This is a genomic window from Streptomyces capillispiralis, from assembly GCF_007829875.1.
Taxonomy (GTDB): Bacteria; Actinomycetota; Actinomycetes; order Streptomycetales; family Streptomycetaceae; genus Streptomyces; species Streptomyces capillispiralis.
Window position 1 is genome coordinate 6,549,910 of the sequence record NZ_VIWV01000001.1, and the last position, 55,149, is coordinate 6,605,058.

At 72.9% G+C, this 55,149-nt stretch carries 54 protein-coding genes, 6 tRNA genes and 1 pseudogene (2 of these 61 cut by a window edge); 41 read left to right on the top strand and 20 right to left on the bottom strand.

The window, feature by feature from the left end; translation table 11 throughout:
* A protein-coding gene (locus tag FHX78_RS28655) for a DMT family transporter (RefSeq protein ID WP_145870288.1) crosses the window boundary here: on the bottom strand, positions 1-18 show its start. Its footprint begins 900 nt before the window's first position; only the first 18 of its 918 coding nucleotides appear in the window; it begins with the start codon at positions 16-18; its stop codon lies beyond the left edge, outside the window.
* Here FHX78_RS28655 and FHX78_RS28660 point away from each other — a divergent pair.
* The 3 genes from FHX78_RS28660 to FHX78_RS28670 all read left to right on the top strand — a co-directional run bounded on the left by FHX78_RS28660 (position 17) and on the right by FHX78_RS28670 (position 2,664).
* Entirely contained in the window at positions 17-1,462 is a 1,446-nt protein-coding gene (locus FHX78_RS28660; protein WP_145870289.1) for an aminotransferase-like domain-containing protein, read from the top strand. The genes FHX78_RS28655 and FHX78_RS28660 overlap by 2 nt on opposite strands.
* Before the next feature lie 40 nt (positions 1,463-1,502).
* Positions 1,503-1,940, top strand: a complete 438-nt coding sequence (locus tag FHX78_RS28665; protein ID WP_145870290.1) for a GNAT family N-acetyltransferase — start codon at positions 1,503-1,505, stop codon at positions 1,938-1,940.
* A 130-nt stretch (positions 1,941-2,070) separates the two neighbouring features.
* Positions 2,071-2,664, top strand: coding sequence for a histidine phosphatase family protein (locus FHX78_RS28670; RefSeq protein WP_145870291.1), 594 nt, complete (start codon positions 2,071-2,073; stop codon positions 2,662-2,664).
* Here the strand turns inward: FHX78_RS28670 and FHX78_RS28675 are convergent.
* Positions 2,646-3,086, bottom strand: coding sequence for a DUF6314 family protein (locus FHX78_RS28675; RefSeq protein ID WP_145872199.1), 441 nt, complete (start codon positions 3,084-3,086; stop codon positions 2,646-2,648). The genes FHX78_RS28670 and FHX78_RS28675 overlap by 19 nt on opposite strands.
* A 156-nt stretch (positions 3,087-3,242) precedes the next feature.
* On the opposite strand from FHX78_RS28675, the gene FHX78_RS28680 reads away from it, so the two are divergent.
* Positions 3,243-5,732 carry an alpha-L-arabinofuranosidase C-terminal domain-containing protein gene (locus FHX78_RS28680; RefSeq protein ID WP_145870292.1) on the top strand — a complete coding sequence of 830 codons (2,490 nt, stop codon included), beginning with the start codon at positions 3,243-3,245 and terminating at the stop codon, positions 5,730-5,732.
* A 69-nt stretch (positions 5,733-5,801) separates the two neighbouring features.
* Here FHX78_RS28680 and FHX78_RS28685 read toward each other — a convergent pair whose 3' ends face one another.
* Entirely contained in the window at positions 5,802-6,356 is a 555-nt protein-coding gene (locus tag FHX78_RS28685; RefSeq protein ID WP_145870293.1) for a DoxX family protein, read from the bottom strand.
* Positions 6,357-6,573: 217 nt separating this feature from the next.
* Between FHX78_RS28685 and argC the strand changes: the two genes are divergently transcribed.
* From argC to FHX78_RS28710, 5 genes are read left to right on the top strand one after another with little or no spacing between them, the layout of a single operon-like run.
* Entirely contained in the window at positions 6,574-7,602 is a 1,029-nt protein-coding gene (gene argC, locus FHX78_RS28690) for an N-acetyl-gamma-glutamyl-phosphate reductase (protein WP_145870294.1), read from the top strand.
* On the top strand, positions 7,599-8,750 hold the full coding sequence (gene argJ / locus FHX78_RS28695; RefSeq protein WP_145870295.1) for a bifunctional glutamate N-acetyltransferase/amino-acid acetyltransferase ArgJ: 1,152 nt from the start codon (positions 7,599-7,601) through the stop codon (positions 8,748-8,750). The genes argC and argJ overlap by 4 nt, the downstream gene beginning before the upstream one ends.
* Entirely contained in the window at positions 8,747-9,661 is a 915-nt protein-coding gene (gene argB / locus FHX78_RS28700; protein ID WP_145870296.1) for an acetylglutamate kinase, read from the top strand. Before argJ ends, argB begins: the two co-directional genes overlap by 4 nt.
* Positions 9,658-10,863, top strand: coding sequence for an acetylornithine transaminase (locus FHX78_RS28705; protein ID WP_145870297.1), 1,206 nt, complete (start codon positions 9,658-9,660; stop codon positions 10,861-10,863). The genes argB and FHX78_RS28705 overlap by 4 nt, the downstream gene beginning before the upstream one ends.
* Before the next feature lie 7 nt (positions 10,864-10,870).
* Positions 10,871-11,410 carry an arginine repressor gene (locus tag FHX78_RS28710; RefSeq protein ID WP_145870298.1) on the top strand — a complete coding sequence of 180 codons (540 nt, stop codon included), beginning with the start codon at positions 10,871-10,873 and terminating at the stop codon, positions 11,408-11,410.
* 106 nt (positions 11,411-11,516) lie between these two features.
* Here FHX78_RS28710 and FHX78_RS28715 read toward each other — a convergent pair whose 3' ends face one another.
* The 5 genes from FHX78_RS28715 to FHX78_RS28735 all read right to left on the bottom strand — a co-directional run bounded on the left by FHX78_RS28715 (position 11,517) and on the right by FHX78_RS28735 (position 16,210).
* Positions 11,517-12,254, bottom strand: a complete 738-nt coding sequence (locus tag FHX78_RS28715) for an FAD:protein FMN transferase (protein ID WP_145870299.1) — start codon at positions 12,252-12,254, stop codon at positions 11,517-11,519.
* A gap of 55 nt (positions 12,255-12,309) precedes the next feature.
* On the bottom strand, positions 12,310-13,104 hold the full coding sequence (locus FHX78_RS28720; protein WP_145870300.1) for an FMN-binding protein: 795 nt from the start codon (positions 13,102-13,104) through the stop codon (positions 12,310-12,312).
* 39 nt (positions 13,105-13,143) lie between these two features.
* Positions 13,144-14,526: a ferredoxin reductase family protein gene (locus FHX78_RS28725; RefSeq protein WP_167531876.1), complete on the bottom strand. Its 1,383-nt coding sequence runs from the start codon at positions 14,524-14,526 to the stop codon at positions 13,144-13,146.
* A 107-nt stretch (positions 14,527-14,633) separates the two neighbouring features.
* Entirely contained in the window at positions 14,634-15,221 is a 588-nt protein-coding gene (locus FHX78_RS28730; protein WP_145870301.1) for a pyridoxamine 5'-phosphate oxidase family protein, read from the bottom strand.
* Between the two features lie 113 nt (positions 15,222-15,334).
* Entirely contained in the window at positions 15,335-16,210 is an 876-nt protein-coding gene (locus FHX78_RS28735) for a hypothetical protein (protein WP_145870302.1), read from the bottom strand.
* A gap of 227 nt (positions 16,211-16,437) precedes the next feature.
* On the opposite strand from FHX78_RS28735, the gene FHX78_RS28740 reads away from it, so the two are divergent.
* The 5 genes and pseudogenes from FHX78_RS28740 (at position 16,438) to FHX78_RS28760 (ending at position 22,448) form a co-directional block, all read left to right on the top strand.
* The gene (locus FHX78_RS28740; protein WP_189908607.1) at positions 16,438-17,631 is read left to right on the top strand and encodes an argininosuccinate synthase; all 1,194 of its coding nucleotides are present in this window, start codon (positions 16,438-16,440) and stop codon (positions 17,629-17,631) included.
* A gap of 99 nt (positions 17,632-17,730) precedes the next feature.
* Positions 17,731-19,161, top strand: a complete 1,431-nt coding sequence (argH, locus tag FHX78_RS28745; protein ID WP_145870304.1) for an argininosuccinate lyase — start codon at positions 17,731-17,733, stop codon at positions 19,159-19,161.
* A gap of 140 nt (positions 19,162-19,301) precedes the next feature.
* A pseudogene (locus tag FHX78_RS28750) lies at positions 19,302-20,272 on the top strand (aldo/keto reductase).
* A gap of 86 nt (positions 20,273-20,358) precedes the next feature.
* Positions 20,359-20,928: a TetR/AcrR family transcriptional regulator gene (locus tag FHX78_RS28755; protein WP_145870305.1), complete on the top strand. Its 570-nt coding sequence runs from the start codon at positions 20,359-20,361 to the stop codon at positions 20,926-20,928.
* Positions 20,925-22,448, top strand: coding sequence for an MFS transporter (locus FHX78_RS28760; protein WP_145870306.1), 1,524 nt, complete (start codon positions 20,925-20,927; stop codon positions 22,446-22,448). Before FHX78_RS28755 ends, FHX78_RS28760 begins: the two co-directional genes overlap by 4 nt.
* Before the next feature lie 74 nt (positions 22,449-22,522).
* Here FHX78_RS28760 and FHX78_RS28765 read toward each other — a convergent pair whose 3' ends face one another.
* Positions 22,523-23,194, bottom strand: coding sequence for a lysophospholipid acyltransferase family protein (locus FHX78_RS28765; RefSeq protein WP_145870307.1), 672 nt, complete (start codon positions 23,192-23,194; stop codon positions 22,523-22,525).
* Positions 23,195-23,617: 423 nt separating this feature from the next.
* Between FHX78_RS28765 and FHX78_RS28770 the strand changes: the two genes are divergently transcribed.
* The 3 genes from FHX78_RS28770 to FHX78_RS28780 all read left to right on the top strand — a co-directional run bounded on the left by FHX78_RS28770 (position 23,618) and on the right by FHX78_RS28780 (position 25,930).
* Positions 23,618-24,787 carry a glycerophosphodiester phosphodiesterase gene (locus tag FHX78_RS28770; protein ID WP_145870308.1) on the top strand — a complete coding sequence of 390 codons (1,170 nt, stop codon included), beginning with the start codon at positions 23,618-23,620 and terminating at the stop codon, positions 24,785-24,787.
* Positions 24,788-24,862: 75 nt separating this feature from the next.
* Positions 24,863-25,375, top strand: a complete 513-nt coding sequence (locus FHX78_RS28775; protein WP_145870309.1) for a sigma-70 family RNA polymerase sigma factor — start codon at positions 24,863-24,865, stop codon at positions 25,373-25,375.
* A gap of 57 nt (positions 25,376-25,432) precedes the next feature.
* On the top strand, positions 25,433-25,930 hold the full coding sequence (locus FHX78_RS28780) for a GNAT family N-acetyltransferase (protein ID WP_145872201.1): 498 nt from the start codon (positions 25,433-25,435) through the stop codon (positions 25,928-25,930).
* Here the strand turns inward: FHX78_RS28780 and FHX78_RS28785 are convergent, their stop codons facing one another.
* A complete protein-coding gene (locus FHX78_RS28785; RefSeq protein WP_145870310.1) occupies positions 25,931-26,359 on the bottom strand; it encodes a hypothetical protein in 429 nt (142 codons plus the stop codon).
* Between the two features lies 1 nt (position 26,360).
* Positions 26,361-26,720, bottom strand: coding sequence for a hypothetical protein (locus tag FHX78_RS28790; protein WP_145870311.1), 360 nt, complete (start codon positions 26,718-26,720; stop codon positions 26,361-26,363).
* Positions 26,721-26,947: 227 nt separating this feature from the next.
* Here FHX78_RS28790 and FHX78_RS28795 point away from each other — a divergent pair, with 227 nt between their 5' ends.
* The 9 genes from FHX78_RS28795 to FHX78_RS28835 all read left to right on the top strand — a co-directional run bounded on the left by FHX78_RS28795 (position 26,948) and on the right by FHX78_RS28835 (position 39,428).
* Positions 26,948-27,598, top strand: a complete 651-nt coding sequence (locus tag FHX78_RS28795) for an HAD family hydrolase (protein ID WP_145870312.1) — start codon at positions 26,948-26,950, stop codon at positions 27,596-27,598.
* Between the two features lie 397 nt (positions 27,599-27,995).
* Positions 27,996-29,033, top strand: coding sequence for a methionine ABC transporter ATP-binding protein (locus FHX78_RS28800; RefSeq protein WP_167531877.1), 1,038 nt, complete (start codon positions 27,996-27,998; stop codon positions 29,031-29,033).
* Positions 29,030-29,767: a methionine ABC transporter permease gene (locus FHX78_RS28805; protein WP_167531878.1), complete on the top strand. Its 738-nt coding sequence runs from the start codon at positions 29,030-29,032 to the stop codon at positions 29,765-29,767. Before FHX78_RS28800 ends, FHX78_RS28805 begins: the two co-directional genes overlap by 4 nt.
* Before the next feature lie 60 nt (positions 29,768-29,827).
* A complete protein-coding gene (locus FHX78_RS28810) occupies positions 29,828-30,655 on the top strand; it encodes a MetQ/NlpA family ABC transporter substrate-binding protein (RefSeq protein ID WP_145870314.1) in 828 nt (275 codons plus the stop codon).
* Between the two features lie 138 nt (positions 30,656-30,793).
* Positions 30,794-31,432 carry a GNAT family N-acetyltransferase gene (locus FHX78_RS28815; RefSeq protein WP_145870315.1) on the top strand — a complete coding sequence of 213 codons (639 nt, stop codon included), beginning with the start codon at positions 30,794-30,796 and terminating at the stop codon, positions 31,430-31,432.
* A gap of 138 nt (positions 31,433-31,570) precedes the next feature.
* The gene (cbiE, locus tag FHX78_RS28820; protein WP_145870316.1) at positions 31,571-32,782 is read left to right on the top strand and encodes a precorrin-6y C5,15-methyltransferase (decarboxylating) subunit CbiE; all 1,212 of its coding nucleotides are present in this window, start codon (positions 31,571-31,573) and stop codon (positions 32,780-32,782) included.
* A gap of 368 nt (positions 32,783-33,150) precedes the next feature.
* The gene (cobT, locus tag FHX78_RS28825) at positions 33,151-37,122 is read left to right on the top strand and encodes a nicotinate-nucleotide--dimethylbenzimidazole phosphoribosyltransferase (RefSeq protein ID WP_145870317.1); all 3,972 of its coding nucleotides are present in this window, start codon (positions 33,151-33,153) and stop codon (positions 37,120-37,122) included.
* Positions 37,123-37,375: 253 nt separating this feature from the next.
* Complete coding sequence (cobA, locus tag FHX78_RS28830) at positions 37,376-38,608, top strand: uroporphyrinogen-III C-methyltransferase (RefSeq protein ID WP_145870318.1); 1,233 nt, start codon at positions 37,376-37,378, stop codon at positions 38,606-38,608.
* A 1-nt stretch (position 38,609) separates the two neighbouring features.
* A complete protein-coding gene (locus tag FHX78_RS28835) occupies positions 38,610-39,428 on the top strand; it encodes a TrmH family RNA methyltransferase (protein ID WP_145870319.1) in 819 nt (272 codons plus the stop codon).
* A gap of 10 nt (positions 39,429-39,438) precedes the next feature.
* Here the strand turns inward: FHX78_RS28835 and FHX78_RS28840 are convergent, their stop codons facing one another.
* Entirely contained in the window at positions 39,439-40,863 is a 1,425-nt protein-coding gene (locus FHX78_RS28840) for a serine/threonine-protein kinase (RefSeq protein ID WP_145870320.1), read from the bottom strand.
* Between the two features lie 195 nt (positions 40,864-41,058).
* Between FHX78_RS28840 and FHX78_RS28845 the strand changes: the two genes are divergently transcribed.
* From FHX78_RS28845 to FHX78_RS28860, 4 genes are all read left to right on the top strand, one after another.
* Complete coding sequence (locus FHX78_RS28845; protein WP_145870321.1) at positions 41,059-41,334, top strand: hypothetical protein; 276 nt, start codon at positions 41,059-41,061, stop codon at positions 41,332-41,334.
* A 197-nt stretch (positions 41,335-41,531) separates the two neighbouring features.
* On the top strand, positions 41,532-41,711 hold the full coding sequence (locus tag FHX78_RS28850; protein ID WP_145870322.1) for a hypothetical protein: 180 nt from the start codon (positions 41,532-41,534) through the stop codon (positions 41,709-41,711).
* A 264-nt stretch (positions 41,712-41,975) separates the two neighbouring features.
* Positions 41,976-42,917, top strand: a complete 942-nt coding sequence (locus tag FHX78_RS28855; protein ID WP_145870323.1) for an aminoglycoside phosphotransferase family protein — start codon at positions 41,976-41,978, stop codon at positions 42,915-42,917.
* Positions 42,918-42,997: 80 nt separating this feature from the next.
* Positions 42,998-43,288, top strand: coding sequence for a TFIIB-type zinc ribbon-containing protein (locus FHX78_RS28860; RefSeq protein ID WP_145870324.1), 291 nt, complete (start codon positions 42,998-43,000; stop codon positions 43,286-43,288).
* 79 nt (positions 43,289-43,367) lie between these two features.
* On the opposite strand, the gene FHX78_RS28865 is transcribed toward FHX78_RS28860, so the two are convergent.
* The 5 genes from FHX78_RS28865 to FHX78_RS28885 form a co-directional block, all read right to left on the bottom strand.
* Positions 43,368-43,439 (bottom strand) — tRNA-Val (locus FHX78_RS28865).
* A gap of 43 nt (positions 43,440-43,482) precedes the next feature.
* Positions 43,483-43,554 (bottom strand) — tRNA-Val (locus FHX78_RS28870).
* Positions 43,555-43,602: 48 nt separating this feature from the next.
* A tRNA-Val gene (locus tag FHX78_RS28875) sits at positions 43,603-43,674 on the bottom strand.
* Position 43,675: 1 nt separating this feature from the next.
* A tRNA-Cys gene (locus tag FHX78_RS28880) sits at positions 43,676-43,749 on the bottom strand.
* 36 nt (positions 43,750-43,785) lie between these two features.
* Positions 43,786-43,858, bottom strand: a tRNA-Gly gene (locus FHX78_RS28885).
* Between the two features lie 177 nt (positions 43,859-44,035).
* On the opposite strand from FHX78_RS28885, the gene FHX78_RS28890 reads away from it, so the two are divergent.
* The 3 genes from FHX78_RS28890 to FHX78_RS28900 are packed head-to-tail and all read left to right on the top strand — an operon-like array spanning position 44,036 to position 46,777.
* Positions 44,036-45,082, top strand: a complete 1,047-nt coding sequence (locus FHX78_RS28890) for a chorismate-binding protein (protein ID WP_145870325.1) — start codon at positions 44,036-44,038, stop codon at positions 45,080-45,082.
* Positions 45,079-45,900 (top strand): aminotransferase class IV, encoded by an 822-nt coding sequence (locus tag FHX78_RS28895; protein WP_145870326.1) that lies wholly within the window; start codon positions 45,079-45,081, stop codon positions 45,898-45,900. The genes FHX78_RS28890 and FHX78_RS28895 overlap by 4 nt, the downstream gene beginning before the upstream one ends.
* 52 nt (positions 45,901-45,952) lie before the next feature.
* Positions 45,953-46,777: a GNAT family N-acetyltransferase gene (locus tag FHX78_RS28900; protein ID WP_145870327.1), complete on the top strand. Its 825-nt coding sequence runs from the start codon at positions 45,953-45,955 to the stop codon at positions 46,775-46,777.
* 42 nt (positions 46,778-46,819) lie between these two features.
* Here the strand turns inward: FHX78_RS28900 and FHX78_RS28905 are convergent, their stop codons facing one another.
* Positions 46,820-47,347, bottom strand: coding sequence for a DsbA family protein (locus tag FHX78_RS28905; RefSeq protein ID WP_167531879.1), 528 nt, complete (start codon positions 47,345-47,347; stop codon positions 46,820-46,822).
* Positions 47,348-47,589: 242 nt separating this feature from the next.
* Here FHX78_RS28905 and FHX78_RS28910 point away from each other — a divergent pair, with 242 nt between their 5' ends.
* Both FHX78_RS28910 and FHX78_RS36930 read left to right on the top strand, forming a co-directional pair.
* Positions 47,590-48,027: a hypothetical protein gene (locus FHX78_RS28910; protein ID WP_145870329.1), complete on the top strand. Its 438-nt coding sequence runs from the start codon at positions 47,590-47,592 to the stop codon at positions 48,025-48,027.
* Positions 48,028-48,202: 175 nt separating this feature from the next.
* A complete protein-coding gene (locus FHX78_RS36930; protein WP_166461450.1) occupies positions 48,203-48,355 on the top strand; it encodes a hypothetical protein in 153 nt (50 codons plus the stop codon).
* A 121-nt stretch (positions 48,356-48,476) separates the two neighbouring features.
* Here FHX78_RS36930 and FHX78_RS28915 read toward each other — a convergent pair whose 3' ends face one another.
* Positions 48,477-49,037, bottom strand: a complete 561-nt coding sequence (locus FHX78_RS28915) for a CGNR zinc finger domain-containing protein (protein WP_145870330.1) — start codon at positions 49,035-49,037, stop codon at positions 48,477-48,479.
* Positions 49,038-49,891: 854 nt separating this feature from the next.
* On the bottom strand, positions 49,892-50,305 hold the full coding sequence (locus FHX78_RS28920) for an SsgA family sporulation/cell division regulator (RefSeq protein WP_004002642.1): 414 nt from the start codon (positions 50,303-50,305) through the stop codon (positions 49,892-49,894).
* Positions 50,306-50,496: 191 nt separating this feature from the next.
* Between FHX78_RS28920 and FHX78_RS28925 the strand changes: the two genes are divergently transcribed.
* The 6 genes from FHX78_RS28925 to FHX78_RS28950 all read left to right on the top strand — a co-directional run.
* Positions 50,497-50,955, top strand: a complete 459-nt coding sequence (locus FHX78_RS28925; protein WP_145870331.1) for a TIGR02611 family protein — start codon at positions 50,497-50,499, stop codon at positions 50,953-50,955.
* A 78-nt stretch (positions 50,956-51,033) separates the two neighbouring features.
* Positions 51,034-51,105: transfer RNA gene (locus tag FHX78_RS28930), tRNA-Val, on the top strand.
* 379 nt (positions 51,106-51,484) lie between these two features.
* A complete protein-coding gene (locus tag FHX78_RS28935) occupies positions 51,485-52,786 on the top strand; it encodes an ABC transporter substrate-binding protein (protein WP_145870332.1) in 1,302 nt (433 codons plus the stop codon).
* Positions 52,786-53,787 carry a carbohydrate ABC transporter permease gene (locus FHX78_RS28940; protein WP_167531880.1) on the top strand — a complete coding sequence of 334 codons (1,002 nt, stop codon included), beginning with the start codon at positions 52,786-52,788 and terminating at the stop codon, positions 53,785-53,787. Before FHX78_RS28935 ends, FHX78_RS28940 begins: the two co-directional genes overlap by 1 nt.
* A complete protein-coding gene (locus tag FHX78_RS28945; RefSeq protein WP_145870334.1) occupies positions 53,784-54,674 on the top strand; it encodes a carbohydrate ABC transporter permease in 891 nt (296 codons plus the stop codon). Before FHX78_RS28940 ends, FHX78_RS28945 begins: the two co-directional genes overlap by 4 nt.
* 10 nt (positions 54,675-54,684) lie before the next feature.
* A protein-coding gene (locus FHX78_RS28950; protein ID WP_145870335.1) for a hypothetical protein crosses the window boundary here: on the top strand, positions 54,685-55,149 show its 5' portion. The gene runs 114 nt beyond the window's last position; 465 of the gene's 579 nt are visible here — the first part of the coding sequence; its start codon is at positions 54,685-54,687; its stop codon lies beyond the right edge, outside the window.

Genomic DNA, 55,149 nt, shown 5'->3' on the forward strand with positions numbered 1-55,149 from the left:
GCTACTCTGTGCTCTCATGCATGAGCGTAGCAGTGTCGGTGAACTGGCGGATCGGCTGCGTCAGGAGCTGGACCGCTACTCGCCGGGTGGAAAGCTCCCGTCCAGTCGTGCGCTGGTGGAGCGGTTCCGGGTGAGTCCGGTGACCGTCTCCCGGGCGCTGGCGCAGCTCGCCGCCGAGGGCCTGGTGGTCACCCGGCCGGGTGCCGGGGCCTTCCGCGCGCAGCCCCGTGCCTCCTCCGCCGCCACCGGGGACACCTCCTGGCAGGAGGTCTCCCTCAGCGCGGACGGCGCCGCCGAACTCGTGCCGCGCTCGGTGGACGCCTCCGGGGTGCTGGTCTCACTGGCCGCGCCGCCGCCCGGGGTGATCGAGTTCAACGGCGGCTACCTCCACCCCGGTCTGCAGCCGGAGCGGGCGATGGCGGCGGCGCTGTCCCGGGCCGGACGCCGGCCCGGCGCCTGGGGGCGGCCGCCGATGGAGGGGCTGCCGGAGCTGCGCGAGTGGTTCGCCCGCCAGATCGGCGGCCCGGTCACGGCCGCGGGCGTGCTGATCACCTCCGGCGGCCAGTCCGCGCTGACCACCGCCCTGCGCGCGCTCGCCCCGCCCGGCGCCCCCGTGCTCGTCGAGTCCCCCACCTACCCGGGGATGCTGGCCATCGCCCGCGCGGCGGGGCTGCGCCCCGTGCCCGTCCCGGTGGACGCGGACGGCGTACGGCCCGCCCTGCTCGCCGACGCGTTCCGGGCGACCGGCGCCCGGGTCCTCGTCTGCCAGCCGCTGTTCCAGAACCCGACCGGGGCCGTGCTCGCCCCCGAGCGGCGCGGCGAGGTGCTGCGCATCGCCCGCGACGCGGGCGCCTTCGTGGTCGAGGACGACTTCGTGCGGCGGCTGGTGCACGAGGACGCCGGTCCGCTGCCGCGCCCGCTCGCCGCCGACGACCCCGACGGCGTCGTGGTGCACGTCTGCTCGCTCACCAAGGCGACCTCGCCCAGCTTCCGGGTGAGCGCCCTGGTCGCGCACGGCCCGGTGCTGGAGCGGCTGCGCGCCATCCAGGTCGTCGACACGTTCTTCGTGCCCCGGCCGTTGCAGGAGGCCACGCTGGAGCTCGTCGGCTCGCCCGCCTGGCCGCGCCATCTGCGGGCGGTGTCGGCCGCGTTGCGGTCCCGCCGGGACGCGATGACCGCCGCGCTCCGCCTGCACCTGCCCGAACTCGCCCTGCCGCACATCCCCTCCGGCGGCTACCACCTGTGGCTGCGGCTGCCGGACGGCACGGCCGAGTCCGCGCTGACCGCGGCCGCCCTGCGCGCGGGCGTCGCCGTCACCCCCGGCCGCCCCTACTTCAGCGCCGAACCCCCGGCCGGGCACCTGCGGCTGAGCTTCGCGGCCGTGGCCGGCACGGAGGAGATCGCCGAGGGCGTACGGCGGCTGCGCACCGCCTGCGACGAGGCGCGGGGGCAGCGGGGATAACGGTTCGACGCCGTACGGCGCGAGCTGCGAGCATCCCGCCATGACCGACACCCCGCGCCTGCCCGAGGGCTACGAGATCTCCGCCGACCCCGCCCGGACCGACGCCGCGCGGGTGCACCGCTGGCTGTCCACCGACGCGTACTGGGCCCTGGGCCGCTCGCGCGAGCAGCAGGACCGCGCGATCGAGGGCTCGCTCAACTTCGGCGTGTACGAGACGGCCTCGGGGGAGCAGGTGGCGTACGCGCGGGTCGTGACCGACCGGGCGACCTTCGCCTGGCTGTGCGACGTGTACGTCGACCGCTCGGCGCGCGGCAAGGGGCTCGGCACGGCCCTGGTGGCGGCGGTCCGGGACGAGCTGCGGCCCCTCGGGGTCAAGCGCGTCGCGCTCGCCACGCACGACGCGCACGGCGTGTACGCCGGCCTGGGGTTCCGCCCGCTGGACCGGCCCGAGGAGTGGATGGCGCTCCTGTTCGAGTGAGGGCGGCGGCGCGGACGGTTCGGGCGACTTGTCCGCCCCGTCCTTACCGGTGAGTACAGTCCGGGGCACCTGGAGTGACGGCCCGGCGGCACCCCTTGACCTGACCCCTCCGGCGGCTGACCATCGCCGCATGGCACTTCGGGTCACGTTCGTCGCCGCCGCGGGGAGCTCCCCGGTGCCCTCCGAGCGCTTCGAGGACGCACGGCCGCTGGACCAGGCCGGCTGGAGCGAGGTGCAGCGGGCCGCGCACGACCTGCTGCCGCTCGCGGCGGCCGAGCTGCGCTACTGCTCACCGGCCCCGCGCAGCCGCGCCACCGGCGACGGTCTGGGGTACGCGCCGCTGGTCCAGCTCGCCCTGCGGGACTGCGACATGGGCCGCTGGCGGGGGCTGACCCTGGGCGAGGCGATGGCCCGCGAGCCGGAGGCCGTGGACGCCTGGCTCGCCGACCCGAGGTCCACCCCGCACGGCGGGGAGTCGCTGCCGGACTTCATCGGCCGCGTCGGCGGCTGGCTGGACACCCGGCCGGCCGAGGACGGCTGCCGGGTCGTCGCCGTGGCCGAGCCGTCGGTGATCCGCGCGGCTCTGGTGTACGTGCTCAAGGCGCCGCCCGGCACGTACTGGACCATCGACGTCCGCTCGCTGTCGACGATCACCGTCGCCGGCCGCCCGGGCCGGTGGAGCCTGCGCCTCGAAGGCGTGCCGGCTCAGCCCACGCGCGCGTAGCCGGTGGTGAGCTCCAGGTCCTTGGCCGGGCCGCGCACCCGCCAGACCGCCTGCCAGTGGTCGGCGTCGCGGACGGTGAACTCGCCCCGGTAGAGGTCCGCGGAGCACGGGTGGTCGGCGACGTACCGGCCGGTGCCGAGGTCCAGATCGTGGAACGGGCGGCCGTCCGCGAAGCGTACGTCCACCGTGCCGTCCGGCCCCGGCAGGAAGCGCAGGGTCCGCTCGGCGGGCCGGGTCACGCCCCGCCAGGTGAATTGACCGGACTCCCGTTGCAGCAGACCGCCGCCCTCCAGCGGGCCGAAAACGACGGTCCCCGCGAAGTGTCCCCGCTCGCCGCTCGCCAGGTCCCGCACGGTCCGCCGCGCCCGCCAGCGGCCGCTCAGGTAGTCCAGCGCATCGGACACCGGCCAGAAGTCGCCCATCCCGCCCCGCTCTCCGTTCCCGTTCACCGGCGCAGGACCCATTGACGTGCTCCTGCCTCCTCCCTATCTTGCCGTTCGAAGTGCTGACCAACGGTCGAAATTCCGAACAACTCCCGAACCACTCCCGTGTCACCCAGAGAGAGCCGCGGAGTATCCATGTCACGCACCGCCCCACGCCGCACCCGCCTCAGACTCGGTCTCACCGCCACCGCGCTCCTGACGGCCGCCACCCTGGTCCCCGCGCCCGCGCACGCCGAGGACGTCACCGACTACACGATCAGCGTCGACCCGGCCGCCCAGGGCGCGGCGATCGACGACACGATGTACGGCGTCTTCTTCGAGGACATCAACCGGGCCGCCGACGGCGGGCTGTACGCCGAGCTCGTGCAGAACCGGTCCTTCGAGTACTCCACCGCCGACAACGGCTCCTACACGCCCCTGACCTCCTGGACGGCCGCCGGCACCGCCGAGGTGGTGGACGACTCCGGGCGGCTGAACGAGCGCAACCGCAACTACCTCTCGCTGGGCGCCGGTTCGTCCGTCACGAACGCCGGCTACAACACCGGCATCCGGCTCGAGCAGGGCGAGCGGTACGACTTCTCCGTATGGGCCCGGGCCGCGGGCGGCAGCACGCTCACCGTCTCCCTGAAGGACGCCGCGGGCCCGCTGGCCACCGCCCGCCAGGTCGCCGTCGAGGGCGGATGGGCCAAGTACCGCGCCACCTTCACCGCGTCCCGCACCAGCAACCGCGGACGCCTCGCCGTCGCCTCCTCGAACGCCGCGGCGCTCGACATGGTGTCGCTCTTCCCGCGCGAGACCTTCCGGAACCAGCCGAACGGCCTGCGCAAGGACCTCGCCGAGAAGATCGCCGCGCTGAAGCCCGGCTTCGTGCGCTTCCCCGGCGGCTGCCTGGTCAACACCGGCTCCATGGAGGACTACAGCGAGTCCTCCGGGTGGCAGCGCAAGCGCTCCTACCAGTGGAAGGACACCATCGGCCCGGTCGAGGAGCGCGCCACCAACGCCAACTTCTGGGGCTACAACCAGAGTTACGGCCTCGGCTACTACGAGTACTTCCGCTTCGCGGAGGACGTCGGCGCCATGCCGCTGCCCGTCGTGCCGGCCCTGGTCACCGGCTGCGGCCAGAACAGGGCCACCGACGACGAGGCGCTGCTGAAGCGGCACATCCAGGACACCCTGGACCTCATCGAGTTCGCCAACGGCCCCGCCACCTCCACCTGGGGCCAGGTGCGCGCCGGGATGGGCCACCCGAAGCCCTTCGGCCTCACCCACATCGGCGTCGGCAACGAGGAGAACCTCCCCCGCGAGTTCTTCGCCCGCTTCCAGCGGTTCCGTGCCGCCATCGAGGCGGAGTACCCGGACATCACCGTCGTCTCCAACTCCGGCCCCGACGACTCCGGCACGACCTTCGACACCGCCTGGCAGCTCAACCGCGAGGGCGACGTCGACCTGGTCGACGAGCACTACTACAACAGCCCGCAGTGGTTCCTGCAGAACAACGACCGCTACGACTCCTACGACCGGGGCGGCCCCAAGGTCTTCCTCGGCGAGTACGCCTCGCAGGGCAACGCCTGGAAGAACGGCCTCGCCGAAGCGGCGTTCATGACCGGTCTGGAGCGCAACGCGGACGTCGTGAAGCTCGCCTCGTACGCGCCGCTGCTCGCCAACGAGGACTACGTCCAGTGGTCGCCGGACATGATCTGGTTCAACAACCACGCCTCCTGGGGCTCGGCCAACTACGAGGTCCAGAAGCTGTTCATGACCAACGTCGGCGACCGCGTGGTCCCGTCGCGGGCGAGCACCACGCCGGACGTCAGCGGCCCCCTCACCGGCGCCGTCGGCCTGTCGACCTGGGCGACGAGCGCGGCGTACGACGACGTGAAGGTGACCTCCGCCGACGGTACGGCCCTGCTGAGCGACGACTTCTCCGGTGACGCCTCGCAGTGGACCCACAGCGGCGGCGGCAGCTGGAGCGTGCGGGACGGGCAGTACGTGCAGACCGACGAGGCCGCCGAGAACACCCTGGTGACGGCGGGCGACCCGGCCTGGCACGACTACGACCTGCACGTGAAGGCCACCAAGAAGGCCGGCAAGGAGGGCTTCCTCGTCGCCTTCGGCGTCAAGGACACCGGCAACTACTACTGGTGGAACCTCGGCGGCTGGAACAACACCCGGTCCGCCGTCGAGCAGGCCTCCGACGGCGGCAAGTCGACGCTGATCTCCAAGGCCGGGTCGATCGAGACGGGCCGCGCCTACGACATCGACGTCAAGGTGCGGGGCCGCCAGGTCACCCTCTACCTCGACGGCCAGGAGTGGGGCAGCTTCACCGACGACAAGCCGGCCGAGCCGTTCCGCCAGGTGGTCACCGAGGACGCCCGCACCGGTGAGCTGATCGTCAAGGTCGTCAACGCCCAGCCGGCCGAGGCCCGCACGGCGATCGACCTGGGCGGCGCGAAGGTCGCGTCCCGGGCCCGCGTCACCACCCTGGCCGCCGACGCGGAGGCGGTGAACACCGAGACGGACGCCCCGGTCACCCCGGTGACGTCCACGTTCCGAGGGGTCGCGGACGAGTTCACGTACACGTTCCCGGCGCACTCGGTGACGTTCCTGAGGATCGCGCGGCGGTAGCCGACCGCGGGTGCGGGCCGCCGTCCGGACAGACGGCGGCCCGCACCCGCGCAGGCCGTGCGGTACGTCTCAGTGGCGCAGCAGCAGGGTGACACCGGCCAGGACGGCGCCGAGCACGATCGCGGCGACGCCGTGGGCGACGCGGTGCGCGCGCAGCCGGGGCACCAGCCGGTCCACGGCGATCCGGCCGGGGCCGGTCAGGGCGAGGCCCACCGCGACCAGCGTGATCAGCAGCTCGTACTCGACGCCCTCGGGGGCGAAGAAACCGCCGCCCCACTTGACGGAGACCGCGTTGACCAGCGTGCCGGCGACGGCCGCGGCGGCGAGCGGGGTGAGGAGTCCGAGGGCGAGGGCGAGTCCGCCGAGGGTCTCGGTCAGCCCGGCCACGACGGCGAACGTCTCGGGCGCGGGGTAGCCGAGGGAGGCGAAGAACATCCCGGTGCCCTCGACGCCGCCGCCCGAGAACCAGCCGAACAGCTTCTGGACGCCGTGCGCGGCCATGGTCAGGCCGAGGGCGAGCCGCAGGACCAGCAGGCCGATGTCGTAGGCGCGGGCGGGGGCGGCGGGGGCGTCCTGGCCGGTCGTGGCCGCGGGGCGGGGCAGGGTCGTGGCGGGACTCGTCATGGGGGGAACTCCTCGGGGACGGCGAGGGCGGAGGGCGTCGCGCGGCATCGGACGACGGCACCACCCATAAAGCTTGAAGCTTCAAGCTAAACCAGGAAAGGCGCTTGCTTCAAGTTTCAAGCAATGGGTCCGCCCGGGTATGACTCCGGAGGTCCATGCGAGGCATTGCATAAGTCTGCATTTCTGCGTATAGTCATGCCATCGAGGAGGAGGTTCCATGTCCGTACGTGCGGCAGTGGCCGGAGCGAGTGGGTACGCGGGCGGCGAGCTGCTGCGTCTGCTGCTCACCCACCCCGAGGTCGAGATCGGTGCCCTCACCGGCGACTCCAACGCCGGCCGGCGGCTCGGCGCGCTGCAACCGCACCTGCTGCCGCTCGCCGACCGGGTCCTGGAGCCGACCACCCCCGAGGTCCTCGCCGGACACGACGTCGTGTTCCTCGCGCTGCCGCACGGGCAGTCGGCCGCCGTCGCCGAGCAGCTCGGCCCGGACGTGCTCGTGATCGACATGGGCGCCGACTTCCGCCTGCGCGACGCCGCCGACTGGGAGCGGTTCTACGGCTCCCCGCACGCCGGCACCTGGCCGTACGGCCTGCCCGAACTGCCGGGTGCCCGCGCCGCGCTGGAGGGGTCCAAGCGCGTCGCGGTGCCCGGTTGCTACCCGACCGCCGTCTCACTCGCCCTCTTCCCGGCGTACGCGGCCCGACTCGCCGGGTCCGAGGCCGTGATCGTCGCCGCGTCCGGCACGTCCGGTGCCGGCAAGTCGCCCAAACCGCACCTGCTGGGCTCGGAGGTCATGGGCTCCATGACGCCGTACGGCGTGGGCGGCGGACACCGGCACACGCCCGAGATGATCCAGAACCTCAGCGCGGCCGCGGGCGGACGGGTCTCCGTCTCCTTCACCCCGACCCTCGCCCCGATGCCGCGCGGCATCCTCGCCACGTGCAGCGCGCAGGCACTCCCCGGCGTCACCGCCGAGTCCCTGCGCGCGGCCTACGCGAAGGCCTTCGCGGACGAGCCCTTCGTCCACCTGCTCCCCGAGGGCCAGTGGCCCGCCACGGCCTCCGTCAACGGTTCCAACGCCGTTCAGGTGCAGGTCGCGTACGACGCGGCCGCGGGCAGGATCATCGCGATCAGCGCCATCGACAACCTGACCAAGGGCACCGCGGGCGGTGCCGTCCAGAGCATGAACATCGCCCTGGGCCTCGACGAGGCCACCGGGCTGACGACGATCGGAGTTGCGCCGTGAGTGTGACGGCAGCAAAGGGATTCACGGCGGCGGGCATCGCCGCCGGGATCAAGGAGAACGGCAACCCCGACCTGGCCCTCGTGGTCAACAACGGCCCCCGCCGCGCCGCCGCCGGCGTCTTCACCTCCAACCGCGTCAAGGCCGCACCGGTGCTCTGGTCCGAGCAGGTGCTCAGGAGCGGGCAGCTGTCCGCCGTCGTCCTCAACTCGGGCGGCGCCAACGCCTGCACCGGACCCAAGGGCTTCCAGGACACCCACGCCACCGCCGAGAAGGCCGCCGAGGTACTGGGGACGGGCGCGGGCGACATCGCCGTCTGCTCCACCGGGCTCATCGGCGTCCTGCTCCCCATGGACAAGCTGCTCCCCGGCGTCGAGACGGCCGCCGCCGCGCTGTCCGAGCACGGCGGCGAGAAGGCCGCCATCGCCATCAAGACCACCGACACCGTGCACAAGACGTCCGTCGTCACCCAGGACGGCTGGACCGTCGGCGGCATGGCCAAGGGCGCCGGCATGCTCGCCCCCGGCCTCGCCACCATGCTCGTCGTCCTCACCACCGACGCCGACCTGGACAGCGCCACCCTGGACAAGGCCCTGCGCGCCGCCACCAAGGTCACCTTCGACCGCGTCGACTCCGACGGCTGCATGTCCACCAACGACACCGTGCTGCTGCTCGCCTCGGGCGCCTCGGGCGTCACCCCCGCTTACGACGAGTTCGCGGACGCCGTACGGGCCGTCTGCGACGACCTCGGCCAGCAGCTCATCCGCGACGCCGAGGGCGCCAGCAAGGACATCAAGGTCGAGGTGGTGGGCGCCGCGACCGAGGACGACGCCGTGGAGGTGGGCCGCTCCATCGCCCGCAACAATCTCCTGAAGTGCGCCATCCACGGCGAGGACCCCAACTGGGGCCGCGTGCTCTCCGCGATCGGCACCACGAAGGCCGCCTTCGAGCCCGACCGCCTCAACGTCGCCATCAACGGCGTCTGGGTGTGCAGGAACGGCGGTGTCGGCGAGGACCGCGAGCTGGTCGACATGCGCTACCGCGAGGTGCACATCGTCGCCGACCTCGCCGCCGGCTCCGAGACCGCCACGATCTGGACCAACGACCTCACCGCCGACTACGTCCACGAGAACAGCGCCTACTCCTCATGACCACGACGCGCAAGCACACCGCGCTGCCCAAGGCACAGATCCTCATCGAGGCCCTGCCCTGGCTGACCCGGCACCACGGGAAGACCGTCGTCATCAAGTTCGGCGGCAACGCCATGGTGGACGAGGACCTGAAGGCCGCCTTCGCCCAGGACGTGGTCTTCCTGCGGCACGCCGGCCTCAAACCCGTCGTCGTGCACGGCGGCGGCCCGCAGATCAGCGCCGCCCTCGACAAGCACGGCATCGTCAGCGAGTTCAAGGCCGGCCTGCGCGTCACCACCGAGGACGCCATGGACGTCGTACGGATGGTGCTCGCCGGGCAGGTGCAGCGGGAACTGGTCGGGCTGCTCAACCAGCACGGACCGTTCGCCGTCGGCCTCACCGGCGAGGACGCCCACACCCTCACCGCCACCAGGCACCGGCCCCGGATCGACGGCGAACCCGTCGACATCGGGCGGGTCGGCGAGATCACCGCCACCGACACCGGCGCGCTCGAGGCGCTGCTCGCCGACGGCCGCATCCCGGTGGTCTCCTCGATCGCCCGCAGCCAGGACGACCACCACGTCTACAACGTCAACGCCGACACCGCGGCCGCGGCACTCGCCGCCGCGCTGGGAGCCGAGACCCTCATGGTCCTCACGGACGTCGAGGGGCTCTACGAGGACTGGCCGAACAGCGACGAGGTGATCAGCCGCCTCACCGCCTCCCAGCTCGAGAAACTCCTGCCGGAGCTGTCCTCCGGCATGGTGCCGAAGATGGAGGGCTGTCTGCACGCCGTACGCAACGGCGTCACCACCGCCCGCGTCATCGACGGCCGGGTCCAGCACTCGATCCTGCTGGAGATCTTCACCGACGAGGGCATCGGCACGATGGTCGTGCCCGACGAGACGCCGGACACCCAGGGGGAGTCGTGAACAACCAGGAACTGACCGCCCGGTGGCAGGGCGCGCTCATGAACAACTACGGCACCCCCCGGCTGCCCCTGGTGCGCGGCGAGGGCGTCAAGGTGTGGGACGCCGAGGGCCGGGAGTACCTCGACTTCGTCGGCGGCATCGCCACCAACGCGCTCGGGCACGCCCACCCGGCGATCGTGGAGGCGGTCGGCCGGCAGATCGCCTCCCTCGGCCACATCTCCAACTTCTTCATGGCCGAGCCGACCGTCGCCCTCGCCGAACGGCTCCTCCAGCTCTTCGGCCGGGACGGCAGGGTCTTCTTCTGCAACTCCGGCGCGGAGGCCAACGAGGCGGCGTTCAAGATCGGCCGGCTGACCGGCCGGACGCACGTCGTCGCCACCGAGGGCGGCTTCCACGGCCGCACCATGGGCGCCCTCGCGATGACCGGCCAGCCCGGCAAGCGGGAGCCCTTCGCCCCGCTGCCCGGAGACATCACGCACGTGCCCTACGGCGACGCGCAGGCCCTGGCCGCCGCGGTGACGCAGGACACGGCCCTGGTGATCATCGAGCCGGTCCAGGGCGAGAACGGCGTCGTGGTCCCGCCCGCCGGATACCTGAAGGCGGCGCGGGCGATCACCGCCGCGACGGGGGCGCTGCTCGTCCTCGACGAGGTGCAGACCGGCATCGGCCGGACCGGCTCCTGGTTCGAGTACCAGGCCCACGAGGGCGTCCTGCCCGACGTCGTCACCCTCGCCAAGCAGCTGGGCGGCGGACTCCCGCTCGGCGCCACCGTCGCCTTCGGGCGCGCCGCCGACCTGCTCCGGCCGGGCCACCACGGCACGACCTTCGGCGGCAACCCGGTCGCCTGCGCCGCCGGACTCGCCGTCCTCGACACCATCGCCGACGAGGGCCTGCTGGAGAACGTCAAGCGGCAGAGCGAGAAACTGCGGGACGGGATCGAAGCGCTCGGCCACGCCTTGATCGACCATGTCCGGGGCGCGGGCCTCCTCCTGGGTATCGTGCTCACCGAGCCGCTCGCGCCCCAGGCGCAACAGGCGGCCCAGGACGCCGGATTCCTCGTGAACGCGCCCGCCCCCGATGTCGTACGGCTCATGCCGCCGCTGAACCTCGGGGACGACGCGGTGGACGCCTTCCTCGGGGCGCTGCCCGGCATCCTGGACCAGGCCGGTACGGCGGGCGGGGAAGGACGATCCGGAGAATGAGACGACGATGAGCCAGGAGCAGGACCAGGGCCAGCACGGCGGGCCCGCCGTGCCGCAGACGCGCACCGCACGCCACCGCCGGATCGTGGACATCCTCAACCGGGAGCCGGTGCGCTCGCAGAGCCAGCTGGCGAAGCTGCTCGCCGACGACGGGCTGAGCGTCACCCAGGCGACGCTCTCCCGCGACCTGGACGAGCTGAACGCGGTGAAGATCCGCAACACCGACGGCGACCTCATCTACGCGGTGCCGAGCGAGGGGGGTTTCCGCACCCCCCGCGCGCCGCTGGGCGGGTCCGCCAAGGAGGAGCGGATGCGGCGGCTCTCCCAGGAACTGCTGATCTCCGCGGAGGCCTCGGCCAACCTGGTCGTCCTGCGTACCCCGCCCGGCGCGGCCCAGTTCCTCGCCTCGGCCATCGACCAGGCGGAACTGCACGACATCCTGGGCACCATCGCCGGCGACGACACGCTGCTGCTGATCAGCAGGGCGCCGACGGGGGGCCAGGCCCTGGCCGACCACCTGCTGCGCCTGGCCCAGAACGGACACTGAGGCGAGCGGCCGCGGCGGGCGGTTGGGAGCGTTGTTCCCGGCGCCCCTGAGGAAGCCGCGGCACCGCCCGCGGTCGGTGGACCTACCGCCCCGCGGCCGAGTTCCCTCAGCCCAGGCGGGCGGCCAGCCCCCCGGTGCACCGCACCTCGTCGCCCGCCGTGATCAGCAGGCCCTCGACGTCCGGCAGCGACTCCAGCCACCGCAGCCCGTCCCGCGACCCCATCGCGAATGCCGCCGTCGCCCAGCAGTCCGCCCAGGTGAGCCGCGGCGCGACCACCGTCACGGCGACCAGGTCGGTCACCGCGGACCGCCCCGTACGGGGGTCGACGATGTGATCCCCCCGCTCGGCGGTGCCGGACGTCGCCACCGCGAGTTCGGCCGCACCGGCCGCCGAGACGACCGCCGCCAGCCCCCCGGGCCGCAGCGGGTCCGACACGCCGACCCGCCAGGGCCGGTCCGCCTCCGGCGCGCCCAGCAGCTGGACGTCGCCGCCGCCGTTGACGCTCACGCCCGTCGCACCGGCCGCGGCGAGCCGCAGCGCCGCCCGCTCGGCGGCCCAGCCCTTGACGATCCCGGTCGGGTCGAGCCGGCCCCGGTAGCGGGGGCTGAACCAGCCCCCGCTCACCCGTTCCGCCTCCGCGGCCAGCTCCAGCACCTCGGCGACCTCGGGATCGCACTCCCCGACGGTCAGCTCGCCGCGCGCCAGCCGGGAGACCTGGCTGTCCTCGCGGTACGTGCTGAACACCTCGTCGACCCGGTGCAGCCAGGCGACCGCCTCGTCCACCGCCGCGCGCACCGCTGCGGGGGCCCCGCCGCGGACGTCGAGGGAGAAGACGGTCCCCATCGTCTCCTCCGCACGACGCACCGCGGCGGGAGTCCCGGCGGGTTCCGCCACCGTGTCAGCCACCCGCCTTGTCGAGCGCCGACTGCAGCGACTGCTGGTACCCGGCGCTGGTGTAGGTGGCCCCCGACACCGCGTCGATCTCCGCGCTGCCGGCCGCCACCGCCGCCTCGTTGAGCCTCGGTACGGCGTCGGAGGTGATCCGGTCGCTCTGCCCGCCCCGCGGTGCCCGCACCGCCTCGGCCCCGGTGACCTTCCCGCCGCTGACGGTGATCCGGACCTGCACCGGCCCGTACTGCGTCTGTGCCGCGTCCCCGGTGACGGTCCGCGCCTGCGCGTTCCCGGCGTTCCCGCCGCCCCCGGACCCGGACCCGCCCCCGGACCCGGAGGGCTCGGAGGAGCCCGCGGCCCGCGCCTTGTCGAGCGCCGACTGCAGCGACTGCTGGTACCCGGCGCTGGTGTAGGTCGCCCCCGACACCGCGTCGATGTCCGCCCCCTGGGCGGTGACGGCCGCCTGGTTGAGCCGGGGCACGGCGTTGGAGGTGACCTGGTCGCTCTGGCCGCCCTTCGGCGCCTGGACGGCCTCCGCCTTGGTGATCCTTCCGCCGCTCACCGTCAGCCGGACCTGTACCGCGCCGTACTGGGTGCGGGCCGCGTCCCCGGTGACCGTGCCGTCACCGATGGCCCGGGTGCCGCCCTGCGGCGACTGGGCTGCCGCGGGCGGTGCGGTGCCGCCCGCCGCGGCGGCCGGGCCCGGGTCGGACGCCGGCTTGAGCGACAGCAGCAGCACGATGCCGGAGACGGTGGCGGCGGTCGCGAGGACGGCACGCCGGACGGGGTGGGACTTCCTCATCGCTTCTCAAGCTCCTGATGGGTGTGGACGGCCCGTCGCTCACATCTCGAACGACTCGTGGTGGATACGGCGGGCGGGGACCCCGGCGCCGCGCAGTGCCTGGTACACCGTCTGCGCGAACCCGGGGGGCCCGCACAGGAAGACGTCGTGGCGGTCGACGTCCGGGATCTTCCGCTGGAGGCTCTCCGCGGAGATGTCGGGCCGCTCGCCGTCGGGGCTGTTCACCGCGTACATCAGCCGCGCGCCGCGCTCCTCGGCGATCCCGGCCAGCTCGCCCCACAGCGCCAGGTCCTGGGTGCTGTTGGCGCGGTAGAGCAGGGTGATGTCGCCGGCGGCGCCGGGCAGCGTCTCGAACAGCGCCCGCATCGGGGTGATGCCGACCCCGCCCGCCACCAGCAGCACCTTGCCGCGGCTGCGGCGCTGCGCGGTCAGCGCCCCGTACGGGCCCTCCGCCCACACCTTCGTGCCGGGCTCCAGTTCGCGCAGCCGGGAGCTGTGGTCGCCGATCGCCTTCACCGTGATCCGCAGCATGTCCGGGCGGGGTGCCGCCGACAGCGAGTACGGGTGGGAGCTGAACCGCATCCCGGGCGCCAGGAACCGCCAGCGGAAGAACTGCCCGGCCTCCGCGCCCATCCGGTGCAGCCGGCGCCCGCCGATCAGCACGGACACGATCCCCGGTGTCTCCTCGACGACCGCCTCCACCCGCATCCGGTGCCGCAGGTTCAGCCGGACGGGGGTGATGATCCGGTACCACAGGACCAGCGCGGTCACGGTGCCGTACAGCCCGTACCAGAAGGTCTTCGCGGCCGGTTCGACGGCGAACTCGTTGCCGGTGGTGATCTGGTGCCAGAACGTCAGATAGACCGCCGCGTACGTCAGCAGGTGCACGTGGTACCAGCCGTCGTACGGCAGCCGGCGCCGGATCCCGCCGACGGAGAGCAACGCGATCAGGAACAGCAGGCCGGTGCCGACGGCGGCCTTGCCCATGTCCGGCAGGGTGGTGACGGAGGTGACGGTCTGCTGCACGATGCCGCCGAGGCTCCGCCCCGCCTGGCGGGCGTAGCCCCACATGATCAGGAAGACGTGGGCGAGCACCAGGCTGACGGTGTAGCGGCCGCTCATCGCGTGCCAGCGGGCGACCCGGTCCGAGCCCACCCGGCGCTCCAGCGCGGGCACCCGCGCCATCTGGAGCACCACCAGGGCCATCAGGTAACCGGCGAGCAGGCCCGTGATCCGCCCGGCGGCGACGATCCTCCCGGTGGTGTCGGCGATGGACGGGGTGCTGCTCCACCACAGCCAGAGCACGGCCGCCGCGCCCGCCGCCACGGCGAGCAGCAGCGGGACGGCGGGGGAGCGGCGGGGACGGATGCGGCGCATCGTCTGGCGGCGGGCGGCACGGCCGCCGGCGAGCGTGGTGGTCACGGTTCCTCCGTGGGGACTTGACCCTTGGCCCACAGATACGTGCCGTCACGCGGGAGTGTTCAGCGCGGCCGCCGGCCGACGAGGACGGCGGCGCCCGGGTGCGGGGCTCAGAGCGTGGACGGGGGCAGCGGCAGCGGCAGCCCGGGCAGTCCGTCCAGGCTGGTGGCGATGTGCTCCTTCTTGGTGAAGTACGCGTCGAGCGAGGCGTCGTCCTCCCGCGCGAACCGCTTCTCGTGCAGGTCCCGCTCGCTCTCGTACGCCATGAAGGGGACCGCGTAGCCGCAGGTGTCCCGGATCAGTTCGGCCGTCACGACGATGACGGCGCGCAGGCCGTGGGCGCCGGGGTCGATGCCGGGGAAGCGGGCGAGCAGCTCGCCGAAGCGCGGGTCGTCCCGGAAGACCGGCTCGCCGCGGCCGTGCACGCGCACGATGTTCGGCGGGCCCTGGAAGGCGCACCACATCAGGGTGATGCGGCCGTTCTCCCGCAGATGGGCGATGGTCTCGGCGTTGGAGCCGGCGAAGTCGAGGTAGGCGACGGTGAGTTCGTCGAGGACCGCGAAGGAGCCCTTGAGCCCCTTGGGCGAGAGGTTGACCGTGCCGTCGGCGGACAGGGGGGCGGTGGCGGTGAAGAAGACGGGCTGTTCCTCGATGAAGGTGCGGAGGCGGCCGTCTATGCGCGCATAGGTCTTTCCCATGTCCAGCGATTATCGACGCAGATCTTTCGTTTGTCTAAGGAATTGAGGGTGGGAGGAGAAACCGTGGCCGCCCCGGCCGGCGCTCATACGGGGCGGCCACGGCGCCTGTCACCTCACTTGGTGAGGGTGCAGGCGGTCAGGGAGTCCAGGCCGGCGGGGCGTTCGGCGGTGCGGCCGATGGCGGTGGCGATGCGGTTGACGGTGGCGACGCGCTTGTCCTCCAGGGGGCCGAGGACGGCGTTCCGGACGAAGTCGGGTCCGCCCTGGCCGACGGTGTCGACGAGTCGTTTGTTCGCTTCGTCGATCTGGGTGGTGAGCAGGGTGAGGTTGCGGTCGACCTCGGCCTGCGCGGAGGCGGGTATCGCGGGCAGCCGGGAGGCGACGTCGGGGCAGGAGACCGTCCCGGCTCCCGCGCCCCCGCTCTGACCGCTGTCCTCCCCGCTGTCCTCGCCGGTCTCGCCGCCGCTGTCCTCGGCGGTCTCCTCGGCGGGCGGGGGCGTGGCCGCCTCGCCGCCGGCGTCGTCCTGGTCCGCCGCGCCGTCCCCGTCGAGCGAGCACGGGGCGAGGGAGTCCAGGCCGGCGGGGCGTTCGGCGGTGCGGCCGATGGCGGTGGCGATGCGGTTGACGGTGGCGACGCGCTTGTCCTCCAGGGGGCCGAGGACGGCGTTCCGGACGAAGTCGGGTCCGCCCTGGCCGGCGGTGTCGACGAGTCGATTGTTCGCTTCGTCGATCTGGGTGGCGAGCAGGGTGAGGTTGCGGTCGACCTCGGCCTGCGCGGAGGCGGGTATCGCGGGCAGCCGGGAGGCGACGTCGGGGCAGGAGACCGTCCCCGGGTCCGACAGCGTCCGGGCCTCCGTGCCGTCGCCGTCCCCGGACGGCTCACCGGCGAGGGCGGAACCGGCGATCACCGCGCCGGACAGTGCCAGCGCGGCGGCGCCGCCGACCAGGCCGACACGGCGCTTGCTGTACTTCGGAAGAGCCCTGGACATGCGGATGCCTCACTCGGGGTCGGGGGTGCGGTCGTGTCTCGGTGGACCGGCGCGGCGCCTGCGTCCGGTTCGGCGAGGAGTACGGGAAAGCGGTTGCGCCCGTTCACGTCCATCCGGATCCGGCCGCCGCATGGCCGGATCCATGACCCTCACGAGGGCAGATTGACGAATCATGCGGACTCCTGCATACTCATGCATGTCAGCGAATGCACTGTGAGGAGAAACCCGTGACCGAGCGCGTCGTACTCGCCTACTCAGGCGGTCTGGACACCTCCGTCGCCATCGGCTGGATCGCCGAGGAGACGGGCGCCGAGGTCATCGCCGTTGCGGTCGACGTCGGCCAGGGCGGCGAGGACCTGGACGTCATCCGCAAGCGCGCCATCGCCTGCGGTGCCGTCGAGGCCGAGGTCGCGGACGCCAAGGACGAGTTCGCCGAGGAGTACTGCCTCCCGGCGATCAAGGCCAACGCCCTCTACATGGACCGCTACCCGCTGGTCTCCGCCCTGTCCCGGCCGACGATCGTCAAGCACCTCGTCGCCGCCGCGCAGAAGCACGGCGCCACCACCGTCGCCCACGGCTGCACCGGCAAGGGCAACGACCAGGTCCGCTTCGAGGCCGGCATCGTCGCCCTCGCCCCCGACCTGAAATGCATCGCCCCGGTCCGCGACTACGCCATGACCCGCGACAAGGCCATCGCCTTCTGCGAGGCCAAGGGCCTGCCGATCGCCACCACCAAGAAGTCCCCGTACTCCATCGACCAGAACGTCTTCGGCCGCGCCATCGAGACCGGCTTCCTCGAGGACATCTGGAACGCGCCGATCGAGGACATCTACGAGTACACCCAGAACCCGGCCGCGGCCCGCGAGCCCGACGAGGTGATCATCTCCTTCAAGGAGGGCGTCCCCGTCGCCATCGACGGCAGGCCCGTCACCGTGCTCCAGGCCATCCAGCAGCTCAACGAGCGCGCCGGCGCCCAGGGCATCGGCCGGATCGACATGGTCGAGGACCGCCTCGTCGGCATCAAGTCCCGCGAGGTCTACGAGGCCCCCGGCGCGATCGCCCTGATCACCGCCCACCAGGAGCTGGAGAACGTCACGGTCGAGCGTGAACTCGCCCGCTACAAGCGGGGCGTCGAGCAGCGCTGGAGCGAGCTGGTCTACGACGGCCAGTGGTTCTCCCCGCTCAAGCGCGCCCTGGACGGCTTCGTCGACGAGGCCAACCAGCACGTCACCGGCGACATCCGGATGACCCTGCACGGCGGCCGCGCCGTCGTCACCGGCCGGCGCTCGGAGTCGTCGCTGTACGACTTCAACCTGGCCACCTACGACACCGGCGACACCTTCGACCAGGCCGCCGCCAAGGGCTTCATCGACATCTACAGCCTGTCGTCGAAGATCGCCGCCAAGCGCGACCTCGCGTAACCGGCCGGCCGGCCCTCACACGCACTAGCCTGACAGCCGCCTCCCCACCCGACCGTGGGGAGGCGGCGGCACATCCGGAACCTTCGAGGAGCAACGCAAGTGAGCAGCAACAGCGGTGACGTACGGCTCTGGGGCGGCCGTTTCGCCGACGGTCCCGCCGAGGCCCTGGCGAAGCTGTCCGCGTCCGTCCACTTCGACTGGCGACTCGCCCCCTACGACATCGCCGGCTCGCGCGCCCACGCGCGCGTGCTGCGCACGGCGGGGCTGCTCACCGAGGACGAGCTGACCCGGATGCTCGCCGGGCTCGACCAGCTGGAAGCCGACGTGGCGTCGGGCGACTTCACCGGCACCATCGCCGACGAGGACGTGCACACCGCCCTGGAGCGCGGTCTGCTGGAGCGCCTCGGCCCGGACCTCGGCGGCAAGCTGCGCGCCGGACGGTCCCGCAACGACCAGGTGGCCACCCTCTTCCGCATGTACCTGCGGGACCACGCCCGCACCCTCGGCGGTCTGATCGCCGACCTCCAGGACGCGCTGGTCGGCCTCGCCGAGGCCCACCCGGACGTGGCCATGCCCGGCCGCACCCACCTCCAGCACGCCCAGCCGGTGCTCTTCGCCCACCACGTCCTCGCCCACGTCCAGGCGCTGTCCCGGGACGCGGAGCGGCTGCGCCAGTGGGACGAGCGGACGGCCGTGTCGCCGTACGGCTCGGGTGCCCTGGCCGGGTCGTCCCTCGGCCTGGACCCCGAGGCGGTCGCCCGTGACCTCGGCTTCGAGCACGGCAGCGCGGCCAATTCCATCGACGGCACGGCCTCCCGGGACTTCGTCGCCGAGTTCGCCTTCATCACCGCGATGATCGGGGTGAACGTCTCCCGGATCGCCGAGGAGATCATCATCTGGAACACGAAGGAGTTCTCCTTCGTGACGCTGCACGACGCCTTCTCCACCGGTTCGTCGATCATGCCGCAGAAGAAGAACCCGGACATCGCCGAGCTGGCGCGCGGCAAGTCCGGCCGTCTGATCGGCAACCTGACCGGCCTGATGGCGACGCTCAAGGCGCTGCCGCTGGCCTACAACCGCGACCTCCAGGAGGACAAGGAGCCGGTCTTCGACTCCATCGACCAGCTGGAGGTGCTGCTGCCCGCCTTCACCGGCATGATGGCCACCCTCACCGTGCACCGCGAGCGGATGGAGGAGCTGGCCCCGGCCGGCTTCTCGCTCGCCACCGACATCGCCGAGTGGCTGGTCAAGCAGGGCGTGCCGTTCCGTGTCGCGCACGAGGTGGCCGGCGAGTGCGTCAAGGCCGCCGAGGCCGAGGGCAAGGAGCTGGACGAGCTGACCGACGAGCAGTTCGCGAAGATCTCCGCCCACCTCACCCCGGACGTCCGCTCGGTCCTGAACGTCCCCGGCGCCCTCGCCTCCCGCGACGGCCGCGGCGGCACCGCCCCGAGCGCGGTCGCGGTCCAGCTCGCGGAAGTGAAGGCGGACGTGGCGGCCCAGCACGCCTGGGCGACGGCGAAGCAGCGGTAGGGCGGCACCCTCGCGGGCCCGGGAACTGTGCGTAGCCCCCCGCGAAACAACCGCGGCACCCCGAGGTCCTGGGCGGAGCCAAGGTCATCGCGGGTTACGTTGGTCGGAAACCGTACCGGAGCCGACCCACGGAGCCCGCGATGCCCTTCGCCCGACTGGCAACAGCGACGACCCCCACCTGCCACATCGGCCTCGGCCTCGCCGCGATCGGCCGCCCCGGCTAATCAACCTCGGCCGGGACCGGGACCTCGGCGAGGACCGCGACGTCGAGACCCTGCGCAGCCGCACCCACGAACTCCTCGACGCCGCCTACGCCCAGGGCGTCCGCTACGTCGACGTGGCCCGCTCCTACGGCCGCTCCGAGGAGTTCCTCGCCGAGTGGCTGGAGAAGCGGCCGGACGCCGACGACGTCGTCATCGGCAGCAAGTGGGGCTACACCTACACCGCCGACTGGTCCACCGACGCCGAGCGGCACGAGGTCAAGGACCACTCCCTCGCGGCCTACGAGCGTCAGCGCGCCGAGACCGACGCCCTGCTCGGGGACCGGCTCGACCTCTACCAGATCCACTCGGTGACCCCGGAGAGCCCCGCCCTCACCGACAAGGAACTGCACGCCCGGCTGGCGGACGCGGCGGCCCGGGGACTCACCGTCGGCTTCTCCACCAGCGGCCCGGCCCAGGCGGACGCCATCCGCGCCGCGCTCGCGATCACGGTCGGCGGCGAACCCCTCTTCCGCACCGTCCAGTCCACCTACAACGCGCTGGAGACCTCCGCCGGGCCCGCGCTCGCCGAGGCCCATGACGCCGGACTCACGGTGATCGTCAAGGAGGGCATGGCCAACGGCCGGCTGGCCGGGGAGAACGCCCCCGAGGCGCTGCGTGCCGTCGCCGAGGAGACGGGACTCGGCTGCGACGCCGTCGCCCTCGCCGTCGTCCTGCGGCAGCCGTGGGCCGGTGTCGTCCTCTCCGGCGCGGCGACCCCCGCCCACCTCGCCTCCAACCTGCACGCGGCCGTCGTCGACCTCGGGGACGACCAGCTCGCCCGCCTCGCCGGCCTGGCCGAGGAGCCGGGGGCGTACTGGACCCGGCGCGGACAGCTGCCCTGGCACTGAGCACACCACAGCAGGCCCCGGCTGCCGGCTGAGAGCCCCGTACCCCGTGTGAGACGTCAACGTCTCACACGGGGTACTCTCGTCTCATGGCTGTCGACCGTGACCACGTGCTGCGCAGTGCCGCCGCACTCCTGACCCGCAAATCCACCGCGACCATGGACGAGGTCGCCCGCGCCGCCGGGATCAGCCGCGCCACCCTGCACCGTCAGTTCGCGGGCCGGGACGCACTGGTCCGGGCGCTGGAGGCGCTCGGGATCGCCGAGTGCGAGGCCGCCCTGGACGCGGCCCGGACCGAGGAGGGGCCCGCCGGTGACGCCGTGCGCCGCCTGGTCGCCGCGATCGAACCGCACGCCCCGCTGCTCGCCTTCCTCTACAGCGAGAACCAGCTGTTCGAGGGCGAGGAGCAGAACGCGGGCTGGACCGGCATCGACGAGCGCGTCGCGGGCCTGTTCCGGCGCGGCCAGTCGAACGGCGAGTTCCGCATCGACCTCACCCCGGCCTGGCTCACCGAGGCCCTCTACGGACTGCTCGCCTCCGGAGCCTGGGCGGTGGCCGAGGGCCGCGTCGCGCCCAAGGACTTCACATACATGATCACCGAGCTGCTGCTCGGCGGCGCACGACGGCCGGACGGCCCGGCACAGGGGAAGCACGCATGACCAGCGCACTGCGTCCGGAGACCACCACCGAGGCGGTGCCGCGGCCGGGCCGGTGGCTCGCGCTCTCCGTGCTCGTCCTCGCCGTACTGCTGGTGGCCGTCGACGCCACCGTCCTCGGCCTGGCCACCCCCTACATCAGCGAGGACCTCGCACCCACCGGCAGCCAGCTGCTGTGGATCGGCGACATCTACTCGTTCGTGATCGCCGGACTGCTCGTCTCCATGGGCAGCCTCGGCGACCGCATCGGCCGCAAGCGCATCCTGCTGTACGGCGCCACCGCGTTCGGCGCGATATCCGTGCTCAACGCCTACGCCGGCACCCCCGAGCTGATGATCCTGGCGCGGGCCCTGCTCGGGGTGGCCGGCGCGACCCTGATGCCGGCCACCCTCGCCCTGATCCGCAACCTCTTCCACGACCCGCGCGAACGCAGTCTCGCCATCGGCATCTGGGGCGCGACCGCTTCCGCGGGCACCGCCGTCGGGCCGATCCTCGGCGGCTTCCTGCTCGAACACTTCTGGTGGGGTTCGGTCTTCCTGATCAACCTGCCCGTGATGGCCGTCCTGGTGGTCGTCGGCATCCGCCTGCTCCCCGAGTCCCGCGACCCGGACCCCGGCCCGTGGGACCTGACCAGCGTCGTGCTGTCACTGGCCGGCATGGTCGGTGTCGTGTACGCGGTGAAGGAGACGGCGGCACACGGACTCGGCGCGTCCGCCCTGACCGCCGGGCTGCTGGGCGCGGGCGCCCTGTACGGCTTCGTACACCGTCAGCTCACCCTCCCGGTCCCGCTGCTGGACATGCGGCTGTTCCGGCACCGCGGTTTCAGCGGCGCCGTCCTGGCCGACCTGCTGAGCATCCTCGGACTGGCCGGGCTGGTGTTCTTCCTCTCGCAGTACCTGCAACTCGTGCAGGGCAGGGGCCCGCTGGAGGCGGGGCTGGCCGAACTGCCCGCCGCGATCGGCGCGGTGGCGGCCGGACTGCTCGCGGGCCGGGCCGCCCGGCGGTTCTCGGTGCGCGCGGTCGTCGCCGGCGGGCTGGCCGCCGTCGGCCTCGCACTGGCCGCGCTGACGGTGATCGGCCACTCCACCGGTTACCCGCTGCTCGGTTCGGCGCTGCTGGTGGTGGGGGCCGGGGCAGGCTTCTCGTTCACCGTGACGGCCGACGTGATCCTCTCCAGCGTGCCCAAGGAGCAGGCGGGCGCCGCGTCCGCCGTCTCCGAGACGGCCTACGAACTGGGCGCGGCCCTCGGCATCGCCGTGCTCGGCTCCGTCGTGACCGGTGTCTACCGCGGCTTCGACGGCCCCGCGGGCACACCCGCCGCGGCGCACGAGTCACTGGGCGGAGCCGTCGAGGCGGCCGCCGGCCTGCCCGCCCCCGTCGCGGCGTCGATGCTGGACGCGGCCCGCCAGTCCTTCGTCGACGGCCTCGCCCTCGCGGCGGGCACCGGAGCGGTGGTCCTGCTGGCGGCCTCGGCGGCCGCCTGGTTCATGCTCCGGGACCAGCACCTGGACGACCGCCCCTAGCCAACGGCACCAGGGGCGCGGGGAACGCGCGACCGGCCACGTCCCGCCCGCGCCCGGCCCCGGCCGGCGCAGTCCTACGCGGCCTTCGCCTTGCTCGCGTACATGTCCACGTACTCCTGCCCGGACAGCCGCATGACCTCGGTCATCACCGAGTCGGTGACCGCGCGCAGGACGTAGCGGTCGCGGTCCATCCCGTCGTAGCGGGAGAACTCCATCGCCTCGCCGAAGCGGACCGTGACCTTGCCCGGCCGGGGCAGACCCGCGCCGCCCGGCTGGAGCTTGTCCGTGCCGATCATGGCGAACGGCACGACCGGCGCCCCGGTCATCAGGGTGAGCCGGGCGATGCCCGTACGGCCCCGGTACAGGCGGCCGTCGGGGGAGCGGGTGCCCTCCGGGTAGATGCCGAAGACGTTGCCCTCCTCCAGCACCCGGCGCCCCGTCATCAGCGCCGCCACCCCGCCCCGGCCGCCGTCGCGGTCGACGGGGATCATGCCGGTGCCGGTGAAGAACCAGGCCATCAGCCGGCCCTTGAAGCCCTTGCCGGTGACGTACTCGTCCTTGCCGATGAAGAAGACCTGGCGGTCGCAGACGAGCGGCAGGATCATCGAGTCGATGAACGTCAGGTGGTTGCCGGCCAGGATCACCGGACCCTCGCCCGGGATGCGCTCCGCGCCCTCCACCTGTGGGCGGAACATCAGGCGCATGATCGGGCCGAGCACTGCCTTGATGAGCGCGAAGCGGGACAACGGGCCCTCCGGTTCGAAGCGGACGTCGGTGAATGGCTATGAGTCTGTGCAGGTGAGGACATTACTCGCGGGCCGGGGGGTTGCGCACATCGGGCTCATGGGAGTTCACCCGGGTCTTACGCACTTTTGACCCGGGTGCCTCCTCGGCGGCCCGCCCGTGGCGGCGCGACACACGGCCGTCACCTCGTGACGCGTTCCGCCCCCGTCCGCACACCGCACGGGTGCCCCGGACCGGCCCGCCCTACCCGACACGCCGTCACATCCCCACGGGAATACGACAGACGTGCCACGGAGGTACGTCATCCGTATGAGGGACGTACGACACTCAACGTCACCCGTGTGTTCGGCCCGGGGTCTCCCGTCCGTCACGCGCGCGCACCTACGATCGGCCCGCACCGGACGAGGCGAGACGCAGGAGGCGCTATGGCAACGCGGGAGTCGAACGAGCAGGCGGACGGAACCGGACGGCGGGCCCTCCTCGGCGCGGCGGTGCTCGGCGCGTCCGGAACCGTCCTGGGGCTGAGCGGCACGGCGAGAGCCGCCGACGCCCGCCGCGGCGCCGGCCGGGGACTGAAGGGCCTGCCCGTCCCGACCGTCATCGGCCACCGCGGTGCCAGCGGCTACCGGCCCGAGCACACCCTCGGCGCCTACCAGCTCGCCCTCGACATGGGCGCCGACATCGTCGAAGCCGGCGACCTCGTGCCCACCAGGGACGGCCACATCGTCTGCCGGCACGAACCGGAGATCGGCGGCACCACGGACGTCGCCGACCACCCCGAGTTCGCCGGCCGCCGCAGGACCAAGACGCTGGACGGCGCCCCCGTCACCGGCTGGTTCACCGAGGACTTCACCCTCGCCGAGCTCAAGCGGCTGCGCGCCGTCGAACGCATCCCGGCCAACCGCCCGCGCAACACCCTCTACGACGGCCGCTGGGAGATCCCCACCTTCGAGGAGGTGCTGCGCTGGCAGGACGAGCAGACCCGCAAGCGCGGCAAGCAGGTCTGGATCTACCCCGAGGCCAAGCACCCCACCTACTTCCGGAACCTCGGCCTCGGCCTGGAGGAGCGGGTGGCGAAGCTGCTGCGCCGGCACGGCAAGGACGGCCGCAACGCCCCGGTCATCCTCCAGTCCTTCGAGCCGACCAGCATCCAGCGGTTCAGCAGGCTGGTCGACAACCCGCTCGTGGTGCTGCTGTCCGGCGCGAACACCCGCCCCTGGGACTTCGTCGAGTCGGGCGACCCGCGCACCGTCGCCGACCTCATCACGCCCGAGGGGCTGAAGGAGATCGCCTCCTACGCCCAGGGCATCGGCCCCACCCTCGACCTGGTCATCCCGCGCGACGCGGCCGGCCGGCTCACCGAACCGACCGGCCTGGTGCGCGACGCCCACCGGGCGGGTTTGATCCTGCACCCCTACACCCTGCGCAACGAGAACCCCTTCCTGCCCGCCGACTTCCGCAGGGGCACCGACCCCGACGCCTACGGCGACGTCTTCGGCGCCTACCGGGCGTACTTCGCCACCGGCATCGACGGCGTCTTCACCGACCAGCCGGACACCGGGCTGCTGGCCCGCGAGGACTTCGTCAACGGCTGACGCCCTGCGCCCCGGCGGGGTGAACATCCGGCCGCCCCGGGCAACCCTGCCCGGGGCGGCCGAGTCGTTGCGCGTATGACACACGAGCCGGTCACGGCGTACGAGCTGGTCGACTCCCTCCGTCCGCTGCTGCTCGCGGAGGCCGCGGCCGAGGCGCCCGGCGCGGGCGCCGACCCGGGCGACCTGGAACAGGCGGTCTGGCTCCGCCTCCTGGAGCGCCTCGACGGCGGCGGCCCGCCGTCCGACCCGCCGGGCTGGCTGCGCCGGGCCGTTCGCGCGGAGGCCCGCCGCAGCCGCCGTGCCGCGCGCCGTGAGAGCGGACCGGCCGGCGAACCCGCCGACGACGGCCGCCACGACCCCGAACGTCTCGCGCTCGCCGCCGCCCACCGGCGCGCCCTGCGGGACGCCGTGCGGCGGCTGCCCGGCCGCTGCCCGGAGCTGATGGCGGCGCTGCTGTCCCCGCGTGACCCGACATACCGGGAAATCGCGGGGGAGTTGGGTATCTCACAGGGCAGTCTCGGCCCGGAACGTTCCAGATGCCTGGGATGTCTGCGTCGTTTGCTCACACGGGAGGTTGCGGCGCACTGAGGACGGGGATAGGAGTGGGGGACGACAGGTGATCAGGTGAGCGGGAGGCATGCGCACATGGGCATGAGCGTGACCATCTCTGCGGCGGCCGCACAGGACGCGGAGCAGATCTTCAGGTTGCAGTACCTGTGCTTCCAGAGCGAAGCGGCCCTCTACGGCAACTACCGCATCGACCCGCTCGTCCAGACCCTCGACTCGGTCCGCGAGGAGGTCGCCGCCGACTGCGTCTTCGTCGCCCGCCTCGGCGACGAGATCGTCGGCTCGGTGCACGGCAGGATCACCGAGGACGGCGCCGCGGCGATCGGCAAGCTCTGCGTCCACCCCCGCCTCCAGGGGCACGGCATCGGCGCGCGCCTCCTGCGGGCGGCGGAGTCCGCCCTCGCCGGCGAGCGCGGCGCGAGGACGTTCCGCCTGCACGCCGGGCACCGCAGCGAGAGCAACCTGAGCCTCTACAGCAAGGTCGGCTACCAGCGGGTGGGCACGTCCCAGGGCTCCGACGGCGTACCGATGATCGTCCTGGAGAAGCGGGCGGAGACCTACGCGACGACCGCCTGATCAGGCCCCGGTCCGGCGCGGCCGCGCCGTGCGCAGCCAGTACACGGCGGTGGCGGGCAGCAGCACGGGAATGAAGAGGTAGCCCATCCCGTAGTCCGACCACACGGTCGCGTCGGGGAAGGCGGACGGCTCCACCAGCGTCCAGGTGCCGACGGTCAGTACGCCCACGAGCTCGGCGGCGCAGCACACCAGCGCCGCCCTGCGGGCCGTCTCCCCGCCCCGGACCAGGGTGTAGGTGATGAAGCCGTAGACCACCCCGGCCAGCGCCGACAGGGAGTAGGCGAGCGGCGCCCGGTCGAACTCGGTGGCGATCTGGTACGCGGAGCGCGACACGGCGCCGACGACCATCACCCCGTACAGCCAGACCAGCAGCAGTCCGGGCCCGCCGATCAGCCGGGTCCCCTCCCGCTTCTCCCGCGTCGTGGCCATCTCAGCCTCCCCAGATGTCGTAGAGCCGCACTTCGAGCACGGCCAGCACGACCCCGCTCGCGGCGACCGTCACCGATCCCCAGCGGGTCCGCTCGCCCAGGGAGAGGAAGCCGGCCGCCGGTACGCACGCGAACGCGCCGAGCAGGTACGCCACGAAGATCGTCGTGCCCTGCTCCGGCTTCTCGCCCCCGGCCAGCCGCACGATGCCGACGGCCAGCTGGACCAGCGTCAGCAGTGTGACCACGGCCATCCCGATGAAGTGCCAGTCCTTCGTCGGCTGGTCACGGTAGGCGGCCCAGCCGCACCAGGCGCCGAGCAGCAGCGCGGCGACACCGGTCACCACCGTCAGGACATCAAGCATGGCAGCGACCTTATTACGCCGGAAAGGCCCGGTCGCGCCCGCCCCCGGCGGTCTCCGGGGCGGGCGTCCCGGCCGGGCGGCGGCGACCGCGGACGTGCGCGGCCCCCGGCAGCCGTCGGGCCCCGGACGGCCCCGCCGGTGCCTCCGCTCCGGTGAGGTCCGGCGGTGGCGCGGTCGCCGGGAGCGGCAGGTCCGGCGGCATTCGGCGGCCCCTTAGGGTCGACGGCATGACGATCCACGCTCAGGCCCTGCTCTTCGACAACGACGGCACCCTCGTCTCCTCCCTGCTGTCCGTCCAGCGCTGCTGGACCCGGTGGGCCGAGGAGTACGGCATCACGGCCGAGGAGTTCGCCCGGGTCGAGCTGCACGGGCGGCCGGCCGCGGAGATAGCCGCCGACCTGCTGCCCGCCGCGGTGGTGCCGCAGGCCGTGGCGCGGATCGAGGACCTGGAGGTGGAGGACGTGCCCAACGGCGGCGTGCACCTGCTGCCCGGGACCGTGGACTTCCTCGCGGCACTGCCCGCCGAGCGCTGGGCCGTGGTCACCTCCGCCACCCGGCGCCTGGCCGAGGCCCGCCTCGGCGCCGTCGGCATCCTGCCCAAGACCCTGGTCGCCGCCGACGACATCACCCGGGGCAAGCCCGACCCCGAGCCCTACCTGCTCGCCGCCCGCACCCTGGGCGTCGACCCCGCGCACTGCGTCGTCTTCGAGGACGCCCCGGCCGGGCTCCGGGCCGGTCGCGCCGCCGGGATGACCACCGTGGCCTTGGCCACAACCCACCGGGCCGACGAGCTGACCGCCGATCTCGTCGTCGAGGACCTCTCGGCCCTGTCCGCACTGGTCACGGACGCGGGAGTGGAGATCTCCGTCCGTCCCTGAGGCGCACGCACTGGTGTCCACGGCTGTCCACTATCCGGACAGTCGTGGCCGGTCAGAGGCGAATGTCTGCTTTACTGATCGCATGACCACGACGAGCGACCGCATCCCTGCGACCGAGGCGACCCTGACGCCCGGTGCTCGTTGTATGTGTCCGTGCCGAATGCGCGCCTTCTAGAGGGCCCCTGCACCATCTGAGCCTCGCGCCCCGAAGCGAGAGCCCGCTCATGTCCGGCCGCACGCGCCGCATGCGCGACCGAGTCACGCCCCCGCGCACGTCTCTCCACGGCGTCCTCCATCGCGCCCCGGGAGTTCCGTGCCGCCCGGCTGCTTTCGACCCTGAATGCCTCGTGCCCGGCGCCCACGACGCGCCGCGCACTCGACAGTGACGGAAACCCACGTGATCACCACCACGGGCCTCACGAAGGTCTACCGCTCCCGCGGCCGCGAGGTCACCGCCCTGGACGGCGTCGACCTGCACGTCCGCGAAGGCGAGGTCTACGGCGTCATCGGCCAGTCCGGCGCCGGGAAGTCCTCCCTCATCCGCTGCGTCAATCTGCTGGAGCGCCCCACCTCCGGCACCGTGACCGTGGCCGGCCAGGACCTCACCGCGCTCGCCGGGCGCGGCCCGCGGGCCGGCCGGGAACTGCGGCAGGCGCGCAGCCGTATCGGCATGGTCTTCCAGCACTTCAACCTGCTGTCCTCGCGCACTGTGCAGGACAACGTGGAACTGCCGCTGGAAATCCTCGGCACCACTGGGAAGGAACGTTCCCGCAAGGCGCTGGAACTGCTCGACCTGGTCGGCCTCGCCGACAAGGCCGGGGCCTACCCCGCCCAGCTCTCCGGCGGCCAGAAGCAGCGCGTCGGCATCGCCCGCGCCCTGGCCGGCGACCCCAAGGTGCTGCTCTCCGACGAGGCCACCAGCGCCCTCGACCCCGAGACCACCCGCTCGATCCTCACGCTCCTGCGCGACCTCAACCGGCAGCTCGGCCTCACCGTCCTGCTCATCACCCACGAGATGGACGTCGTGAAGTCGATCTGCGACTCCGCCGCCCTCATGGAGCGGGGCCGCGTCGTCGAGTCCGGCACCGTCACCGAACTCCTCGCCACCCCCGGCTCCGAACTCGCCGCCGCGCTGTTCCCCGTCGGCGGCGAGGCGACCGGCGACGACCGCACCGTCCTCGACGTCACCTTCCACGGTGAGAGCGCGACCCAGCCGGTCATCTCCCAGCTGTCGCGCACCTACAACATCGACATATCGATCCTCGGCGCCGCCATCGACACCGTCGGCGGACTCCAGGTCGGCCGCATGCGCATCGAACTGCCCGGCCGCTACGAGGACAACGTCGTACCGGTCGGCTTCCTGCGCGAACAGGGCCTGCAGATCGACGTCGTCGGCCGCGAAACGCCCGCACTGGTCAAGGAGGGGGCCAAGTGACCTGGTCCGAGATGCAGCCGCTGCTCGAACAGGCCTGTACCGAGACGCTCGTCATGGTCGGCTGGTCGACCCTGATCGCCGTCGTCGCCGGCCTCCCGCTCGGTGTCCTGCTGGTCCTCACCGACAAGGGCGGACTGCTGCAGAACACCGTGGTGAACAAGGTCATCGGGCAGATCGTGAACATCGGCCGCTCGCTGCCGTTCATCATCCTCATGGTCGCCCTCATGAGCTTCACCCGCTGGATCACCGGCACCACCATCGGCAGCGAGGCCGCGATCGTGCCCCTCGCCATCGGCGGCATCCCCTTCTTCGCCCGGCTCGTCGAGACGGCCGTGCGCGAAGTGGACCACGGACTCGTCGAGGCCGTGCAGGCCATGGGCGGCAACACCTGGACCATCGTCCGCAAGGTGCTCGTCCCCGAGGCGCTGCCCTCGCTGATCGCCAGCACCACCACCACCGTCATCGCCCTCATCGGCTACTCGGCCATGGCCGGCACCGTCGGCGGCGGCGGACTCGGCGACCTCGCCGTCCGCTACGGCTACCAGCGCTTCGAGACCGGCCTGATGTGGATCACCGTCGCGGTCCTCGCCGTGGTCATCTCCCTCATCCAGTTCGCCGGCGACTACGCCGCCCGCGCCCTGCACCGCCGCGGCGGCCGCTCGGGCCCCTCGCCCAGGCTCCGGCTGCTGAGGGCCAAGGAGCCCGCCGCGGCCGACGTGAGCAAGGTCGCGTAACCCCAAGAACTCCCCGTACCACCCAAGACGGGGTCGCACCACCAAGGAAAGGCACTTTTCGTGCGTAACACCGCCAAGATCACCACCGCTGTCCTCGCCGCCGGAGCCCTCACCCTCGGGCTCACCGCCTGCGGCGCGGAGCAGGACGCCGCCACCGACACCTCCGGCCCGCTCGTCGTCGCCGCGAGCCCCGTGCCGCACGCCGAGATCCTGACCTTCGTCAAGGACAACCTCGCCGAGAAGGCCGGCCTCGACCTCGAGGTCAAGGAGTTCACCGACTACGTCACGCCGAACACGGCGACGGAGGACGGCTCGGTCGGCGCCAACTTCTTCCAGACCCAGCCGTACCTCGACGACTTCAACAAGAAGAACGGCACCCACGTCGTGTCCGTCGTCGACGTGCACCTGGAGCCGCTCGGCCTGTACTCCCACAAGGTCAAGAAGGCCGACGAGCTGAAGAGCGGTGCGACCGTCGCGATCCCCAACGACACCGTCAACGAGGGCCGCGCCCTCCAGCTGCTCGCCGCCAACGGGCTCCTCACCCTCAAGGACGGCGTCGGCACCGCGGCCACCCCCGCGGACATCACCGAGAACCCGAAGAAGCTCGAGTTCAAGGAGCTGGAGGCGGCCCAGACGCCGCGCTCCCTGGACGACGTCGACGCCGCCGTCGTCAACGGCAACTACGCCATCGAGGCCGACCTCAAGCCCGCGAAGGACGCCCTGGTGCTCGAGTCCGCCAAGGGCAACCCGAACAGCAACCTCCTCGCGGTCAAGGAGGGCAACGAGGACGACCCGCGTGTGAAGAAGCTGGCCGACCTCCTCACCTCCCCCGAGGTGAAGAAGTTCATCGAGGACACCTACGCCGGCTCCGTCGTCGCGTCCTTCTGATCCCCCGGCCCGGCACCGGCCACCCACGGGGTCCACTCCGCTGCAGGGAGTGGACCCCGTGGTGCGGTTCGGTGCTTTCATGCTGCATGCTGGGCAGTTCAGCACCACCCGACGGTCTCTCAGGTTACGGAGCGGCGCATGACGAGCACCTTCCCCAACATCTCCATCAGCACGGAGCGGTTGGTGCTGCGTCCCCTCGACACGGACGACGTCCCCGCCCTCGCCGCGATGATGAACGACGACCAGGTCGCCGCCTGGACCGACGTCCCCCAGCCGTTCACCGAGCGGTCCGCCCACAGATGGATCACCGAACGCGCCCCCGCCGAACGCGCGTCCGGCCGCGGCCTCGACCTCGCCGTCACCGAGTTCCTCACCCAGCGCCTGGTCGGCGTCGTCCAGCTGGCCAAGACCAACTGGCACGTACGGTCCACCGAGCTGTCGTACATCATCGCCCCCTGGGCGCGCGGCGAGGGCTACGCCTCCGAGGCCGCGCTCGCCACCGCCCAGTGGCTCCTGCGCGACCGGAAACTCGAACGCATCGAACTGCGCACCGCCGCCGACAACACCGCCTCCCAGCAGGTCGCCCAGAAGATCGGCTGCATCAACGAGGGCGTGCTCCGCAACGCCTGCATAGCCCACGTCCGCACCGACGACGGCAGCTGGAGCGAGGTGCGCACCGACTACATCGTGTGGAGCCTGCTGCCCGAGGACATCGAGGGTGCGGACGGACACCTGGCCGACACCGGCGGGTTCGCCGGTTACACGGACTGGAACTGACCTCCGGGGACACCTCCCGCGGACCCATCCCCGACGGTACCGCCGCAGCGGTCCACGGCCGCACCGGGTAACCTCAGCAAACCCGCCCCGGGCGGGGAGCCGACGACGACCAGCGAAAACCCCAGGAGACTGACGACGATGGCCGACCGGGTCACGGTGATCGGCTGGGACGGCTCGCCGCTGACCGCCGCGGCACGCGCGGCGCTGGGCGCCGCCACGCTGGTGGCCGGTGCCTCCCACCACCTGGCACTGCCCGAGGTGCCCGTCGGCGCCGAACGCATCCGCCTCGGGTCCGTCGCGCTCGCCGCCCGCCGCATCGCCGCCCACCGCGGCACGGCGGTCGTCCTCGCCGACGGCGACCCCGGCTTCTTCGGCGTCGTACGGACCCTGCGCGCACCCGAGTTCGGCCTGGAGGTCGAGGTCGTCCCCGGTGTCTCCTCGGTCGCCGCCGCCTTCGCCCGCGCCGGAATGCCCTGGGACGACGCACACGTGGTCGTCGCACACCCACGCACCCTGCGCCGTGCCGTGAACGTATGCCGGGCCCACGCCAAGGTGGCCGTCCTCACCTCGCCCGGCGCCGGCCCCGCCGAACTGGGCCTGCTGATGGAGGGCATCCACCGCACCTTCGTCATCTGCGAGGAACTCGGCACCGGACGCGAACGGGTCACCGTCGTCACCTCCGACAAGGCCGCCGACCACACCTGGCGCGACCCCAACGTCGTCATCGTCATCGGCGGCCCGGTCACCGCCGGCGAGTCCGGCGGCTGGATCGCCGGACGCGACCCCGCCGGCGGCCCGCGCGGCTGGTCCCTGCCCGCCGAGGAGTACGGCGGCGAACTCGGCGAGGGCGAGCGGGAACCGCTGCGCACCTCCCAACTCGCCCGGCTCGGACCGAGGCTCGGTGACCTCGTCTGGGACATCGGCTGCGGCAGCGGCGCCTTCGCCACCGACGCAGCCCGCGCCGGCGCGGCCGTCATCGCCGTCGACCGCGACGCGCACGCCTGCGCCCGCACCGACGCCGCCGCCCGCCGCCACGGGGTCCAGCTCCAGATCGTCCACGGCACCGCCCCGCACGTCCTGGAGAACCTCCCCGAGCCGGACGTCGTACGCGTCGGCGGCGGGGGAGCGGCCGTGGTCTCCGCGGTCGCCGACCGCCGCCCGCAGCGCATCGTCGCGGACGCCGGAACCCGCGACGCCGCCGAACTCATCGGCCGCAACCTGACGGAACACGGTTACGTGGTCGAGTGCGCCCTCCTCCAGTCCGTCGAACTCGACACCCGGGCCTGGACGGAGAAGGAACGGAGCGTCGCGTTCCTGCTCAGCGGGGTGCTGCCCGCGCGCGGCACCTGATCCGGAAGCCGTCCCCGTGATCGGGTTGTCGTACCGCGCGCGGTAGGCTGGCCGATCGTTGTACCGCACGCGGGCACCCGGCGCTTCGTCGGTCAATGTCCCAGAAAGCGCGCCCGTTTTGACGGGTGTGTGGTACGGCAGAACCGGAAGACGCGCAACGTGGCGCAGTCCACAGCGGAACCGTCGCCGATCAAGCTGACGCGACGGCGGTGCGGCCGCGACAATGCCAGTGAATGGCTTTGTCGCCTTTTCCGGACGGGCCGTTCGTGCCGCTGGGGACGCACGCTCGTTCTTCAGTGTGGGGCGGTCGGTGCGCCGTTCCGGGTGAGCTGGTCGTAGGAGCACTAACCGATGGGCGAGGGGTACGCATGACCGACACCGGCCAGGTCCCGGGCGAGGGACTGCCGGAGAACGCAGGCATGGTGGAGCAGCCGGGCGTCCCCGCGCCCGGCACGTACACCTACCTCTCCGACAGTCCCGCCAGTCCGGCCGAGGAAGAAGACCTTCTGCTGCCCGGCGCGCAGAGCGCCTGGGGCAACGAGATCGCCCCGCCCCCGCCCGAGCCGGTCGTCGAGGCCGTGCACGAGCCCGGGCCGCACGAGACGGCCGGCCGCGACAGCGGCTCCGTCGACCTCGGCGGCGTCCGGCTCCCCGAGCCGCCGCAGCCGGCGCCGCGCCGCCCGCTGCACCTCGGGCCGCCCATCCCCGACCTCTCCGCCGGTCCGGTCCGCTCCCTGGCCGACCGCGGCCCCGCCGACCTGCCGACCCGTCAGGCCGGCCCGCCGACCGTCGGCCCCGAGTACCTCGACGTCCCTCGCGCGCGCGAGGCGACGGCACCGCAGGCGGCCGCGCCCTGGGGCGCGCAGGCCACGGTCGGCGCGGGGGCGGCGGCTGCGGAAACGGTTGTTCCGTCGCCGGAGCCGGTGGACGCGGCGCAGGCCTTCGTCACCCGCGTCGCCACGGAGGCGGTCGCCGCGCAGGACACCGGGGGCGCGGCCGGGGACCCCGGCCACGGCGTCCCCACGGACACCGGCGGTACCGGGACCGCGGCACAGCACACCGCCCCGGGCACCCTCACCGCCGAGGGTGACGGCACCCGGCCCACCGCCCCCGTCGCCACGCCGGGCCAGGCCCCCGCGACCGAGGCCCCGCAGGCCGCCGCGCCGGGCCACGCCCCGACGGCCGAGGCGGCCGCCCCGGAGTCCGGAGAGTCCGCGCAGGCCGCTGTTCCGGAGCAGGCGCAGGGACCGCAGCGGACGCAGGGGCCGGAGGAAGGTCCGGTGACGGACGCGGCGCCCGTCGAGGCGGTGTCCGTACAGGGCACCGCCCCGGCACAGGCCGAGCAGCAGGTGCCCGGAGCCGAGGCCGCCCCGGCGGCCACGGCCGTCGGCGTGCCCTCCGCGGAGGCCCCCGCACAGGACTTCGCGCAGGAGCCGGGAGCCGAGGCCGCCGCGCCGGGGACCGTCCCGGTGGCGGAGGCGCCCCAGGAGCCCGCGTCCGGGGAAGTGCCGTCGGCTCCGGCCGTCGGTCCGGAGCAGGTCCAGGCAGCGGAGGCGTCCCCGTCGGTGGCGGAGCCCGCCGCGGCGGAGGACCCGCAGGGTCTCGAAGCGCCGGGTGCGGAAGCCGCCGTGACGGAGCACGCCCCGGTGGCGGAGGCGCCGCAGGCTCCCGCGCCCGGGGAAGCGCCGTCCGCTCAGGCCGCCGCCGAGGAGGTCCAGGTGACCGAGGGCGTCTCGGGTGCCGAGGGTGCGACGCCGGAGGCCGTTGAGGCGCCGGCGGAGCCGCAGGCCGTTCAGGCGCCGGTCTTCGAAGCCCCCGCTCCGGAACCCGTCCAGGACGTCCAGGAGGCGCAGCCCGCTCCCGCGCCGGAAGCCGACGCGCTCCCCGCGACCGCTCCCGCGGAAGCGGACACCACCGAGCCCGTTGCCGCCGCCTCCGCGGACGTGCCCGTCCCGGACGCCCCGGCCGAGGCCCCCGCCTCCCAGCCCGTCCCGGCCGAAGCCGCCGTCGCCGCAGGCACCACGGCTGCCGAAGCCCCCGCGCCGGCCCCGGCCGAGGCCCCCGCCCCCCAGCCCGTCCCGGCCCCGACCGAAGCCGTCGCCGCCGCAGGCACCACGGGTGCCGAGGCCCCCGAGCCGGCCCCGGCCGACGCACCCCCGGCCGGCACTCCGGAGGCACTCGACCACCCCGCCGGGCAAGCGGTCGACGCCGCCGCCGTCACCGAGCCCGTGCCGGACCTCGGCCCCGTCTCCGGCACGGACGCGCCCACCCCGCCCGCCGCCGAGGCCGAGGCGAACGCCGAGACGGCACCCGCACCGGCACCCGCACCGGTCACGGAGGACGCCCACCCGGTCCAGGGCCCCCAGCAGACCCCCGCCCCCCTCCCGGGCACCGTCCCCCTGCACCCCGACCCGGACCAGCCCCTCGGACAGTTCGTCCCGGTGGAGGGCACCGTGCCCACCACACCGCACCTCGCGCCCACCCCGCCGCAGGGCGTGACCGTCCCGGCCGCCCCGGACGCCGAGCCCGCGCAGAGCCCGGACGACCTGGACACCCAGGGCGCCGGCGTCGAGCCGGACGCGGAGGCCGAACCGGCACGGCACGCCGGCCCGGCCGCCCCCGCCTACGACGACGCCGAGCGCGAGGCCGTCCTGAAGGTCATGCGCGAACGCCGGGACATCCGCAACGGCTTCCGCAGCGACCCCATCCCGCACGAGGTGCTGCTCCGCGTCCTGGAGGCCGCCCACACCGCGCCCTCCGTCGGCCACTCGCAGCCCTGGGACTTCGTCGTCATCCGTTCCGCCGAGACCCGGCGCGGCATGCACGAACTGGCCATGCGCCAGCGCGACGCCTACGCCAAGTCCCTCCCCAAGGGCCGGGCCAAGCAGTTCAAGGAACTGAAGATCGAGGCCATCCTCGACACGCCCGTCAACATCGTCGTCACCGCCGACCCCACGCGCGGCGGCCGGCACACCCTCGGCCGCCACACCCAGCCGCAGATGGCGCCGTACTCGTCCGCGCTCGCCGTGGAGAACCTCTGGCTCGCCGCCCGCGCCGAGGGCCTCGGCGTCGGCTGGGTCAGCTTCTTCGACGAGCGCGAGATGGTCCGCGCCCTCGGCCTGCCCGAGCACCTGGAGGTCGTCGCCTACCTGTGCGTGGGCTACGTCGACGAGTTCCCGGACGAGCCCGAGCTGATGCAGGCCGGCTGGTCCAAGCGCCGCCCGCTGTCCTGGGTCGTGCACGAGGAGACGTACGGCCGTCGCGCCCTGCCCGGAGAGGAACCCCACGACCTGCTTGCCGAGACCGTCGCGCAGATCCGCCCGCTGGACGCCAAGGCGCTCGGCGAGGCGTGGGAGCGCCAGAAGCGCATGACCAAGCCCGCCGGCGCGCTGGGCATGCTGGAGATCATCTCCGCCCAGCTGTCCGGCCTGTCCCGGCAGTGCCCGCCGCCGATCCCCGAGCCCGCGGCCGTCGCGATCTTCGCCGGCGACCACGGGGTGCACGCCCAGGGCGTCACCCCCTGGCCGCAGGAGGTCACGGCCCAGATGGTGGCCAACTTCCTCGGCGGGGGAGCGGTCTGCAACGCGTTCGCCGCTCAGGTGGGCGCCGAGGTCTGCGTCGTCGACGTGGGCGTGTCCACCGACCTCCCGGCCACACCCGGTCTGCTGCCGCGCAAGATCCGCGCCGGCACGTCCGACATGACCACCGGCCCCGCGATGACCCGCGAGGAGGTCAAGAAGGCCATCGAGGTGGGCATCGAGACCGCGCGCGACCTGGTCGCGGCCGGCAACAAGGCGCTGCTGACCGGTGAGATGGGCATCGCGAACACCACCGCGTCCGCCGCCCTCATCTCCGTGTTCACCGGCGCCGACCCGGCCGAGGTCACCGGCCGCGGCACTGGCATCAACGACGAGACCCTGGCCCGCAAGACGGAGGTCGTGCGCCGCGCCCTCGAACTCCACCAGCCGGACCCGGCCGACCCCATCGGTGTCCTGGCCGCGGTCGGCGGCTTCGAGCACGCCGCCATGGTGGGCCTGCTCCTCGGCGGAGCGTCACTGCGTACGCCGGTCATCCTGGACGGGGTGAGCGCCGGCGCCGCCGCCCTGGTGGCCCGGGCCATCGCCCCCGAGGTGCTGGCCGCCTGCATCGCGGGGCACCGCAGCGCCGAGCCCGGACACGTCGCGGCCCTCAACAAGCTGGGCCTGCGCCCCCTGGTCGACCTCGACCTCCGCCTCGGCGAGGGCACGGGAGCCCTGCTCGCCCTCCCGCTCGTGCAGAGCACGGCCCGGGCGATGCACGAGGTGGCGACGTTCGATTCGGCGGGGGTCACGGAGAAGTAAGGCGCCCTCCGCGTCCCCGGGTGGCCGTGAGCCACCGTCGTCAACGCCCGGACGGCCGCGGGAAGTCGGTCCTCCCCCCAGTGCCCCGAGGGCCTGGGGGAGGACCGGGCGGAACGGCTGGGCACGGCCACCCCCGCGCCCGGCCCCCGGGGAACCCCCTGCCCATCCACCGGACACCGGCCCCGCCCGAACCAGCGCACCCTTAAAATTCGCACGTCAGGGCCACCGCACGCCGCAAGAGGAGCCGTCCCTCATGGCCGAACACCCCGCCTACCCCGTAGGCCTGCGCCTCACCGGCCGCCGGACCGTCGTCCTCGGCGGCGGCCAGGTCGCCCAGCGCCGCCTCCCCGCCCTGATCGCCGCCGGCGCCGACATCCACCTCGTGTCCCCCGAGGCCACCCCCTCCGTGGAGGCCATGGCGGACGCGGGCGAGATCACCTGGCACCGGCGCCCCTACACCGAAGGCGACCTCGCGGACGCCTGGTACGCCCTGATCGCCACCAGCGACACCGAGGCGAACACCAGGGCCTCCGCCGAGGCCGAAGCGCACCGTGTCTGGTGCGTCCGCTCCGACGACGCCGACGCGGCGACGGCGTGGACCCCGGCCACGGGCTCCAGCGAGGGTGTCACGGTGGCCGTCCTCACCAGCAGGGCACGCGGCCGCGATCCCCGCCACACCGCCGCCATCCGCGACGCCGTCGTCGAAGGACTGCGCGACGGCACCCTCGTCGCCCCGCACCACCGCACCCGCACCCCGGGCGTCGCCCTGGTCGGCGGCGGCCCCGGCGACCCGGACCTGATCACGGTGCGCGGCCGCCGGCTGCTCGCCGAGGCCGACGTCGTCATCGCCGACCGGCTCGGCCCGCGCGACCTGCTCGCCGAACTCCCGCCGCACGTCGAGGTGATCGACGCGGCGAAGATCCCCTACGGCCGTTTCATGGCCCAGGAGGCCATCAACAACGCGCTGATCGAGCACGCCCGGCAGGGCAAGTCGGTGGTCCGGCTCAAGGGCGGCGACCCGTACGTCTTCGGCCGCGGCATGGAGGAGCTCCAGGCACTCGCGGAGGCGGGCATCCCGTGCACCGTCGTCCCCGGCATCTCCAGCTCCATCTCGGTCCCGGGCGCGGCCGGCATCCCCGTCACCCACCGCGGTGTGGCGCACGAGTTCACCGTGGTCAGCGGCCACGTCGCCCCCGACGACGAGCGGTCCCTGGTCGACTGGCCGTCCCTGGCGAAGCTGACCGGCACCCTGGTCGTGCTCATGGGCGTCGACAAGATCGGCCGGATCGCCGAGACCCTGGTCGCCCACGGCAAGTCCCCGGACACGCCCGTCGCCCTCGTCCAGGAGGGCACCACGGCCGCCCAGCGCAGGGTCGACGCCACCCTCGCCACGGTCGCCGCGACGGTCGTCGCACAGGACGTCAAGCCGCCCGCCGTCATCGTGATCGGCGAGGTCGTCGCCGTGGGCCGGACCGGGACGGCGTGACATGGCCGAACTCATCACCCTCGACGACCCCGACGACCCGCGCCTGCACGACTACACCGGCCTGACCGACGTCGAACTGCGCCGCCGGCGCGAGCCCGCCGAGGGCCTGTTCATCGCCGAGGGCGAGAAGGTCATCAGGCGCGCCGGGGAAGCCGGCTACGCGATGCGGTCCATGCTGCTGTCGGCGAAGTGGGTCGACATCATGCGGGACGTCATCGACCGGGCCACCGCCCCGGTGTACGTCGTGGAGCCCGCGCTGGCCGAACGGGTCACCGGCTACCACGTCCACCGCGGCGCGCTCGCCTCCATGCAGCGCACACCGCTGCCCACGGCGGCCGAGCTGCTCCGCACCGCCCGCCGCGTCGTGATCATGGAGTCGGTCAACGACCACACCAACATCGGCGCCATCTTCCGCTCCGCCGCCGCCCTCGGCATGGACGCCGTCCTGCTCTCCCCGGACTGCGCCGACCCCCTCTACCGGCGCAGCGTCAAGGTCTCCATGGGCGCTGTCTTCTCCGTGCCGTACGCCCGCGCCGACTCCTGGCCCGGAGGGCTGGACCCGGTCCGCGAGGCGGGCTTCACCCTGCTCGCCCTCACCCCCGACGACACGGCCCGGTCCCTCGACGAGGTGGCGCCCCACCGCATGGAGCGCGTGGCCCTGATGCTCGGCGCGGAAGGGGACGGCCTGTCCGCCCGGGCGCTGGCCGCCGCCGACGCATGGGTGCGCATCCCGATGTCCCACGGCGTCGACTCCCTCAACGTGGGCGCCGCGGCGGCGGTCGCCTTCTACGCGGTGGCGACGGGCCGTCCCCAGGAGTAGGGGCGGGCCCTCAGTCGTCCCGCTCCATCGTCGAGACGTACCGCTCGTCCATGAACGTGCTCTCGTCCAGCGAGGGGTACCCGCCGTCCGGCGTCCCCAGCTCCTGCCGTACGCCGCCGTCGCCGCCGAGCCCGCGCGAGGGTCCCTGGCAGCCCTGCACCAGCGCGATGCCCAGGGCGACCACCAGCGTCACGACGACGAACACGAACAGCCGCTGCCGGAGCAGCCGCGGATTGGCCGGCCGCAGCCCCGTCCCGGTCGGCCGGGACCCCGGACGACGGGAGCCGGTGCCGGACCGGGTCGTGTTCCGGGACGCCGGGGTGTTCCGGGGCGCCGGGGTGTTCCGGGACCCGGACCGGGAGGGCTGACCACCGCGCGGGGAACTGTCGCGGGAGGAGCCGCCGCGCGAAGCGGGCACGCCCCGGCCGTTCCGACCGGAGGACGGGCCACCGCCCTGGGAAGCCGGGCCGCGCCCGCCGCGCGGCGGAGGCGTCCCCTGGCCTCCCGGCCGGCGCTGCGCGCGCTCCGGGTAGGTGTCCGCGAGGCGGCCGGTGGGCCGCTCCGCCTCGGCGCCGCGCGGCGCCGGGGGACGGACGTCGGCGAGGCCCTGGGCCTCCCGCGCCGCGATCTCCTTGAGCCGCAGCGACAGTTGGAGCGTGCTCGGCCGCTCCTCCGGGTCCTTCGCCAGACAGGCGCGGACCAGCGGGGCCAGCGCGTCCGGGACGCCGTGCAGGTGCGCCTCCTCGTGCACGACGCGGTACAGCATCACCTCGGAACTGCCGTGCCCGAAGGGCGAGTCGCCCATCGACGCGTACGCGAGCGTGGCACCCAGCGAGAACACGTCCGTGGCCGGTGTGACCGCGGCGCCGCGCACCTGCTCCGGGGCGAGGAACCCGGGCGAGCCGACCGCCGTGCCGACGTGCGTGAGCGTCGAGGCGCCGGTCGCCCAGGCGATGCCGAAGTCGATGATCCGCGGCCCCTTCGGGGACAGCAGGATGTTGGACGGCTTGAGGTCCCGGTGCACCACACCGGCCTCGTGGACGGCGACCAGCCCCTCGGACAGGGCCGCGCCGACCGCGGCGACCTCGGCGGCGCCGAGCGGCCCCTCGTCGGCGACCTTGTCGTGCAGCGACGGTCCGGGCACGTACTGCGTGGCGAACCACGGCCGGTCGGCGTCGAGGTCGGCGGCCACCAGCCGGGCCGTACAGCCACCGCGGATGCGCCGGGCCGCCGAGACCTCACGCGCGAACCGCGAGCGGAACTCCTGGTCCTCCGCGAGGTCCGGCCGGATGACCTTCAGCGCGACCCGCTGCCCCTTCTTGTCGGAGCCCAGGTAGACCACGCCCATCCCGCCCGCGCCGAGCCGTCGGTGGAGCCTGAAAGAGCCGACGACGCGCGGGTCCTCGCGCCTCAGGCGCATCATCGCCATGTTCATCCCCGCTGCCCGGTCCTGTGACGTGCCACAGCTTACGTTTCCACGGCCGCCCGTGCGCAGAGGCCGCGCCCTCTCGAACCGATCGATTGTCAGTGCCCGGTGGGACACTTGAAGAGTGGTCAGGGGGCGCGTGAGCAGGCCTGGTTCACGCGGTGCCCGATCCCAACCGTCCGACACCGAAGGGGGATTGATCGCGTGAAGGGTGACCGTGTGGAGATCGTCGTGGACGCGGGGGACACGACGCGCACGTACGAGGTCGTGGCGAGCAGGGCCGGTCGCCGCGTGGAGACGGCGGTGCGCCGGGGGGTGGTCGAAGTGAGCGAAGTCACCCGAACCGGGGCCGTGGTGCGCACGGCCCGCTTCATGGCGAACCGGGTGCTCGCGCTGGTGGAACAGCCGGTGCCGCGGGAGGAGAGCTCGGAGAAAGCCGGACAGAGCGGGCGGCCCTTCCGGGATGTCCCTGAGACGTAGGACCCCGTCTCCACCCAGGGGAGTACGCAGTGGGGCACGGCTCATCCTCCGGGAGGCCCGGCAATCGGTACGAGGGCATGACGCCCGGAAAGCGCCGGACCCCTAGATTTGAGGTCAAGCGGCGGGTGCAGCACTCGTCCCCCGAGGTCAGACGCCCGCCGCTGCCAAGGACAACAGAAACGGTCAGGAGAGGGACCATGGCCCACACGGCACCGCGGACCGCGATCCGCACGCGGGAACACGGCGAGGGCCGTCGTCACCCGCTGGTGGCGACGCTGATGGCCCTTCCCCTGGCGGTCCTGCTCCTCCTCGTCTTCGACGGGTGGGAGACGGTGGCCACACAGGCGTCGTCCGTGGGCGAGATGCTGGGGCGCTGAGCGGCGACCCCAGGCCCGGAAGAGCGGTCCGGGCGGGGACATCCACCCATGAAACCCCGTGGGGACGGGGGTGCGGCGGACGGCAGAAAATGCCGGCGCAGCTGGGGAGCTGCGCCGGCATTGCCGTGCCCGCGAACACCGGGCACGCCACACGTGCCGCCGGTGGCCGGCCCGGACCGGGCGCCGGGACGCGCCCCCCGACCGGCATCAGCGCCGCGCACACCCCCACGTACGCTCCCCCCAGACCCGCACCCAGGGAGCCACGTGACCCCGGACCTCCTCCTGCCCGAACTCACCGCCCGCGCCGTCCGCATGGCCCACACCCGCACCCCCGCCTGCCCCTGCGCGGCCACCCGCACGCTCGCCCACCGCCCCGACGCCACCGTCGTACGCCACGCGGACACCGTCGCCAAGGCCCACCCCCCGGACTCGGACCCCGCCGAGCTGACCCTCCGCCTCGCCGCCGCCGCGCGGCGACCGGACGTCTTCCTCGCCCCGCTCGGCCCGACGCCCGCCCTCCTGCACGGCCGCCTCGTGACCTTCTGGCCGTACGGCACCCCCGTGGACCCGGACGACCCCGACGCCGCCCCCTGGGAAGCGGCCGCCACCCTGCTCGCCCGGCTGCACCGCACCCCGCTCACCGGCGCCACCGCCGGACTCCCCGTCATGCGCGGCCCGGCCAAGGCCGCCCTCGCCGTCGCCCGCCTGCGTGCCGCCGGGGACACCCCCGCCGCCGTCCCCGTACTGCGGGCCTGGGCCGCCCTGCCCCCCTGGGCGCGGGCCGAGGCGCCCCTGCCCGACGCCACCGCCCTCTGCCACGGCGATCTCCACCTGGGCCAGCTCGTACGTCTCCCCGACGGTTCCTGGCGGCTGATCGACGTGGACGACCTGGGTGTGGGCGTGCCCGCCTGGGACCTGGCGCGTCCGGCGGCCTGGTTCGCCTGCGGGCTCCTCCCGGCGCAGGAGTGGGCGCGTTTCCTCGACGCCTACCGCGCGGCGGGCGGACCGGCCGTCCCCGCCGGCGCCGACCCGTGGGCCGTACTGGACGTCCCGGCCCGTGCCCTCACCGTGCAGACCGCCGCGCGGATGATCGGCAGGGCCGTGGGGGAGCGGCGGCCCCTGGACGAGGTGGAGCAGTCCGTGGTCGACGCCTGCGCCCGCATGGCGGCCCTCCCGCCGGGGGAGCACCACGAGTCCGGGAAGTAGGGTGCAACCGACCGGAGCCGGACGAAGTCTGTCCTGGCGAAACGTGAAGCAGGGCCGACCGGCGAGGAGTTGAACCGATCATGCAGTGTCCCAAGTGTCGTGCGCCGATGCACACCTACAACCGCAACGGCGTTCAGATCGAGCAGTGCAGCGGGTGCCGAGGGATCTTCCTCGACTACGGCGAGCTGGAGTCGCTGACCCGTCTGGAGTCCCAGTGGGCCCAGCCCGCCCCGCCGGCGCCGCCCGCCGCCCCGCAGGCGTACCCGGCGGCTCCGGCCCCGCAGCCTCCGGCCTGGGGCGCCGCCCCGCACGGCGGCCACCACGGTAACCGCCGGCACAAGAGCTTCGGGCACATGCTGTTCTCGTCCTGAACGCCTGGTCCTCGGGGGAAGACCCCGAGGACGACCGAACCCCCGGCCGCTGTCCGCGGCCGGGGGTTCCGGTGTGGTGTGGACGATACTGGGATTGAACCAGTGACCTCTTCCGTGTCAGGGAAGCGCTCTCCCGCTGAGCTAATCGTCCTCGGGACCACGATCACTCCGAGGAGCGGATCATGGGCACTGCGTGCGCGATACTGGGATTGAACCAGTGACCTCTTCCGTGTCAGGGAAGCGCTCTCCCGCTGAGCTAATCGCGCGGGGGATCCGAAGATCCGGAATCCGTAGATCCGGGACGGAGGATCCAGTGGACGATACTGGGATTGAACCAGTGACCTCTTCCGTGTCAGGGAAGCGCTCTCCCGCTGAGCTAATCGTCCTTGGAGGTGGAGACGGGATTTGAACCCGTGTAGACGGCTTTGCAGGCCGTTGCCTCGCCTCTCGGCCACTCCACCAGGAGTGATGGGGCCCGGGAGGCCCCTCTTCCTACGAGCGGACGACGAGGCTCGAACTCGCGACCTCAACCTTGGCAAGGTTGCGCTCTACCAACTGAGCTACGTCCGCCTGTCGTTTCGGTCGGCTTGCGCGTCCCGGCGACGAACTGAACTCTAGCGGATTCCCGGGCCAGTACAAAAACCCGTTTGTGCAGCGTGCTGCGGTGCCCCTGCTCACGGGCGCGCTCGCGGCGCCCCGGCGGACACGACCGCGTCGCCCGCGATGCCCCCGCCATAGACTCGTGACGTGCCCGACCTCCCGCCTCTCGCCCGCTTCGGCGACCGCGTCGCCACCGGCCTCCTCGACGTCACCGACGACCCGGCAGCCCTGGACTCCCGGGGTTTCTGGGCCGTCTGCGCGGACTTCGAGGGCCGTTTGACCTGCGCCCGCTTCCGTGACGTACGCGAGGAGCCGGTGCCCGCGCCGGGCGGCTGGAGGGGCCCGGCGGTGGGTGACTGGACGTCGTCCCTCGACCGCGCGGCGTACACGGCTGCCGTCGGCCGCATCCGGGCGCACATAGCCGCCGGCGAGGTCTACCAGGCGAACCTCTGCCGCGTCCTGTCCGCGCCGGTGCCGGACGACGCCGACGTGGACGCCCTCACCGCCCTGCTCGCCCGGGGCAACCCGGCGCCCTATGCAGGAACGATTCGCCTCCCGGGTCACGGCGTGGAGATCGCCACCGCCTCGCCCGAACTGTTCCTCGGCCGCGACGGGCGGGTCGTGGAGTCCGGACCGATCAAGGGCACCGGACGCACCGAGGCGGACCTCCTGGAGAAGGACTACGCCGAGAACGTCATGATCGTCGACCTGGTCCGCAACGACATCGGCCGCGTCTGCGCCACCGGCACGGTCACCGTCCCCGACCTGTGCGCCGTCGAGAAGCACCCGGGCCTGGTCCACCTGGTGTCGACCGTACGGGGCGAGCTGCGGGCCGGCGCCGGGTGGCCGGAGCTGCTCGCGGCGGCCTTCCCGCCCGGCTCCGTCACCGGCGCGCCCAAGTCGAGCGCGCTGCGGATCATCGAGGCGCTGGAGACGGCGCCCCGCGGCCCGTACTGCGGCGGCATCGGCTGGGTCGACGCCGACCGCGGCACCGCCGAGCTGGCGGTGGGCATCCGCACCTTCTGGATCGACCGGGACGCGGACGGCGGCGCCGTGCTGCGCTTCGGCACCGGCGCCGGGATCACCTGGGGGTCCGACCCGGAGGGGGAGTGGCGGGAGACCGAGCTGAAGGCCTCCAGACTGCTCGCGGTAGCGTCGGGAGCGTACGAGGTGAGTGAAGGGACCAACAGGTGAAGATCTGGCTCGACGGCGGGCTGAAGGACATCGAGTCCGCCCGTGTCTCCGTCTTCGACCACGGACTGACCGTGGGCGACGGCATCTTCGAGACGGTGAAGGCCGTGGACGGGCGCCCGTTCGCGCTCACCCGGCATCTCGACCGGCTGACCCGGTCGGCCCGGGGCCTCGGACTGCCCGACCCCGACCTCGACGAGGTCCGCCGCGCCTGCGCCGCCGTCCTGGAGGCCAACCCGATGCCGCTCGGCCGGCTGCGCCTCACCTACACCGGCGGCCACGGCCCGCTCGGCTCCGACCGCGGCGAGCACGGCCCGACCCTCGTGGTCGCCCTCGGCGGGACCACCCGCCGCCCCGACTCCACCGCCGTCATCACCGTCCCCTGGACGCGCAACGAACGCGGCGCGCTCACCGGCCTGAAGACCACCTCGTACGCCGAGAACGTGGTCGCCCTCGCCCGCGCCCGCGAACAGGGCGCCTCCGAGGCGCTGTTCGGCAACACCGTCGGACAGCTCTGCGAGGGCACCGGGTCGAACGTCTTCGTCGTCCTCGACGGTGAGCTGCACACCCCGCCGCTCGCCTCCGGCTGCCTCGCCGGCATCACCCGCGCCCTCGTCGTGGAATGGGCCGGCGCCAAGGAGACCGACCTGCCGCTGGACGTCCTGGAGCGGGCCGAGGAGGTCTTCCTCACCTCGACCCTGCGCGACGTACAGGCCGTGCACCGCGTCGACGAGCGCGAACTGCCCGGGGCCCCGGGCCCGGTGACCGCCAAGGCCATGCGGATCTTCGACGAGCGTGCCGGGGCCGACCTCGATCCGTGACCGCGCCGAAATTCGGCTGAGCCAGGGCCCGTCAGCGGGTAGAACTCCGGTGATGACCACCACCCTGCGGCCGGCCGAGCCGCTTCAGCAGAACGCCGACGGGACCCGCTCGCGCCGCTACCAGGTGTGCGTGAACAGCCGTCCCGTCGGCGGGATACACCTCGGCACCCATCCGGTCTTCGGCGACGCCGTGGCCCGGATCATCAGCCTGGCCATCGAGGAACCGGACCGCCGGCGCGGCCGGGGCACGGTGGCCGCGCTGGCCGCCGAGGAGGTGGCGCGCGGCTGGGGCTGCCGCCGCATCGAGGCGACGGTCCCCGCCGGCGCCGGGTCCGCCCTCGGCCTCGCCACGGCGCTCGGCTACGTCGTGCGCAACCGCAACATGGAGAAGCCCCTCGCCGCCGCGCCGCCCGCGCTGCCGCCGGGCAGCACCGCCCGGCCCATGACGGACGCGGAGTTCGGCCCCTGGCGGGCCAGGGGCACCGAGGAGTACGTGCGCACCTGGGTCGCGCGCGGAGTGCCGGAGGCGGAGGCGCGCGCCAAGGCGGCGACGGACGACACCGAGCTGCTGCCCGACGGCCGCGCCACCGAGGGCATGCTCTTCACCGTCCTCGAACACGAGGGGACGGCGGTCGGCACCCTGTGGCTGGCGATGCGCGGGGAGGGCGCCTACGTCTTCGACGTGGAGGCCGACGCCGCCCACCGCGGGCGCGGCCACGGACGCACGCTCATGCTGCTCGCCGAGGCCCAGTCGATCGCCGCGGGCAAGCGCGTCCTCGGCCTCAACGTGTTCGCCGGCAACACACCGGCCGAGCGCCTCTACGACTCCCTCGGCTACGACACGACGCGCTACACCCTCTACAAGCCGCTGGTGTAGCAGCCGCGCGGGCGCCGGGAGCGGCCCCCGGGCGCCCTGGGATCAGCCGTCCTGCCCGGCCGCCAGCAGCCGGTCGGCGATCTCCTCGACGCGCTCGCGCAGGCCCTCCTGGCTCTTGCCCCCGTCCAGCCGCTCACCGCCGATGACGTACGTCGGGGTGCCGGTCACGCCGATCGCCTTGCCCTCCGCCTGGTCGGCGTCCACGATCAGGATGTGCCGTCCGTCGATCAGGGCGGTGTCGAACTCCTCCGCGTCCAGACCGAGTTCGGCCGCGACCTCGACCAGGAAGGCCTCGCCCCGGCGGTCCAGCTCCTCGACCCGCGCCAGCACCGCCTCGACGTACGGCCATCCGCTCCCCTGCTCCAGCGCCTCCTCGGCGGCCTGGGCGGCGGCGAAGGAGTGCTTGTGCTTCTCCAGGGGGAAGTGCCGCAGCCGCAGGTCCAGCCGGTCGCCGTAGCGGGCGCGCAGGGCGCGGAGGTCGTCGAGGGCACTGCGGCAGTCCGGACACTGCAGCTCGCACCAGACGTCGAGGACGGGCGCGGCGGGACGGGCGGGGGAGGAGTCGCTCATGCCCCCAGTCTCCCAGCCGGGCCCCGGACCACCCAATCCGACCTCGCGCTCGGCCTCACCGGCCCGTGCGCCGACCGAGGCGGCCGGTCACGGGGTCCGTGGCACGGGGGACCCACGGATGATCCCGACCCGGAGATGTCCCTGATGTCCACCCCGCGGCATGGCCCCGCGGGGTCCGCCAGGTGCAGGATGGAAAGGACGGGGCACCCCGCCGCGACCGCACCCTGCCTTTGGAGGACCGGATGATTGCCGAGACAGTCTGCGCCGCCGTGTCCGCGGCAGGCCTGGGCATCGCCGTCATCACGGCCTACCGCAAGCGTTTCCTCGCGGCGGCCCGCATCGCCGCCTACTCGCTCGTTCCCGTCGCCCTGGTGATGACCGGCGTCGTGGACTGGCTCGCCGACACCGCCTTCAGCCCGACGGCCTGGGCGGGCTTCGGACTGCTGGGCCTGTCCTGGGTGCTGTTCGCCACGACGCGCGCGGTGGAGCGCCGGCGCGGCGGCACCCGCAAGGAGCGCAAGGCGGCCCGGGCGGCGGCGGCCCCCGAAGCGGTGGCCCCCCGGGCTTCGGCGCCCTCCCTGGACCGGGGCACCCGCCCGGCCGCCCGGCCGGCGCCCGCCTCCCGGGGCGAGGACGACTTCAGCGACATCGAGGCCATCCTCAAGAAGCACGGCATATGACCGTGCCTCACCGCGGGTGAACCGGGCGGGGACCAGCGGAAACGTCACAGGGTGTCCCCGGAGCGCCAGGAAGTGATCACAACCCGTACCGGAGATCGCGGATTCGGCGAACTCGCATGCTTTCCGTGAGTGTTGATCGCGTCGGGCGCTCCGGATGCGTCATCATCGCGGCGAGATGCTGGACACGACACAGAGCGATGCCGCGCCGCCGCAGGACGAGCCGCGCGGATGCCTCTTCGCCCTTTCCCAGCCACCGCTGATGATCTTCCTTGCGGTGATCGGGTGTCTGCTGCTCACGGCTGCCCTGCACGACCTGCTGTGGCTGTGAGCCGTACCCGCGGTACCCGGCGTCACCCGTCGGGACCGCGTCGGCACGGCATCGAAAGCCCCACCGTCCCGCCCGGACGGCACCCGGTTCGACCGCGCCCGGCCTGGCGGAGCCCGCCCGGTCAGCCCGCCGCCTCCTTGCGCCGCGCCCGGTAGGCGGCGACATGCAGGCGGTTGCCGCAGGTACGGCTGTCGCAGTACCGGCGCGAGCGGTTGCGGGAGAGATCGACGAAGGCGTGCCGGCAGTCCGGGGCCTCGCAGCGCCGCAGCCGCTCCTGCTCCCCGGCGACCACGAAGAACGCCAGCGCCATCCCGCAGTCGGCGGCCAGGTGGTCGGCCACGGAGGCGCCGGGCGCGAAGTAGTGCACATGCCAGTCGTAGCCGTCGTGGTCGGTGAGCCGGGGAGTGGTCCCCGCGGCCGCGATCAGCTCGTTGATCAGCCCGGCGGCGGCGCGGGCGTCGGCGGCGGCGAAGACCGCCGAGAACCGGGAGCGGATCTTGCGGACCGCGGCCAGGTCGAACTCCGTGAGCACCCCCACCTCGCTGACCTGGTGCTGCTGCACGAACACCTCAAGAGCCGCGACGTCCGGCAGTCCGTCCGGAGCCGTGTCCTCCTCCGGTGCGGTGTTCACCAGATCCACCACGGTGTCGAGTGCGCACCGGGTGTCGTGGGTGATCAGCACGATTAGCTCCCTGGCCTGGGGGGTCGGGCGGGCGCCCGCCGATGCTGGCCGATGGTAGTGGCTCCGGCGTGCACCGCACCTCCCCGCTCCGCACATGGCTTCGAATCCAACGCCGGAACCCCCGCCGCCGTTCCCGCCCACCGACCGAACCACCCCGTACACACCGGCCGGCCCACCCCGACACGCCGGCCGACCCGCCCCGACGCACAGGCCGACCCGGCCCGACACACCGGCCGACCCGCCCCGACGCACAGGCCGACCCGGCCCGACACACCGGCCGACCCGCCCCGACGCACAGGCCGACCCGGCCCGACGCACGGCCCGCATCCCCCGACGCACGGCCCGGAACGCCCCCTACGCCCTCCCCGGAGTGCACTTTGACACGCCCCCCGCAGCACCCCGGGCGCACGGCCCAGAGTGTCCCGACACGACCCGGGCGCCCCCCGACGCAAGACCCGGAACGCCTCGGCCGCTCGGCCCGCAGCACCCCGACGCACGGCCCCTACCGCCCCGCCGCACGCGGCTCGCGTCGCCGCCCCCCGGCGTACGACCCAGAACGCCCCGGCCGCACGGCCTGATGCAGCACCCCGGGCGCACGCCCGGAAAACCCCGGCCGCACCGCTCCCGGCCCCCCCAGCACCCGCGACGCACGGCTCAGGGGCGCCCCGGACAAGCGTCCGGGGCGCCCCTGAGCCGTCCGCGCGGCGCCGCGCGGCGCACAACGGCGCCTCCCCGCGGAGTCCCGCGGCGTCGGCGCCGGTGCGTGTGAGCCGTATACGGATGCCCGTATGCGGTGGTGCAGGCCCGAGCCGTCACCCCGAGTCGACGGCGCCGGGCTGTCCTGAGGCTCCCGCCTAGCTTTCCGCCAGGATGTGCGAGAGCTCCTGATCGAGATCGAAGTGCCGGTGTTCCGTGCCGGGCGGCACGGCGGCGTCGGTGCGCTTCAGGAAGGACTCCAGAGCGCGTGCCGGGGCCTCGAGCAGCGCCTCTCCCTCCGGCGAGCTCAGGGCGATGCAGACGACGCCCTGACCGTGGCTGCGCGACGGCCAGACGCGGACGTCGCCGGTGCCCGTGGGGCGGTGAAGTCCCTCGGCGAGGAGGTCGCGGGCGAACACCCACTCGACGGTTTCCTCGGCTCCGGTGTGGAAGGTGGCGTGCACGGCGTAGGGGTCGGCCGTGTCGTACCGCAGGCCTGCGGGGACAGGCAGGGAGGACTCGCTCGACACAACGAGGCGCAGGTGCAGCTCGCAGCTGACCGTGGTGTTCATAAGCGCCAGGGCCTTTCGCTCAGTGTGCGCTCGGGGATTCGCACGTCGGCGAAATCGACATGCCACCTACGGTGCCGTTGTAAACCCCTCTGAGTGTTTTGCGTGTGTTTACGTAACTCTTCCGGCCGAGAGATCGTTCGCGGCCTGCGTCCATTCCGGTGATGTGATTCGCTCGGGTAGTGTTTGGCTGTATGAACACGGGGAGTAGCAAACCCGGCGAGGCCGCCGTGGCGGCCCACGGGGCGACGCGTGACGAGAGCGAGAGCCGGGACGAGCGGGGGCTCGGCTCGAGGGCGCCGGAATTCATCAAGGCACGGCGTGCACTGCACCTGAGCTGGCAGGTCGGCGTCTTCATCGTCGGCCTCGCGGTCGTGGTGACCGGCATCATCATGCTGCCGTTGCCCGGTCCGGGGTGGGTGGTGATCTTCGGCGGCATGGCGATCTGGGCGACCGAGTTCGTCTGGGCCCAGCTGGTGCTGCGCTGGACCAAGCGCAAGGTCACCGAGGCGGCGCAGCGCGCCCTGGATCCCAAGGTGCGGCGCCGGAACATCATCCTGACCTCGATCGGTGTGGTGATCGTGGCCGTGCTGGCGGGGATCTACCTGTGGAAGTTCGGTCTCGTGATGCCCTGGAAGATCAAGGACCAGTGACCCGCGGCGGGGGTGGGTCCTCCCGCCCCCGCTGGTCACGGGCACCCGCTGACATGGGGTAATGTTCTTCCTGCGTCCGGGCGATTAGCTCAGTGGGAGAGCGCTTCGTTCACACCGAAGAGGTCACTGGTTCGAACCCAGTATCGCCCACCGGATCAAGATGACGGCCCGGCTCACGATTCGTGAGCCGGGCCGTCTCGTCGTGTGCGCCCCGTGCTCGTCCGGGGCGAGGCCAGGCGGTGGCCGGGCCGTTCCGCTTCCGGCCGCCTTCATCCAACCGTAACCTTCCCCGCCGTCCGCCCCGGCCGGCCCGCCGGTGTTCGATGGGTCGGCCGCGGGGCGCCGACCTGCGCATTTCCGCCCGAGGTCAGGGCGGCGGCCGACGCGGTCGCCGCTTCCGCCGGGACGAGGCGGCCATGAATTCCTGTCCGAATCATTGACGTGCCCGTAGGCCCTCCGTAACTTGTGGCAGCAAGCGCTTACTTGAAACGATTCATGGGGCGGAAAGCGAACGTCGCGGGAGGCTCGAATGCAGCAGGGCAGGGACGCGGAGGGGCGTACCGGTAGGCGGACGATCCTCAAAGCGGCGGGGGCCTCGCTGGCCGTCGCGGGGCTGGGTGCGACGGCCACCGCCTGCGGTGGCGGCAGCGGCTCGGGGGACGGGACGGTGACGATCCGTTACTCCTGGTGGGGTGCCGAGGACCGGGCCGAGCGCATCAACAAGACCATCGCGCTCTTCGAGAAGAAGTACCCGAAGATCAAGGTGAAGACCGACTTCCAGCAGTACACCGACTTCTGGAAGAAGTTCAACACCCAGGCCTCCGGCGGGAATCCGCCGGACGTCTTCCAGAATGCCATCGGTTTTCTCCGCAAATACGACGCGAAGAATGTGCTGCTCGATCTCGGTGAGCAGGTGAAGGCGGGCAATCTCTCCATGGGCGGCTTCCGGGCGGGCCTGGAGAAGTTCGGCGAGGTCGACGGCAAACTCCTCGGTGTGCCGGTCGGCTCCAACTCGCTGGCCCTCGTCATCGACAAACCCGTCTACACCAAGGCCGGCGTCACCCCCGAACAGGGCTGGACCTGGGACGACTTCGACGCGGCGATGGTGAGGATCCGCGACCGGGCGGGCCGGGCCGGGGACAGCGGCATGTACGGCGTCATGTACCTCTACGACCTGTACCTGCGCCAGAACGGCAAGGCGTTCTTCACCGAGGACGGACTCGGTTTCACCGAAGCGGATCTGACCGAGTGGTGGACCAAGGCGGAGAAGGGCGTGAAGACAGGCCTGTACGCCGACGCCAAGAAGGTCGTCCAGGTCAAGCCCAAGTCTGCCCTCTCCGCGGAACTCGCGGGCAGCGAGTTCACCTGGGACAACTTCACCGTCCGCTACACCTCCGAGGGCAAGAGCGAGTACGGACTCGCCCCCATTCCCACCACGGACGGCAAGAAGACCGGCCAGTACCTCGGCTCCCTGATGCTGAGCGCCTCCAAGCGCACCCAGCACCCCAAGGAGGTCGCCCAGTTCATCGACTTCATGGTGCACGACCCCGAGGTCGCCAAGATCATGGGCTACGACCGCGGCGTGCCCGCGACCGAGGCCCAGTACCAGGCGTACCAGCCGACCGACCCGGTCAACCAGGCGATCGCCGCCTACGAGGAGTCCCTCGTCGAGGCGGGCGTGCTGGAGACCATCACCCCGCACCCGAACGGCGCCGACATCTGCGAGGCCGCCTTCCTGCGCATCGCCGAGGAGATGGCCCTCGGCAAGCGGTCCGTGAGCGAGGCCGTCGAGCAGTTCTTCACCGAGTCGAAGACGGCTCTCGCCGGCTGATGGGAAGCGCCGTGACACACGCCCCTGCGACGGAGGTCCCGACGACGGACCCCGAGCCGCGGCACGGTCCGGTGAAGTCCCCGCGCCCCGCCGCCCTCAAGCGGCGGGGCCGCCGGGAGAACCTGGCCGGCTACCTCTTCATGTCCCCCTGGATCGCCGGATTCCTGCTGCTGACGGCGGGGCCGATGGTCGCCTCGCTCTACTTCGCCTTCACCGACTACAACCTGTTCGACGCGCCCCGGTGGATCGGCCTGGACAACTTCTCCGAGATGTTCTCCGATCCGCGCTGGCGCCACTCGGTGCAGGTCACGCTCTGGTACGTCGTCGTCGGCACGCCCATCAAGCTGGCCGCCGCCCTCGGCGTGGCCCTGCTGCTGGCGCAGAAACGGCGCGGACAGGCCTTCTACCGGGCGGCCTTCTACGCGCCCTCGCTGATCGGCGCGAGCGTCTCCGTCGCCATCGTGTGGAAGGCGATCTTCTCGGACGACGCGGTCGTCGACCGTACGCAGAAGCTCTTCGGCGTGGATGTCGGCGGCTGGACCGGTGACCCGGACCTGATCATCTACAGCCTGGTGGCGCTGACCGTCTGGCAGTTCGGCGCCCCGATGGTGATCTTCCTGGCCGGCCTCAAGCAGGTGCCGCGCGAACTGTACGAGGCGGCGGACGTCGACGGGGCGGGCAGGTTCCGGCAGTTCTGGAGCATCACCCTGCCGATGATCTCGCCGGTGCTGTTCTTCAACGTCCTGCTGGAGACGATCCACTCGTTCCAGATCTTCAGCTCGGCCTACATCGTCGGCGGCGGCGCCGGGGGCAACGCCTGCGGTCCGGCCGACGGTTCGATGGTCTACACCTGTTATCTGTATGTCCAGGGCTTCGAGAACAGCCGGATGGGCCTGGCCTCCGCCATGGCGTGGATGCTGCTGGTCGCGGTCGCCCTGGTCACGGCGGTGCTGTTCTGGTCCCAGAAGCGCTGGGTGCACTACGAGGAGGGCGGCCGATGAGCGCGCAGGCCACCGACGTCAGGCCGGCCCCGTCCGCGAAGGGGGCCCTGCGGCGCAGGCTGCCGGGCTCGCTCGCCTGGCACCTCGGGTCGCTGGCGGTCCTCGCGGTGATCCTCTACCCCGTGATCTGGGTGGTCGGCGGCTCGTTCAAGAGGAGCGAGGACATCATCGGCAGCCTGGACCTCTTCCCGGCCGACCCGATCATCGCCAACTACACGAGCCTCACCGACGGCATCGCGGACATCTCCATCTCGACGTTCTTCGTCAACTCACTGCTGCTCGCGGTCGGTTCCGTGGTCGGCATCCTGATCTCCTGCTCGCTGACCGCGTACGCCTTCGCCAAGATCAGGTTCGCCGGGCGCAATCTGCTGTTCACGCTGATGATCGGCACCCTGCTGCTGCCCTACCACGTCCTGCTGATCCCGCAGTACGTGCTGTTCCGCAACATGGAGATGATCAACACCTACACCCCGCTGCTGCTGGGCAAGTACCTGGCCACGGAGGCGTTCTTCGTCTTCCTGATGGTGCAGTTCATGCGCAACCTGCCCAGGGAACTCGACGAGGCGGCCCGCCTCGACGGCTGCGGGCACCTGCGCATCTACTGGTCCATCGTCCTGCCGCTGTGCCGGCCGGCCCTGATCACCAGCGCCATCTTCACCTTCATCAACGCCTGGAACGACTTCATGGGCCCGCTGATCTACCTGAACGAGCCCAGCAAGTACACGGTCTCCCTCGGTCTGAAGATGTTCGTCGACCAGGAAGGGCTCGCCAACTACGGCGGCATGATCGCCATGTCGCTGGTCGCGCTGCTGCCCGTGCTGGCCTTCTTCCTGGCCTTCCAGCGCTATCTGATCGACGGCATGGCGACCTCCGGACTGAAGGGCTGAGTGAGCGGTGATGTCCCTGGCGCGCACCGAGTCGAGGTTCTGGGGGCGGTTCGCCCTCTTCGCCGAGTGCCTGCTCACCGGCGTCTGGGTCGCGGTGGCCGCGCTGCCGCTGGTCACCTACCCCGCCGCGCTCGCGGCCGGCGCCCGGCACCTCGGCCGGCACCTGGCCCACGAGCCCGGAGGATGGCGGGAGTTCGCCGCGGACTTCCGCTCGGCGGTGCGCGGGGGCTGGATCGTCGGGCTCGCCGGCTGGGCGGCCGTCGCCGCCGTCTGGTTCGACCTGCGGGCCGTACGGGCCGGGCTGCCCGGCGGCGCGTTCGTGGGAGCCGTCGGCGTGTTCGCCCTCGTCGGAGCGGCGGCCGCGCTGTTCCGGGCGGCGGCGCTCTGGCGGCCCGGCACGTCCTGGCGGCCGCTGCTCGCACGGGCCGGCCGGCACACCGTACGGGACCCGGCCGGGTCCTTCCTGATCGTCGGC

What these genes read in the sequence shown, in the direction of transcription:
- FHX78_RS28710 (WP_145870298.1), top strand. Translation starts at nt 10,871, where the DNA reads ATGAGCCAGGAGCAGGACCAGGGCCAGCACGGCGGGCCCGCCGTGCCG.
- FHX78_RS28900 (WP_145870327.1), top strand. Translation starts at nt 45,953, where the DNA reads ATGACCACCACCCTGCGGCCGGCCGAGCCGCTTCAGCAGAACGCCGAC.
- FHX78_RS28735 (WP_145870302.1), bottom strand. Translation starts at nt 16,210, where the DNA reads ATGTCCAGGGCTCTTCCGAAGTACAGCAAGCGCCGTGTCGGCCTGGTC.
- FHX78_RS28940 (WP_167531880.1), top strand. Translation starts at nt 52,786, where the DNA reads ATGGGAAGCGCCGTGACACACGCCCCTGCGACGGAGGTCCCGACGACG.
- FHX78_RS28770 (WP_145870308.1), top strand. Translation starts at nt 23,618, where the DNA reads ATGGCAACGCGGGAGTCGAACGAGCAGGCGGACGGAACCGGACGGCGG.
- FHX78_RS28795 (WP_145870312.1), top strand. Translation starts at nt 26,948, where the DNA reads ATGACGATCCACGCTCAGGCCCTGCTCTTCGACAACGACGGCACCCTC.
- FHX78_RS28860 (WP_145870324.1), top strand. Translation starts at nt 42,998, where the DNA reads ATGCAGTGTCCCAAGTGTCGTGCGCCGATGCACACCTACAACCGCAAC.
- FHX78_RS28720 (WP_145870300.1), bottom strand. Translation starts at nt 13,104, where the DNA reads ATGAGGAAGTCCCACCCCGTCCGGCGTGCCGTCCTCGCGACCGCCGCC.
- cobT (WP_145870317.1), top strand. Translation starts at nt 33,151, where the DNA reads ATGACCGACACCGGCCAGGTCCCGGGCGAGGGACTGCCGGAGAACGCA.
- FHX78_RS28815 (WP_145870315.1), top strand. Translation starts at nt 30,794, where the DNA reads ATGACGAGCACCTTCCCCAACATCTCCATCAGCACGGAGCGGTTGGTG.
- argB (WP_145870296.1), top strand. Translation starts at nt 8,747, where the DNA reads ATGACCACGACGCGCAAGCACACCGCGCTGCCCAAGGCACAGATCCTC.
- FHX78_RS28945 (WP_145870334.1), top strand. Translation starts at nt 53,784, where the DNA reads ATGAGCGCGCAGGCCACCGACGTCAGGCCGGCCCCGTCCGCGAAGGGG.
- FHX78_RS28675 (WP_145872199.1), bottom strand. Translation starts at nt 3,086, where the DNA reads ATGGGCGACTTCTGGCCGGTGTCCGATGCGCTGGACTACCTGAGCGGC.
- FHX78_RS28910 (WP_145870329.1), top strand. Translation starts at nt 47,590, where the DNA reads ATGATTGCCGAGACAGTCTGCGCCGCCGTGTCCGCGGCAGGCCTGGGC.
- FHX78_RS28730 (WP_145870301.1), bottom strand. Translation starts at nt 15,221, where the DNA reads ATGGGAAAGACCTATGCGCGCATAGACGGCCGCCTCCGCACCTTCATC.
- FHX78_RS28680 (WP_145870292.1), top strand. Translation starts at nt 3,243, where the DNA reads ATGTCACGCACCGCCCCACGCCGCACCCGCCTCAGACTCGGTCTCACC.
- FHX78_RS28665 (WP_145870290.1), top strand. Translation starts at nt 1,503, where the DNA reads ATGACCGACACCCCGCGCCTGCCCGAGGGCTACGAGATCTCCGCCGAC.
- FHX78_RS28760 (WP_145870306.1), top strand. Translation starts at nt 20,925, where the DNA reads ATGACCAGCGCACTGCGTCCGGAGACCACCACCGAGGCGGTGCCGCGG.
- FHX78_RS28660 (WP_145870289.1), top strand. Translation starts at nt 17, where the DNA reads ATGCATGAGCGTAGCAGTGTCGGTGAACTGGCGGATCGGCTGCGTCAG.
- FHX78_RS36930 (WP_166461450.1), top strand. Translation starts at nt 48,203, where the DNA reads ATGCTGGACACGACACAGAGCGATGCCGCGCCGCCGCAGGACGAGCCG.
- FHX78_RS28905 (WP_167531879.1), bottom strand. Translation starts at nt 47,347, where the DNA reads ATGAGCGACTCCTCCCCCGCCCGTCCCGCCGCGCCCGTCCTCGACGTC.
- FHX78_RS28670 (WP_145870291.1), top strand. Translation starts at nt 2,071, where the DNA reads ATGGCACTTCGGGTCACGTTCGTCGCCGCCGCGGGGAGCTCCCCGGTG.
- FHX78_RS28850 (WP_145870322.1), top strand. Translation starts at nt 41,532, where the DNA reads ATGGCCCACACGGCACCGCGGACCGCGATCCGCACGCGGGAACACGGC.
- FHX78_RS28780 (WP_145872201.1), top strand. Translation starts at nt 25,433, where the DNA reads ATGGGCATGAGCGTGACCATCTCTGCGGCGGCCGCACAGGACGCGGAG.
- FHX78_RS28715 (WP_145870299.1), bottom strand. Translation starts at nt 12,254, where the DNA reads ATGGGGACCGTCTTCTCCCTCGACGTCCGCGGCGGGGCCCCCGCAGCG.
- FHX78_RS28920 (WP_004002642.1), bottom strand. Translation starts at nt 50,305, where the DNA reads ATGAACACCACGGTCAGCTGCGAGCTGCACCTGCGCCTCGTTGTGTCG.
- FHX78_RS28835 (WP_145870319.1), top strand. Translation starts at nt 38,610, where the DNA reads ATGGCCGAACTCATCACCCTCGACGACCCCGACGACCCGCGCCTGCAC.
- FHX78_RS28755 (WP_145870305.1), top strand. Translation starts at nt 20,359, where the DNA reads ATGGCTGTCGACCGTGACCACGTGCTGCGCAGTGCCGCCGCACTCCTG.
- FHX78_RS28785 (WP_145870310.1), bottom strand. Translation starts at nt 26,359, where the DNA reads ATGGCCACGACGCGGGAGAAGCGGGAGGGGACCCGGCTGATCGGCGGG.
- argC (WP_145870294.1), top strand. Translation starts at nt 6,574, where the DNA reads ATGTCCGTACGTGCGGCAGTGGCCGGAGCGAGTGGGTACGCGGGCGGC.
- FHX78_RS28790 (WP_145870311.1), bottom strand. Translation starts at nt 26,720, where the DNA reads ATGCTTGATGTCCTGACGGTGGTGACCGGTGTCGCCGCGCTGCTGCTC.
- cobA (WP_145870318.1), top strand. Translation starts at nt 37,376, where the DNA reads ATGGCCGAACACCCCGCCTACCCCGTAGGCCTGCGCCTCACCGGCCGC.
- FHX78_RS28775 (WP_145870309.1), top strand. Translation starts at nt 24,863, where the DNA reads ATGACACACGAGCCGGTCACGGCGTACGAGCTGGTCGACTCCCTCCGT.
- FHX78_RS28840 (WP_145870320.1), bottom strand. Translation starts at nt 40,863, where the DNA reads ATGAACATGGCGATGATGCGCCTGAGGCGCGAGGACCCGCGCGTCGTC.
- FHX78_RS28935 (WP_145870332.1), top strand. Translation starts at nt 51,485, where the DNA reads ATGCAGCAGGGCAGGGACGCGGAGGGGCGTACCGGTAGGCGGACGATC.
- cbiE (WP_145870316.1), top strand. Translation starts at nt 31,571, where the DNA reads ATGGCCGACCGGGTCACGGTGATCGGCTGGGACGGCTCGCCGCTGACC.
- FHX78_RS28685 (WP_145870293.1), bottom strand. Translation starts at nt 6,356, where the DNA reads ATGACGAGTCCCGCCACGACCCTGCCCCGCCCCGCGGCCACGACCGGC.
- FHX78_RS28925 (WP_145870331.1), top strand. Translation starts at nt 50,497, where the DNA reads ATGAACACGGGGAGTAGCAAACCCGGCGAGGCCGCCGTGGCGGCCCAC.